A 56,660-nucleotide genomic window follows, 5' to 3' on the forward strand; every position below is an offset into this window, starting at 1 on the left:
GGACTGATAGCGGGTGCGCTGACGGAGATTTCGGGATCATCGGCTGTCGTTGACAGGGGATTCGTCACCTATACGAACACCGCCAAGATGGAGATGCTTGGCGTTCAGGAGGAAACGTTGATCCGGTTCGGTGCCGTCTCGGAGGAGACCGCGCGACAGATGGTACACGGCGCCCTCTTCCGGTCCCGCGCTGATATCGCGGTTGCCGTCACGGGCATAGCCGGGCCCGGTGGCGGATCGGCTGAGAAGCCGGTCGGCCTCGTCCACCTTGCCGCGAAGTCACGCAGAGGCGACCTCATTCATCGGAAAATGCTCTACGGCGATATAGGCCGCGACCAGGTCCGCCTCGAGACAGTCAGGACCGCCCTCGGCATGATCAGGGACTTCGCTCAGCCGTAAATCTTCGTCGCCCGCGTTTCGAAGGCTTCCGAGAACATGCGGAAGGCGCGATCGAACATCGAGCCCATCACCGCCCCAAGGATGCGGCTCTTGAACTCGTAGTCGATGAAGAAGTGAACGTTGCTGCCCGTTGCCGTCTCCTCGAAGCGCCAGCGATTGTCGAGGTAGCGGAATGGCCCGTCGATATACTTGACCTCGATAAGCCGTTCGGCCCGGTTCAACAGGACCTGCGTCGTGAAAGTCTCGCGGATCGCCTTGTAGCCGACGGTCATATCGGCAATCAGCAGAACCTTGCCGTCGCGCTCCTTGCGGCTGCGAATGCTCAGCGCCTCACAGAGCGGCAGGAACTGCGGATAGTGCTCGACATCGGCGACGAGGTCGAACATCTGATCGGCGGAATGCGGGACGGGGCGATGCGTTTCGAACTGAGGCATGATCGGCAGTTAAGTGGGAGCGCCGAGAAGATCAAGAAGGTGGTTGACGTCTCGCCGGCTTTTCAGCTGAAAAACCGGCACATCAGGTCCGTGCCTGTCAAGCCCGGCGATCACCATGGGCGCGAACCGCTTCTCGAACGTCCAGATGTAGGTCAGGAACTCCCGGTCCGGTACCCGCTCCAGGCATCCGGGCGCCATGTCCGGTCGTGTCCTGCCGAAATGGAAGAGCGCGCGTTTGCAGATACCCCACAGGCAAAGCCAGCGCGGCATGCGCACCCAGATCACCAGTTGCGCGCGCGGGACGCGAAGATCGAAGGTCGATGGCCCGGTTCCGTCCATGAGCCAACGTTCGCCGTCGACAACCGTGGTGATCAGACGGCGCTCTTCGTCCTTCGCGCGCTTGACCCAACCCGGAAGCCAGAAGAACTCTTTGTCCATCGAGAAGTAAGGTAGATCGAACCTGCTGCTGAGTTTTCGCGACAAGGTGCTCTTGCCGCCGCCGGAGCAGCCGATGACCATGATGCGCTCGGATTGCCGCAGCAGTGCCGCGGCTTTGCCGATATCGTCGATGTAAGCCGGCATCTGGTCGCCTCTGCAAACAAAAAGCCGCGGCAAAATCGCCGCGGCTTTCAGAAAATGCAAGCGCTCGTTGATTATTCCGCTGCGATCAGCAGCTTTTTCTCGCGTGCGGCCTTCAAGCGCGCGAAATCATCGCCGGCATGGTGCGACGAGCGTGTCAGCGGGCTAGAAGCCACCATCAGAAAGCCCTTGGTGTAGGCAACCGTCTCGTAGGACTTGAACTCGTCAGGCGTGACGAAGCTCATGACCTTGTGGTGCTTGCGGGTCGGCTGCAGGTACTGGCCGATCGTCAGGAAGTCGACGTCGGCGGTCCGCAGGTCGTCCATCAACTGCAGCACTTCGTTTCGCTCTTCGCCGAGGCCGACCATGATGCCGGACTTGGTGAACATGGTGGGATCCAGTTCCTTCACGCGCTGCAGCAGGCGGATGGAATGGAAGTAGCGCGCGCCGGGACGAACCGTGAGGTAATTGCCAGCGACTGTTTCCATGTTGTGATTGAAGACGTCGGGCTTGGCGGCAACGACGCGCTCCAGCGCGCCGGGCTTTTTCAGGAAGTCAGGCGTCAGGATCTCGATCGTGGTTCCCGGCGACGCAGCGCGGATCGCCCAGATCACCTTCTCGAAATGCTCGGCGCCACCGTCTTCCAGATCGTCGCGGTCGACCGAGGTGATGACCACGTGGCTGAGGCCCATCTGCTTGACAGCCTTGGCGACGTTCTCGGGCTCGGCCATATCGAGCGCGTTCGGCTTGCCGGTCGAGACATTGCAGAAGGCGCAGGCGCGGGTACAGATCTCGCCCATGATCATGAAGGTCGCGTGCTTCTTGTCCCAGCACTCGCCGATGTTGGGGCAGCCGGCTTCCTCGCAGACGGTGACGAGCTTGTGCTCCTTCACGATCGAGCGGGTTTCGGCGTATCCCTTGGAGGTCGGCGCCTTGACGCGGATCCAATCCGGCTTGCGCATGACCTCGGTGTCGGGCTTATGGGCCTTCTCCGGGTGGCGCACGCGCTTGGCGTCAGGATTGATCGTGTCGAGAATGGTTACCATGGCAGTTCAAATCTCCGCCGCTCCATGCGGCAAAAGCCCTATCTATCGGCGGACGAGCCGCGCGACGAATATCAGCAAGCAGGCACCAAGAAAACCCGTGATGAAGTAGCCGAGCCTGCCGCCGGCCACCTCTATATGAAATTGCGCCAAAATCGCGGTTGAGACGACAGAGCCGACGATACCGAGCACGATGTTGAGCAATATCCCGTAGCGGGCCTCCATCAGCTTACCTGCGAGCCAACCCGCAAAACCGCCGATGATGATCGCTGCGATCCAGCCTACGCCTTCCATCCTGCCGTCGCCCCTTTATGCTATCGCCCTTGCGATCAGAACCACGATGACGGCTCTGACACACCATAAACATGATGATCGCCTTTTACTTTTTCCACCCTCTGCAATGAGGAGGAAACGATCAGGCGTTCAGCACTCGACCGTAAGCATCGAGTACCGCTTCCTTCATGGTTTCAGAAACCGTCGGATGCGGGAAGATGGTGTGCATCAGTTCTTCTTCTGTTGTCTCCAGGTTCATGGCGACGACAAAGCCCTGGATCAACTCGGTGACTTCAGCGCCGACCATGTGGGCGCCGAGCAGCTCGCCGGTCTTCTTGTCGAAGATGACCTTGCAGAGACCCTGATCTTCGCCGAGTGCGATCGCCTTGCCGTTCGCGGCAAAGGAGAAGCGACCGACGCGGATGTCGCGGCCCAATTCCTTGGCCTTGGCTTCGGTCAGGCCAACGGAAGCGACCTGCGGGTTGCAGTAGGTGCAGCCTGGGACCTTGCTCTTGTCGGTGGCATGAACGTTCGGCAGGCCGGCAATCTTCTCGACGCAGACGACGCCTTCGTGCTCGGCCTTGTGGGCGAGCATCGGCGGGCCGGCGACGTCGCCGATGGCGTAGATGCCGGCGACATTCGTCTTGCCGTAGCCGTCGATGACGACGCAGCCGCGATCGGTCTTGACGCCAACGGCCTCAAGACCGAGGTTTTCGATGTTGCCCTGGACGCCGACGGCCGAGATCATGCGGTCGGCGGTGATCTGCTGGACGTTGCCGTCAGCCGTCTCGACATGCGCGGTGAGGCTGTCAGCTGCTTTGTCGACCTTGGTGATCTTGGCGCTGGTGATGATCTTCATGCCGCGCTTTTCAAGCTGCTTGCGGGCGATCGCCGTGACTTCGACGTCCTCGACCGGCATGATCGTCGGCATGACCTCGACAACGGTGACGTCGACGCCCATCGAGCGGTAGAAGCTGGCGAACTCGATACCGATGGCGCCAGAGCCCATGACGATCAGCGACTTCGGCAGGGCCGCCGGCTTCATCGCCTCGAAATAAGTCCAGATCAGCTTGCCATCGGGCTCGATGCCCGGCAGTGCGCGCGGGCGGGCGCCCGTGGCGATGATGATGTGCTTGGCATTGTAAGTGCCCTCGCCCTTGATGTTCTTCGGAACCGGGTTCTGCGGCTCGACGACGGGCTTGGAAGACTTGCCGACGACGATCTCGCCCGGCTTGGTGATCTTGGCTTCGCCCCAGATGACGTCGACCTTGTTCTTCTTCATCAGGAAGCCGACGCCGCCGTTCAGCCGCGCCGAGACGCCGCGCGAGCGGGCGACGACGGCCTTGACGTCGGCAGTCATCTTGCCTTCGAGGACGAGGCCGTAGTCCTTGGCATGGTTGGCGTGGTCGAGAACCTCGGCCGAGCGCAGCAGAGCCTTGGTCGGGATGCAGCCCCAGTTCAGGCAGATGCCACCGAGGTGCTCGCGTTCCACGATCGCGGTCTTGAGGCCCAGCTGGCTGGCGCGCACGGCGGCGACATAGCCCCCGGGTCCGGAGCCGATGATGATGACGTCGTAGTTCTCAGCCATGTTTTCCTGCCTTTGCTATCGGGCGTCGCGGGTGAGAAGCACCCACTCGTGTTTCCTGCCGTTTTCGAAGAAGGCCACGGCATTCGCGCGCGCCGCCTCCGAAAATCCATTCTTCTTGTAAAGCGACAGAGCCGCTTCGTTGTAACCTGCGGTGATCAAGCTGACCGGGGCGCTTGCCGCCCGCTCAATCTGATCTTTCAAAAGCCGTCGACCGATCCCGATGCCACGCAGATGGCTGTAGACACCGAGCGTTCCGATAAACCAGCTTCCCACCACCATCTTCTGCAGATCGATGACCGGCCTCAACGCCGGACGATCCGCCTCAATATTCCGTATGCCTTCGTCGAGACCGTAGCCGATCGCGGCTCCCGCGATCTCGCCATAGGCTTCGGCAATCACCGCATCGCTCCAGTTGCCCCGCCCCTGGTCGCCACGCAACTTCTGCCGCCCTCGCTCCATCGGCGTATCGCCGCCGCCGTTTCCAAGCTCCGAGAGCCATAGCCAGGAGGCAAAACCATGCGACGCGATATCCGTGAGTAGAGCCAGCTCCGTCGCATCCTCCCGCGTCGCGGAACGAAGCGAAACGAAGGATCCCATGCTCAAAGCCCCAGCATCATCCGTACAGTTGATTCCATGCCGCGCCCAAGAGCGCGGGTATTGTCCGCATCGAGGTGAATGCCATCGACCGGCGTCGTCTTCGCCACCGAATTGCCATCAAAGAAGCCGCAGCCGAGTTCGTCCGCGAGATCACGATAGAGGGTCGGAAGTTTTGCCGACTCCTCAATGGCACCGACGAACGACGCCGCAAATGGTACGTTCGCCGTCTCGCGGACCTTCGGCGGCGCGACGATCAAAATGTCCGGCCCATCGAACTCGAAGGGCCAGGCATGGTTTCGGATCAGACGCACCAGCCGCGCAATGCCCTGGCAGGCGGCAAAGGCCGAGCCCGCCACGACAGGCTTCATGTCGTTGGTGCCAAGCAGCAGAATGACGAGATCAAGCGGCGCATGCGTCTGCAGGATCGTCGGCAGGATGCGTGCGCCGTTCCGGTCGCAGTCGGCGAGGTGGTCGTCGAAGGCGGTGGTCCGCCCGTTCAATCCTTCAGCAATGATCCTGACATCGTTGCCAAGTGCCGCCTGAAGCGCGCTTGGCCAACGATCCTTGTAGGCATGACGTCCGATCGTGTCGGCGTCGTAGCCCCAGGTCAGCGAGTCACCATAGCAAAGAACGGTCTTCGTCATTTCCGCCTCCGCTCCGGTTTCAGACGAGCATGCCCATCGGATTTTCGATGTAGCCCTTGAACGCCTGCAGCAGCTCCGCGCCGAGCGCGCCGTCGACGCAGCGATGGTCGGTCGACAGCGTGACGGTCATCACAGTTGCGACGGCCAGCTGACCATTCTTGACAACCGGGCGCTGCTCGCCTGCACCGACCGCGAGGATCGTTGCATGCGGTGGGTTTATGACGGCTGCGAACTGCTTCACGCCCATCATGCCCATGTTGGAGACCGACGATGTACCACCCTGGTATTCTTCAGGCTTCAGCTTGCGGTCCTTGGCGCGCTTGCCGAGGTCGCGCATCTCGTTGGAGATCGCCGACAAGGTCTTCTCCTCGGCCTTGCGGACGATCGGGGTGATCAGGCCACCAGGGATCGAGACGGCAACGCCGACATCGGCGTGCTTGTGCTTGACCATGTTGCTTTCGGTCCAGGAGACGTTCGCATCCGGAACATCGCGCAGCGCCAGCGCCAGGGCCTTGATGACCATGTCGTTGACCGACAGCTTGTAGGCCGGTGCGCCATCCTTGCGGGGCGCCGCGTCGTTGAGCTGCGCACGCAGAGACATCAGCGCATCGAGCTCGCAATCGACGGTGACGTAGAAGTGCGGCACGGTCTGCTTGGATTCGACCAGGCGCTTGGCGATGACCTTGCGCATGCCGTCATGCGGCACGAGTTCGTAGGAACCTGGCTCGAAGAGCTTGAGAACGGCATCGTCAGAAGCGGGTTTCGCCACAGGGGCCGGAGCCTGAGCTGCGGCCTGTGGCGCAGCTGCAGCCGGAGCTGCCTTGGCACCACCACCGGCAACGGCGGCTTCTACGTCGACTTTGACCACGCGGCCGTGCGGACCAGAGCCCGCAATCGCGGACAGGTCGATTCCGGCTTCCTTGGCCAGCCGGCGTGCGAGCGGCGACGAGAATGTGCGATTGCCACCCGCCGGCGCGGCTGCAGGTGCCGCGGCCGGAACCGGTGCGGCGGCAGCCGGAGCCGGTGCTGCCGATGCTACTTCTGCCTTCGGGGCTTCAGCAGCCTTTGGCGCCGGGGCGGGAGAGCCTGCACCGCTTGCAGCGGCGGATACATCCTCACCATCGGCAGCAAGCACCGCGATCAGGGCATTGACCTTTACGCCTTCGGTGCCCGCAGGAACGACGATCTTGGCAACAGTGCCTTCATCGACGGCTTCGACTTCCATCGTCGCCTTGTCGGTTTCGATTTCCGCAATGATGTCGCCCGACTTGACCGTGTCGCCTTCCTTGACGAGCCACTTGGCCAGATTGCCTTCTTCCATCGTCGGAGAGAGGGCAGGCATCGTGATGTTGATAGGCATCGAAATACCCTCCCCTTGTTACTTGTAGCAAACAGCCTTCACGGCATCGACGACTTCGGCGACGCTCGGCAGTGCGAGCTTCTCGAGATTGGCGGCGTAGGGCATCGGAACGTCCTTGCCGGCGATCGTGAGAACCGGCGCATCGAGGTAGTCGAAGGCCTGCTGCATGACGCGAGTGGCGATTTCGGTGCCGACCGAGTTCTGCGGATAGCCTTCCTCGACGGTAACAAGACGACCGGTCTTCTTGACCGATTCAATCACGGTTGGAAGATCCATCGGGCGCAGCGTGCGCAGGTCGATCAGCTCGGCGTCGATGCCGATCTTCTCGAGCTCGGCAACAGCCTTGGTGGCATAGGTCATGCCGATGCCGAAGGAGACGATCGTGACGTCCTTGCCCGGACGATGGATGCGTGCCTTGCCGATCGGGAGAACGAAATTATCGAGCTTCGGCACGTCGAAGTGCTGGCCGTACAGGATTTCGTTTTCCAGGAAGACAACCGGGTTCGGATCGCGGATGGCGGCCTTGAGCAGGCCCTTGGCATCGGATGCCGTGTAGGGCATGACAACCTTGAGGCCCGGGATCTGGCTGTACCATGCCGAGTAGTCCTGGCTGTGCTGGGCGCCAACGCGAGCTGCGGCACCGTTCGGGCCACGGAACACGATCGGAGCGCCCATCTGGCCGCCGGACATGTAGAGCGTCTTGGCAGCCGAGTTGATGATCTGGTCGATCGCCTGCATGGCGAAGTTGAAGGTCATGAACTCGACGATCGGCTTCAGGCCGGACATCGCCGCGCCTACGCCGACGCCGGCAAAGCCGTGCTCGGTGATCGGGGTGTCGATGACGCGACGCGCGCCAAATTCCTGCAGCAGGCCCTGGGTCACCTTGTAGGCGCCCTGATACTCGGCAACTTCTTCGCCCATGACGAAGACGCTGTCGTCAGCCCGCATTTCTTCGGCCATGGCATCGCGAAGTGCTTCGCGAACAGTCATGGAGACCATTTCCGTACCTGCCGGAATTTCCGGATCGTTCGGCACGGCAGCCTTCGGCTCGGCCGGAACCGGAGCAGCGGCTGCAGCGGGCTTTTCTTCCGCCTGCGGAGCGGCGGCAGGTGCGGGCTGCGCGGCTGGCGCAGCAGAAATATCGGAGGCCGATTCGCCATCCTGCAGCAGGACCGCGATCTTGGCATTGACCTTCACGTTTTCGGTGCCGGCCGGAACCAGCAGCTTGCCGATAACGCCTTCATCGACGGCTTCGACTTCCATCGTCGCCTTGTCGGTTTCGATTTCGGCAATCACGTCGCCAGACTTGACGGTGTCGCCTTCCTGCTTGAGCCACTTGGAAAGCGTGCCTTCTTCCATCGTTGGAGAGAGGGCGGGCATGAGAATATCGATTGGCATGGGTCGTCCCTCCCCGATTAGAGCAGAATGTCAGTGTAGAGCTCGGACGCATCCGGCTCCGGATCGGACTGGGCGAAGTCGGCACTGTCGGCAACGACATCGCGGACATCCTTGTCGATCGCCTTCAGATCGTCTTCCGAAGCCCAACCCTTCTCAACGAGGCGCGCACGCACCTGCTCGATCGGATCCTGCTCGGAGCGCATCTTCTGCACTTCTTCCTTCGTGCGGTACTTCGCCGGGTCGGACATCGAGTGGCCGCGATAGCGGTAGGTCAGCATCTCGAGGATGATCGGCCCCTTGCCGGAGCGGCAATGCTCAAGCGCTTCGTCAGCAGCGGCCTTGACCGCGCGGACATCCATGCCGTCGACCTGAACGCCGGGAATGCCGAAGCCTGAACCACGGAGCGAATAATTCGACTGCGCGGTCGCGCGGGCGGTCGACGTACCCATGGCGTAACGGTTGTTCTCGACGATGTAGATGATCGGCAGCTTCCAGAGAGCAGCCATGTTAAAGCTCTCGTAGACCTGGCCCTGGTTTGCAGCGCCGTCACCGAAGTAGGCCACTGCCACGCTATCATTGCCACGATACTTGTTCGCGAAGGCAAGACCCGTTCCGAGCGAGACCTGCGCACCGACGATGCCGTGACCGCCGTAGAAATGCTTCTCCTTGGAGAACATGTGCATCGAGCCGCCCTTGCCGCGCGAATAACCGCCGCGGCGGCCGGTCAGCTCGGCCATGACGCCACGTGCGCTCATGCCAGTTGCCAGCATATGGCCGTGATCGCGATAGGCGGTGATGACCTGATCACCTTCCTTCTGCGCCATCTGCATACCGACGACGACAGCTTCCTGGCCGATATAGAGGTGACAGAAACCGCCAATGAAGCCCATGCCGTAAAGCTGGCCAGCCTTTTCCTCGAAGCGGCGGATCAGCAGCATCTCGCGATAGGCGCTAAGCTCTTGATCGCGCGTGAAATCGGCAACAGGACCACCATTGGATGCCTTGTTTGCCGGCTTTGCGCTAGTTTTACGGCTGGAAACGGTCGCGTTTTTTCGCGGCGCCATTCAACCCTCCCTATGGGTTTGTCGGTTCTTTGGTGGCGCGTACCATAGGGAAGAAATTTGGCCACAGCAATGCCATAAATGCATGGCTCATATTCACCAGTAAGATACTGATAAATAACACTTTATCTCGATTAACTTGATTTCAGTTAATTGGAATAGTGATTGAATATGACGATCTCGTCGGCGCGAGAAACATTCAGCTGAAGACGCGCTTTCTCGTCCAGCATATCCTTGTCCATCGAACCGTCGCTCAGCAGCGCGACCTGCTTTTCAAGATGCTCGCGCTTGCTTTTCAGAACCGCCAACTCCCTCTCGCGTGCTATCCGCTGACGCTCGAAGCCCTCGGTTGCCCGCAGGCCGTAATCGCCATGGATGCAATGATAGCCGAAGTAGGAAAGAAACGCGACCGTCATGGCGGGAACCACGAAACGACCGATCTTTTTCTTCTTGTGATGCTTTGTCCACATACCGCACGCTCGAACGCATTACCTTGATACGCTCAAGACTACAGGGCAGAGATTAACTGTCCGTTGACCATGAAAAATCAGGCACGAAAAAACCCGCGCCCTTGGGGACGCGGGTCCGATTTACTGAAATCAGAGGCGATCAACCGCGGATGATCGAACGGCCGGCATAGCGAGCCTGCGGGCCAAGGCCCTCTTCGATGCGGATCAGCTGGTTGTACTTGGCCAGGCGATCCGAGCGCGACAGCGAGCCCGTCTTGATCTGACCGCAGTTGGTGGCAACTGCGAGGTCAGCGATCGTTGAATCTTCGGTTTCACCGGAACGGTGCGACATGACGGCGGTGTAGGCTGCCTTGTGCGCGGTGTTGACGGCATCGAGCGTTTCCGTCAGCGAGCCGATCTGGTTGACCTTGATAAGGATCGAGTTGGCAACGCCCATCTTGATACCGTCGCGCAGACGAGCCGAGTTGGTGACGAACAAATCGTCGCCAACCAGCTGAACCTTCTTGCCGGCGAGATCGGTCAGCGCCTTCCAGCCGTCCCAATCGTCTTCAGCCATGCCGTCTTCGATCGAGATGATCGGGTACTGAGCTGCAAGCTGAGCAAGGTACTCGGCCATCGCGCCCGGCTCCAGCGTGCGACCTTCGCCTTCGAGCACGTACTTGCCGTCCTTGAAGAATTCGGTCGAAGCGCAATCGAGGCCGAGGCAGATGTCGTCACCAGGCTTGTAACCGGCCTTCTCGATCGACTTCATGATGAAGTCGAGGGCCTCAGGCGCGCTCTTCAGACCAGGCGCAAAGCCACCTTCGTCACCGACGTTGGTGTTGTGACCCTGAGCCGAAAGCTCCTTCTTGAGGACGTGGAAGACTTCCGAACCCATGCGAACGGCTTCGCGGATGGAATCGGCGCCAACCGGAAGGATCATGAATTCCTGGAAATCGATCGGGTTGTCGGCATGCGCGCCGCCGTTGATGATGTTCATCATCGGAACCGGCAGCAGGTGGGCGCTGGCACCGCCGACGTAACGGTAGAGCGGCAAACCGGCAGCCTGGGCAGCAGCCTTTGCAACGGCCAGCGAGACGCCGAGGATGGCGTTGGCGCCGAGGCGGGACTTGTTCGGCGTGCCGTCCAGCTCGATCATGATGTTGTCGATCTGGATCTGGTTTTCGGCATCGATGCCGCCGATCGCGTCGAAGATTTCGGTGTTGGCGGCTTCGACAGCCTTTTCAACGCCCTTGCCGAGATAGCGCTTGCCGCCATCGCGCACTTCGACGGCTTCGTGAGCACCGGTAGAAGCGCCCGACGGCACCGCCGCACGGCCCATGCTGCCGTCTTCGAGATAGACATCGACTTCGACGGTCGGATTGCCACGGCTGTCGAGAATCTCGCGGGCGATAATGTCGGTAATTGCAGTCATCGGTTCTTCCTGCTCGGTGGGTGATAACGTTGGAAGCCTGTTTAATCAAAGGCACGCAAATTACAATGCCACACTGATACGACTTGGCACGTCACGGCCCTATAGCGCGAATATGTCAGGCTTTTGAAGAGAGCCCCATCGCCGATCGGCGATCAGTGCACTTTAGCGCTTCAAAACTTCAAGTTTTGGAAATAGCGAATTCACGTCACAAACGGTTGTAAATTTATCGGCCAGTAACAAATCGAATCTATAGTTAATACTCGGTAGGGAAGTAACGCCCGTCTCCGGCGGGCGTTATTGCATGATGCGTTCCTTACACGGCCTGAAACCGGCCACTCGAAATCTCAAAATAATTTCAAAAAACACGTTGTTCGCTGTCACACTTTATGGGGCATACGATGAAGCTCAATATTGCACGAAGCCTTGCCATCTTTGCGGTGATCGTTGCCACCGGACTGGTCGCTTCTATCGGCATACAGAATTACGCCTTCAACAAGCTGCGGGTGAACGGAGAAATGTACCGGCAGATCATCTACGGCAAGGACCTGGTGGCGGATATTCTGCCCCCACCTCTCTACGTGGTCGAATCCTACATGCTTGCGCTTGAAGCGGTGCAGCGCCCGGAGGTCGCCGGAAAGAACATCGACCGTATTCAGAACGTGCTGAAACCCGCCTACGAGGATCGCCGCAAGTACTGGCAGGAAACCGCACTCAGCGCCGACCTCAAGGAAAAGCTTCTGAATGACGTCCTCGTCAAAGGCGATTCCTTCTGGAACGTAATGCAGGATGAGCTTGCCCCCGCCATCCTCAACCACAATGCCGCGACCATCCAGACATCCTTCGAGAAGCTTGCGACGAACTTTCATATCCACGAAACTGCAGTCAACCAGCTCGTTGATATGGCGAATGCCTTCCTGGCCAAGGCGGAAAAAGACGCGGCCGAACAGACGAACATCCTCTCGGCCATCACGATTGCATCCGCCGCCATTTCGCTTTGCCTGCTTCTCGGTGGTCTCTACGCCTTCCGCCGGCGCGCCATCGTGCCGCTTTCGGCGATGCGCGACTATATGGCGATCCTGGCCGGTGGCGACTATTCCAAGGACGTCCCCTTCAGCCGCCGCACCGATGAGATTGGCGAAATGGCGCGTGCCGTCACTGTGTTTCGCCAGTCGGCGCAAGAGCGGAACAATATTCGCGAGCGGCAAGATGCCGAGCGGCAGGCTCAAAGCAAGCGCGACGCGGCGCTTGCCTCCGCCAGAGCCGACGAAGATGCCAGCCGCGAACGGGTCATTGTGAGCCTCAGCCGTGGTCTGGAGCGCCTTTCCGGCGGCGACCTCACCGTCCAGCTCAATGAACCATTCGTGGCGGCCTACGAAGGACTGCGCGAGCAGTTCAATTCAAGTGTGGGCACGCTTTCCAGCACAATGAAGGACATCACGACCGCAACGAACGCAGTCGGAGGCGGCACCAGTGAAATCGCGGCGAGCACGGACAATCTGGCCCGGCGGACGGAACATCAGGCTGCCTCGCTGGAACAGGCAGCCTCGGCGCTCGACCAGATCACGGTTACCGTCAAGAACTCGTCTGAGCGAGCCAATGAAGCGAACGCGATGATGACGGCGACCAAGGAAAGCGCCAGCTATTCCGCGACCGTTGTGCATGAGGCGGTGGCTGCGATGGAGAAGATCGAGGCATCGTCCGCGCAGATTGGCGAGATCATCAACGTCATTGATGAAATCGCCTTCCAGACCAACCTGCTTGCACTCAATGCCGGTGTGGAAGCTGCGCGTGCGGGTGAGGCTGGGAAGGGTTTTGCCGTCGTCGCGCAGGAAGTGCGCGACCTTGCCGGCCGGTCCGCCAATCTGGCGAAGGAAATCAAGCAGTTGATCGATACGTCCTCGAGTCAGGTTTCAACCGGCGTTGCGCTGGTGAACCGCACGGGCGAGGCCCTCACCCATATCGATCAGCAGGTTCTGAAGGTTACGGCGCTGATCGAGGCGATCGTACGCTCCTCCGCCGAACAGACCACTGCGCTCGTTGAGGTCAATGCCGCCGTCAATACCATGGACAGCGTCACGCAACAGAATGCAGCAATGGCCGAGGAGACGAGTGCGGCCTGCCGAGCACTTGGCGAGGAGGCGGTGCACCTCAATCAGCTACTCTCCCGCTTCCGTCTCGAAGGCACGACGACGTCCACGGCATCCGCATATTCCGCAAAAAGGATGGCGCTCGCCAGCTGATGGCGAGCGCTCCCTTCATTCACGCCGCCTTGGCGATCGCGTCGAAGGCAAGCAGCCTTTCGAGAAGCCGCGGCATGTCCTTCAGGTAAACCATATTGGGGCCGTCCGAAGGCGCATTGTCCGGATCTTCGTGCGTTTCCACGAACACGCCAGCGACGCCGACTGCAACCGCCGCACGCGCAAGCGTTTCAACGAATTCGCGCTGCCCTCCACTCGATCCGCCCTGCCCGCCTGGCTGCTGTACCGAGTGCGTGGCGTCGAAGATCACCGGCGCGCCCATGGCCGCCATGATCGGCAGCGAACGCATGTCGGAAACCAGCGTGTTATAGCCGAACGAGGCGCCGCGTTCGCAAAGCAGGATGTTGGGATTTCCGCTGGAATTCAGCTTGTTGAGGACGTTCCTCATATCCCAGGGCGCGAGGAACTGCCCCTTCTTGACGTTGATGGTGCGGCCGGTATTCGCGGCAGCCACCAGCAGGTCGGTCTGGCGGCTGAGGAAGGCTGGAATCTGCAGGATGTCGACAACGGTCGCAACCTCGGCGCACTGCTCCTCGGTATGAATGTCCGTCAGCACGGGAAAGCCATATTCCGCCTTGAGATCCGAAAAGACTTCGAGCGCCTTTTCAAGGCCTATGCCGCGCTGTGCCGCGAGCGAGGTCCGGTTCGCCTTGTCGAAGGAGGACTTGTAGACCAGGCCGAGACCGAGCTTGTCGCAAAGTTCCTTCAGTACGCCAGCAACCATGAACGCATGATCGCGGCTCTCCATCTGGCAGGGGCCGGCAATCAGTGACAGCTTGCCGGTATTGGAAAACGTCACGCGGCCGGCACCCTCGCCGACCACGACTTCGGAATTTGTCTGGCTCATCGCTTCTCCTCAAAGGCAAAGAGCGCACCCTGCCCGGGTGCTGCCTTCACCAGAATTCGATTGTTCTTGCGCGTGTAGGTCATCCCGTTAGCAGCCAAATGCGCTTCTGTCACGGCGAGATCGCCGACCTTGAAGACGATGGCAATACCGCGCAAGCCGCGATCGATCGGGACTGTGGCAAGGTCGAAGTAGGCATCCAGCCCGTCGGGCGAGAGGATGCTGACCCTTGCGTTCGGGGTCGCAACACTCACGCCAAAGGCCTCGCTTACTACGCCCGCGCAATGCGCTGCCGCACGCACAAACGGTGCAAAGGCCGTTGGATCGGGCGAACTCAGAATTATCTCGGCAATCCCGCTGGTGCCATTTGCGTGCGTTTGCAACGCTTTTCGATCTGCCGGCAGTGCATTTACGCGTTGGCATGTGAAGAAAAAGAAATCGGGAGCCCGCAGATCAACCGCAAAGGCCAGCTTGAAGGCGGCGGTCGCCTCCGAACCATCGGGCATTTTCATCGGCCGCTCGAACTGCAGCATCTCGCCGCCATTGATCTTTTCCGAAAGAAACCGAGCGTGGTCGCGATCGGCATCCGCGGTCGCGAAGACAACCGCGGACAGACCGTTGTCACCGCACCGAAATCGAAAGGCGCGGTCGCGCGCTGTAAAGACATTGCCTTTCTTGGCCGAGGTCTCGTGCAACTCCACGCTGGCGACCCCCAGCGGCTCCAGATATGTTTCGTCGGCGAAGAAAATACAGGCATTCTCGGTTCCGAATGGGTGCCTGGCATCGGGAGCAACAGTAAATCCCAGCTTTCCCAAGCGCTCGCGCGCAAGTCGGATATTGGCGACAGGCAGCACGATATGATCCAGCGGATGTGCTTCGCTCATGTCAATCTCCTGCGAATTGGCGAAGATGTGCGCCGGGCAAGGGGACAATGCAAGCCCCTTCGCTGCTTTCAATCAAATGCGTTGCAAAAACTGTGCAAGTTGCAGGCAAGTTTTACGAAAATTTAGGTACTTGCAGAACACATATGGAACATATAGTGTCTGTTCTGGCTTTGTTTCACGACTCTGGGGTTCAACTTCGATGCTGACGCGCAAGCAACAGGAGCTTCTTCTCTTCATTCACGAGCGAATGAAGGAGTCGGGTGTGCCGCCCTCTTTCGATGAGATGAAGGACGCCCTGGACCTCGCTTCAAAATCGGGTATCCACCGGCTGATCACGGCACTCGAGGAACGCGGTTTCATTCGCCGACTGCCGAACCGAGCTCGAGCCCTTGAGGTCATCAAGCTTCCCGAGGCCTACAATCCGAGCCTGCAACCGCGTCGCGGCTTTTCGCCGAGCGTCATCGAAGGCAGTCTCGGCAAGCCGCAACCGGCAGCACCGACGAAGCCTGCCGCGGTTGTCGACACCGGAAACTCAGCGTCCGTTCCTGTGATGGGGCGTATTGCGGCCGGCGTGCCGATCTCGGCCATTCAGAACAACACGCATGACATCACGGTCCCCGCAGACATGCTTGGCCCGGGCGAACACTATGCGCTCGAAGTGAAGGGCGACTCGATGATTGAAGCCGGCATCTTTGATGGCGACACGGTGATCATCCGCAACGGCAGCACCGCCAATCCCGGCGACATTGTTGTTGCCCTCGTCGATGATGAGGAAGCAACCCTCAAGCGCTTCCGCCGCAAGGGCGCCTCGATTGCGCTTGAGGCCGCGAACCCGGCTTATGAAACGCGTATTTTCGGGCCTGACCGCGTCAAGGTTCAAGGCAAGCTGGTCGGTCTCATTCGCCGTTATCATTGATCGCGGGCGCGTCGCCGTCATACGTTCCGTTGCGCCAATCGTACGTCCTGTGGCGCATCCATGGGCGGTCCAGCGTAACATAGGCTGTTGTCACAATGGCTGCCCCCTGTTCGTCTATCCGGATTTCGGCGGCCCCCGAACGACGCAAGCTTTCGCCGGTGAAGAGCAGTGCGCCTGACCGGCATTCGGTTGCGCGCAGACGAACAGGTGTCACAACGACATCGGCGGTGTCACAGGCAGGGCCGAAGTAAGCTGGATTTTCGACAACGGTCAGCACATAGCCGCTGTCGTGTCTCGCGGTGCACCAGGCACTTTTCAAGCAGATGAAGCGATTTTCAACACCCGTCGCAACGGCCTGCCGCAACACATTGCGCGCTTTGCGCAATTCCTCAACCGCGAGCCTCTCGATCTTGCCATCACTGTTGCGCCGTCGGGCGGGTGCGACACCCTCCAGCACCTGCGGTGGCTGCTCGACCTCCGCTGCCAACGCCCTTCGCCATTGATCGAAGATGAAGTCTGGCGGATGCGTGCGATTGGAGGCAAGAATCCGATCATCAACAATCGCGACGATACCACCATCTTCGGCAATAACGATATCGGGCGGCATCCCGGGAGGTGACAGCGCAACGACCACCGTCGCCAGCGCGCTTGTGGCAGCACCTAAGTAGCGCAGTCTGGTCCGCAGGAGGGCAAGCACGAGGAAACCCGCCACCATCACAGGGAAATACCAATCGGGCAGCCGGCCGATATCGACATTGCCGCCCCAGCCCGAGACAATCTTCGCAATCGCGATCACGATGTCGAGCCCGAAGCCGGCGATTTTCCAGGGGATGACATCGAGGCCAAAGGGCGTGAGCAGCATCGCGAGCACGCCCATCGGCATCACAACGAAGGAGATGACCGGCATCGCCATGAGATTTGCAGGCAGTCCGTAAGCGCTGAGGCGGTGGAAGTGCTCCACGGCAAAGAGCGCGGTCGAGAACCCGCCGATCATGGAGGTCAACAGGATCCCGCCAAAGAAACGCCCGACAAAAATTGCGGGCTTCAGCGCTGCAATCTGCAGAAGTGGGTGCTCGCGCGCGGCTCTTTTCGACCAGATCGCGTACCCCGCAACGAGCGCAAGTGTTGCCGCAAACGACATTTGGAAGCTTGGCCCCAACGCCTCGGACGGCGACAGAAGCAGGATCACCCAGGCCGACAGGGCGATGTTGCGCAAACTGATCGACGGGCGATCGAAGAACACAGCCGCGAGCATGATCGCCATCATGATGAAGGCGCGCTCCGCCGAGACCGCAAAGCCGGAAATCATATAGTAGGCCGTCAGTGCAACAAGCGCACCAGCCGCAGCGATCTTCTTCGTCGGGTATGCCTGCACGATGGATGGAAACAGACTTAACAACAGACGCAGGCCGACGAAGAAGATGCCGGCGGAAAGCGCCATGTTGAGACCCGAGATCGCAACGATATGTGCCAGACCGGCCTGTCGCAGCGCCTCCGTCGTTTCCTTCGAGATCGCGCGCCTCTCATCGGTGACAAGGGAAGCTGCGAAGGCGCCGGTGTCGCCCGGCAAGATGTACCGAATTCGATCCCCAATCCCGCTGCGGAGAGCATCCAGCCAATTTACTGCAAGCTCCCGAACACTCGGTTCGGCGCGTGCTGCGGCAGTCGACCTTGGCGAACCATAAAAGAAACCGTTCGCGCCTATTCCGTCGAAATAGGCCCTGAAGGCGAAGTCGTTTAGCCCGGGCAGTGCGGGCCCTGCCGGGGGCGTCAATCGCGCCCGCCCCGTCAGCCATTCGCCGATTTCGAACGGTTCGGTTTGCCCACGGGCGACAACGGAAATCCTTTGCGGTGGCCGTCTGATTGCGGGCGACTGCGTATCCGCCAGGGAGACAATGTAACGCCAGCGGCCGCGACCATCGCCTTCCCGGCGTTCGACACGCCCCGTTATCGTCGTCGTCACCGGCGCGTCCAGAATGATGGTTCCCCTGCTCCGCGTCTCGAACTGGGCGACGAACATTCCTGCGACGCAAAGCAGGCCCGCCAATGCAACACTTCGCGTTAACGGACGCCCCGACCCTGCAGCCAGAGCGGTCAACGCCAGCGCGACAGACCATGCCAGCAGCGGAAGCAGTGGCATATCGGTTGCGAGCAGGAACCAGATGACGGCGCCGGCGCCCAGGAAAACCGGCGAAAAAAGAAAGAACCGACCGTGATCCATTTCCTCTGCCGCGGCGTCTTGAATGCGACGCCAAGAACGGAGCGCAGTTGTTTTGAGCCGCGCCCTCCAAGGGGCCACCGACTGGGTGCGGAAGGTAACCAGTCTCGTCGGCGTGGCCGGGCTCACAGGAAGAAAAGGACTTGGTGCGCGAGCAAACGCATCCGCGTCGGGCGCGGTTCGCTGCCTCTCCTCGAATGGCTTCAACCCCGACATGTATTTGCGCCCGAAAGCAGTCGCTCCTACAACCACAATGCAAGCTCAGGAGCCTTCAGGCAACAATAATCGATTGAAATATGACGAAAAATCAGAAGTCGGAAAAGCCAAGGATAATCATCGGCTTCTGCTATGCGTGGCGCTCATCGCAGCAGTGCCCAAAAGTTGATACTGCAATGCACAAAATGGCATCACGGTAACTTGGCATTAGCCGCGCGATCATATAGCTATCGTCCACGACGCTTAACCCTATGGCGCTTTTATGGCGCCACCCCGCCAGTTTGGAGGATCAGAATGACGGAACAAAGCGCAACACTGAAAATCGGTGATAAATCAGTCGATCTCGCCGTCAAGAGCGGCACGATCGGTCCTGATGTCATCGATATCGGCGCCCTGTACAAAAACACGGCTTCCTTCACGTACGATCCTGGTTTCACCTCGACCGCATCCTGTGAATCGAAAATCACCTATATCGACGGCGACGCAGGCGTACTGCTGCATCGCGGTTACCCGATCGAGCAGCTCGCCGAGCACGGCGACTTCCTCGAAGTTTGCTACCTGCTTCTTTACGGCGAACTGCCAACAGCAGCACAGAAGAAGGACTTCGACTATCGCGTGACACACCACACGATGGTGCATGAGCAGATGAGCCGGTTCTTCACGGGCTTCCGCCGCGACGCGCATCCGATGGCTGTCATGTGCGGCTGTGTTGGCGCCCTGTCCGCTTTCTACCATGACTCCACCGACATCACCGACCCACATCAACGCATGGTCGCAAGCCTGCGCATGATCGCCAAGATGCCGACGCTGGCAGCGATGGCTTACAAGTATCACGTCGGCCAGCCCTTCGTTTATCCGAAGAACGACCTCGACTACTCGTCAAACTTCCTGCGCATGTGCTTTGCTGTTCCGTGCGAAGAGTATGTCGTCAATCCGGTGCTGTCGCGCGCCATGGACCGCATCTTCATCCTGCATGCCGACCACGAGCAGAACGCATCGACCTCGACCGTCCGCCTTGCCGGCTCGTCGGGTGCCAACCCGTTCGCCTGCATCGCTGCTGGCATTGCGTGCCTCTGGGGCCCGGCTCACGGTGGCGCGAACGAAGCAGCCCTTAACATGCTCACCGAGATCGGTACCGTAGACCGCATTCCGGAATACATCGCCCGCGCCAAGGACAAGAACGATCCATTCCGCCTGATGGGCTTTGGTCACCGCGTCTACAAGAACTACGATCCGCGCGCCAAGATCATGCAGAAGACGACGCATGAGGTTCTGGGCGAACTCGGCGTGAAGGACGATCCGTTGCTTGAAGTGGCAATGGAGCTCGAGCGCATCGCGCTGACCGATGAATACTTCGTCGAAAAGAAGCTCTATCCGAATATCGACTTCTACTCCGGCATCACCCTGAAGGCTCTCGGCTTCCCCACGACCATGTTCACGGTGCTGTTTGCTCTCGCCCGCACCGTCGGCTGGATCGCACAGTGGAACGAGATGATCGAAGATCCGCAGCAGCGTATCGGTCGTCCGCGTCAGCTCTACATCGGTGAGCCGCAGCGCGACTACCTGCCGGTTTCCAAGCGCTAATCAGCGACAGTCCAACAAAAAGCCCGGTCAGAAATGACCGGGCTTTTTCTTTTGAACGATACTGAGAACGATCTCTGCTGCGTGCTCTCCGGGCGGCTTCTCCGTCTGCATTCGCCGCCAGAGGACGTCAAATCCCTCCATCATCGCACGCCGAGGGAGGGTGTCTGTGGAGAGCTTCTCCATCCAGCGTGCGAAGCTTGCGCCGCGAACGACCTCGTTGATGTACTCAGGAACAACAGCGTAGTCCGCGATCAGGTTCGGGAGCGCCGCGCTCCAGGTCTTGATCTTGCTGGTAATGAACTTGACGATCCAGTCTGTCTTGTAGGCCGAAATGCAGGGAACACCGGTCAGCGCCAGTTCAAGCACCACCGTCCCCGAGGTTGCCATGGCCGCATCCGCCTCGGCAAAGGCACGCCATTTCGCTTCCGCTCCGGTCACAACCTCCGGCTTGATGGCCCACTCCTTCACGAGGTCACGGATCATCGCCTCGCGGCGCGGCATTGTCGGCAGCACAAAGCGCATGTCTCCGTTGCGTGCAACCAGGTCGTTCACAGCATCGCCAAAGGCTGGCAGTAGCTTGGCGATCTCAGACGCGCGTGATCCCGGCAGCAACATCACCGTCTTGCGTTCGGCTTCGCTGCGAGGCTTCGTTTCAGCTCTTTGGTGCCTTGCCTCCAGCAATTTCGGATCAGCGGTCAGGCGGTGGCCAACATAGGTGGTAGGCGGGCCGCCGAGCTTTCGCATGACGTCGGGCTCGAACGGCAGGACTGCTAGAACATGGTCGACATAGGCAAGCATATGTTGCGCGCGGTATTCCTTCCACGCCCATACGCTCGGACAAACGTAGTTGACCACAGGCAGGTCGGGTAGCGCCGCGCGCACGCGCTTGGCAACCCTGTGGGTAAAATCCGGACTATCAACGATAATGAGTACATCCGGCTTTGCAGCGATAATTGCCCGGGCTGTCCCGCGAATGCGTCGGACCAGCCGCGGCAGGTTTGCGAGTACCTGCGTGATGCCCATGATCGACAGTTCGGAGAAATCGAAGAGCGAGCGCAGGCCCTCGGCCTCCAGCCCCTCGCCTCCAACACCGATCAGTTCGACTGTCCCCTGATACTGTTGTTTCAGGGCCGCGACCAGATCCGCACCCAACAGGTCGCCCGAGACCTCGCCAACGACGATAGCGACCTTCAGCGCCTCCCCGCTCACGCTAGCCCCCAGGATGGTAATCCTCTATCCAGTCCGCATACGAAGATACCAGCGTCGTTAGCGGCGTTGATGACGGCCTCGCGATCAAGGATGAGGGAGCGGCCCGCTTCGACGGCCACGCCGGCCATGCCTGCCTTGCGCAGGTTCGCGATTGTCGAAATACCAATGGAAGGCAGGTCGGCACGGATATCCTGCTGAGGCTTGCAGAGTTTCACGAGCACACCGCGGCGGCGCGCGGAAATCCTTCCCGCCGAACGCAGCTCCATCACCCGCTCCAGCATGCTGTCCGTCCCTTCAACACCCTCCAGCGCGACGATACGGCCACCGACGGCAACTGCGCCCTGCCCGACATCCAGCCGGCCGAGCGCATCAGCTGCTTCGGCAGCCTTCGCTATATCCTTGACGTCGTCAACGCCGGGCAGCACAGCGCCGAGCGGGCCTACGGTGGCAAGCAGATCAGGCGCAATCTCATGCGCGCCGACGACCCTGCGACCGTTCTCCTCGATCAAAGTGATGACCATGCGCAGAACGGTGTCGTCACCACCGGCGAGAAGCGTGCGGATTGTCGACGGCAGCCTTGCCAGGGTCTTCAGCGTCGGACGGACCTCGCGCCACTCCGGACGCCGACGAACACCGCCCGACATCACAACGCGGTCTATACCGTTGCTTTCGAAAATCCGGCTGAGCGCCGCGAAATCGCCCACACCGATCACGGCATGATCGAACCCTTCCCACGAGCGATCGGCCTCGTCCTTCAACGCGACAATGAATGGGTTTTCACCCGCCTGCCGCGCCGCCGTTGCTACATGAGAGGGCAGAAGGCCGCTACCTGCGATGATTGCCAAGCGGCCTTTTGCCATGTCACTCGCGAGAGACAAGGATCACCCTTTCTGTCCCCTGGTCGGAGAGGAAAGAGCGCGATCGCTTTCAGCAGCAATGAAGTCGAGAATTTGAACTACCTGTTCGCACTCAGCATATTCATCGCGAATAGCCGCCGCGTTCTCGCGGATCGAACCGCTGCCTTCGAAGATCGCCTTGTAGGCACGCCGGACGGTATGGATCGTCGCCCGATCGACACCGGCGCGGGTCATGCCAACGACGTTCAGGCCACTCAGAAGACCAGGATTGCCATTCAACATGCCATAGGGAATGACGTCGTAGCTGACGGCAGATAGGCCGCCGACAAAGGCCTGCCGTCCGACACGCGTGAACTGATGCACGGCACAACCGCCGCCAAGAATAACGCGGTCCTCAATGGTCACATGGCCGGCGAGCATCACGTTGTTCGACATGATGACGCTGTTTCCGACGCGGCAATCATGCGCGATATGCGAATTCGCCAGGAAGAGATTGTTGTCGCCGACAATCGTCTTGCCACCAAAATCGGCAGTACCGGTATTCACGGTCACGCCCTCACGGAAGGTGCAGTTGTCGCCAACCGTCAAGCTCGTCTCTTCGCCGCCGTGATGAACGCTCTGCGGATCGCCGCCGATCACGGCCATCGGGAAAACGCGGCACCCCTTGCCAAGCTTAGTTCTACCGGAGACAACCGAATGCGCCAGCAGTTCCACGTTGTCACCCAGCACGACCTGCGGACCAACGTGACAAAAAGGACCGATCTTGACGTTCTCGCCGACGACGGCGCCGTCTTCGACAACCGCCATGGCGTGAATGCTGGCGCTGGCTGCAATGGTGCTCATGCCTGATCCTTGCGGACGATCATCGCACCGATATCGGCTTCCGCGACAAGCGCTCCGTCAACCTTAGCATCGCAATGAAACTTCCAGATATTACCGCGCTGCTTCTGTTTCTTCACGTGATATTCTACGCGGTCGCCCGGAACGACAGGCTTGCGGAAGCGCGCATTGTCGATCGTCATGAAGTACACCAGATTGCCGGCCTCACCTTGCTTCTTTGCGCAGATCGCACCGGCTGTCTGTGCCATGCCCTCGATGAGCAGGACACCTGGCATGATCGGCGATTCCGGAAAGTGACCGGTGAAGTGCGGCTCATTCGCCGTAACGTTCTTGATCCCGATTGCGGATTCGTCGCCGTCGATCTCGATGATGCGGTCCACCAGCAGGAATGGATAGCGATGCGGCAGCAGCTTCATGATATCCATGATATGCGCCGAAGAGAGCGAAGTCTTAGCTTCTTCAGTCATTCTTTTCTCCCGTTTTCTTGCCGCTCGTCGCCCGCGTCATGGTCGCAGCCACTTCGCGGAGGAAATCGTGAATCGGACGTGCGGGCACGCCGCCGTATCGTTCGCCGGCGGGTATATCCCCGATGACGCCGCTCTTTGCGGCTATCTGCACGCCGTCACCAATCTTGATATGTCCGTTCAGCCCAGCCTGGCCGCCGATTTGAACGCCGTCGCCGAGCACCGTGCTGCCGGCGATGCCCACCTGCGAGACGATTGCGCAATGGCGCCCGATGCGGCAGTTGTGGCCAATCTGGACCTGATTATCGATCTTCGTGCCTTCGCCGATGACCGTATCATCCATCGCACCGCGATCAATCGTCGTGTTGGCGCCGATCTCGACGTGATCCTGAATGATAACCCGGCCGATCTGGACGATCTTGATCATGCCGCGTGGACCCGGAGCATAACCGAAGCCATCCTGACCGATGCGCGCGCCATTGTGAATGATCACGCCATTTCCGACCAGCGCGCACAGCACGCTTGCGCCTGCCGCGATCGTGCAGTTGCGGCCGATCTTGACGTTCGGTCCGATAACGGCGCCCCCTCCGATACGTGTGCCCTCGCCGATCTCGGCATTGGCGCCGATGATCGCCAATGGCTCTACAGACACGTTATGCTCGAACCTTGCCGTCGGATCGACGACCGCCCGGTCGGAGATGCCAGTCTCTCCTGAAAGCAATGCCTCGGGGCGAAGCGCCTTCGGATAGAGATAGCCGCCGGCCATGGCAAAGGCCGCATGCGCGTTCTTTGTGATGAGGACAGGTATATGCGGCGGCACGAGCGACTGCAGGCCTGCGCTGCAGAGCACTGCAGACGCGTCGCACGTCGCGAGCTCGTCCTTGCTCTTCTTCGACATGATGTAACACAAGTCGCCCGCCTTCGCCCGGCTTACAGGCGAAACGGAGCGAATTATGACATCTGCGTTTTTGGGATCAGCAAGGTCTGCCCCAAGATACTGCGCCAACTCCGAGAGTTTCACGCCATCATGGGGCAGAAAAAAACCAGTTTGCTCCATCGGCAAATCTCCAGAACGGAATTCGATTTTGCGGTTCCGGACTGCCGATATCAGAATTGGTTGTTTATGCCAAACTTGAAGTGCTGAGTCTTGTCGAAGTCTTCCTTGACGACCGGAATAGCATAGTCGACGCGCAGCGTGCCGAAGGGCGACGCCCACATGAGACCGACACCGACCGAAGCACGCAGCGATGCATCGTCACCATTGACGAATTCGCCGCCGCTGACGTTGACCTTGTTGCCGAACAGCGTACCGGCGTCCGCGAAGACAGCACCGCGGAGACCGAAGTCACGCGGGACCACCGGCAACGGGAACGTGGCTTCGGCCGACACCGTGAAGTAGGTCGTACCACCCAGCGGATCATCCGGACCACCGCCGACGCGAGGGCCGATACCCTTGTTTTCAAAGCCGCGAATGTCAGAATTCGTCAGCGTGAACTGATCAAAGACATTCAGATCGTCGCCGAAACCGACCACATAGCCCGCCGAACCAGCGATAGAACCGATGATGTCGGCGTCATCCGCCAGCAGATGGAAGTAACGCGCACGACCATAGAGCTTGTAGAATTGGGAGTCGCCGCCCAAACCAGCAATTTCCTGAGTGGCACTCGCGTAGATGCCTTCGCGAGGCAGCGTCATGTCGTCAAGCGTGTTGTAGGTCAGCGTCTGCGATACGGACGACTTCACCCACGGGCTGTTGTTGACGAGATCCTGGTACGGCGTGGAAAGATCGGACAGCGCACCGTCCGGATCGTACTTCATCTGCTTGTAGTTATAGCGGAACGTCGTCGCCAGATCTTCGGTGATCGGCGCCGTCGCACGTAGAACGACGTTGTTTTCTTCGTAATCGTAGTTGTCGTTGCTCGACGTTTCGCTGTGGTTGAGATCGAAACCGACCGCCAGACGGTAACCGAGGAAGTACGGCTCCGTGAAGTTCAGGCCGTAGGTCCGCGAACCCTCTTCACCACCACCGGCAGAAACCTTGATGTACTGACCACGGCCGAGGAAGTTCTTTTCCTCGACGGAAGCTTCGAGAATGAGGCCGTCGCCGCCTGCAGCGTAGCCCGCACCGATACCGAACGAGCCGGTTGCCTGATCCTGAACGTCTACGACGACGACAACACGGTCCGGCGAACTGCCAGGCTGCGTCGAGATGTTGACCGACGAGAAGTAACCGAGAGCTTCGAGACGGCGCTTGGCCCTCGTGATCATCTGCTGATTGAAGGCGTCGCCTTCGCTCATGTCGAACTCGCGACGAATGACAAAGTCACGCGTCCGGCTGTTGCCACGGATTTCGATGCGCTCAACGTAGGCGCGCTCGCCCTGATCGACGAGATATTCGACACCGATCGTGTTGTTGTTCAGGTCGCGATTGCCGCGCGGCGTAACGCGCGCGAATGGGTATCCGGCCGAGGCGACCTGGTCAGAGATCGCTTCCATGGACTTCTGAATTTCCTTGGCGCTGTAGACCTGCCCCTCGTGAGTGCGAACGAGACCCTGCAACTGCTGAGAGTCGATGCCAGGAACGGTCGACTGCACGGAAACGGCGCCGAAGTTGTAGCGCGGGCCTTCTTCCATGTTGAAAGTCAGCGTGTACTTGTTCGTCGCCTCATCGAAAGATGCATCCGACGAGATGATACGGAAGTCGGCGTAGCCGCGGTTGTAATAGAACTGGCGCAGCGCCTCTTCGTCCGCATGAAGCTTGTCTTCGCTGTAGACATCCTTACGCGTCAGGAACGAGAGGAAATTCGAACGCTTCGTATTGATGACCGAAGATAGGCGACCGGAGCTGTACGCATTGTTGCCGACGAAATTGATCGCAGCAATCTTGGTACGATCACCCTCGTCGATAACGAAGGCCAGGTTCACACGCCCTTCGCCGAGCGGCACGACCTGCGTCGTTACATTCACTTCGCTGCGGCCAGTTGCGGCGTAGGCATCCTTGATCGCCTGGATATCCGACTGAATCTGCGCGTCGTTGTAAGGACCGGAAGCATGGGTCTTTACAATAGCAGCAAGCTTGTCGTCCTTGATCTTTCGGTTGCCGTTGAAGACGACCTGATTGACAAGCTGCGCTTCCTGGACGGTTACAACGAGAGTGCCGCCCGAAACTGAAATGTTGACGTCGGAGAAATAGCCGGTGTCGTAGAGCTGCTTGACGGAGTCATCAATATCCGTGTTCGAGAAGCTCTGGCCGGGCTGGATCGTCAGGTTAGAACGCACTGCTTCGGCGCCGACACGGCTTGCGCCGCGCACATCAATGCGCTGAATGACTGCAGCTTCTGCCGTCGTTGCCGAGACGAAAACCGTTGCACCTGCCCCCGAAGCAACAATACCTGCAGACAGCGCAACCGCCGATACTGCGTTCAAAAATCTTGAACCAGCCTTCATTTCACCCATTACCTTTTTTCTCGTCCCCGGCTCCAGGCGTCCCCCGATTCCGGCCACGTGTGTCGTTTTACCCGCTTTTGACATACAAGCAAGGGAGCAAGTTAATTTCTGTTTACTTCATTTCAAAGCGTGACGCATTGGCCACTACAGCTTTGAAACATCGTAAATAAACGGTAATTTTTCTCGTCCAGCAATCAGCCAATCAAAGCACTTATATCGTTCCAGGTAGCAAAAACCATCAGGCTCAAAACCATGGCCAGGCCGATGCGGAACGCAATCTCCTGGGCAGACGATCCCAACGGTTTTCCCCTCACCGCCTCAATCGCATAGAACAACAAATGTCCCCCATCAAGTACCGGAACCGGCATCAAGTTCAGTAATCCGATGGAAACCGACAAGACAGCGGCCAGCTGCAGCAAAGCTGCAACGCCCAGGGTCGCCATCTGGCCAGAGGCCTGCGCAACCCGGATCGGTCCACCGAGCTGGTCCGGCTTCATGTAACCCGAGACAAGATTGCCGATGTACTTGAAGGTGCCGGTTACGATGTGCCAGGTCTGGATCGTACCTTCCTTGACGGCCTCAAGCGGCGTGTAGGTCTGCTGCCGGAAATGGCCGACCTCCTGGTTCGTGACGATACCGATGAGGCCGATCTCGATCTTGTTGCCGAACTGATCGGTCATGTCGGTCCGCGCCGGAACCATGGGTACGTCAAGCTTCTCGCCGTTGCGCTCGATCGTTACGACAATTTTCTGCTCCGGCCGAATGCTGACATAGCGCCGGACATCGTCGAAGGTTTCGACCTTGCTGCCATCGATCGCAATCAGAAGATCACCCGGCACCACGCCTGCCTCGGCAGCCACGCTGCCCGGCTTTACTTCCGCAACGACCGGATCCGCGACCGATCGACCGTAAATAGAGAAGAGAACGGCAAAAATGACGATTGCCAGGATGAAGTTGGCGATTGGACCGGCGGCAACAGTCGCCGCCCGCTTCCAGAGCTTCGCGCCGGCGAACGAACGCGAACGATCTTCTTCCGACATCGTAGCGAGCTTGTCTTCGTCGGGCTTGCTCGAGACGTCTTCATCGCCGAAAAAGCGGACATAGCCGCCGAGCGGTATTAGTGAGATCTTCCAGCGCGTCCCGTGCTTGTCGGTAAAGCCGACCAATTCCGGACCAAAGCCGATAGAGAACGCCAGTATCCGAATGCCGCTCCAGCGCCCGACAAGATAGTGCCCCATCTCATGCACAAAGACGAGCAGCGACAGCACGAGAATGAAGGGCACCATATAGCCCGTCAGGAACGCCAATATACCGGTCAAGCCAAGCATCCGATCTTTCCGCAAGCCTCTGCAGACATTATACGCCGAACAGGGCTGCACCGAGCGACGTAATTTCGCCGCCCTTTATCAGCGAAAAAAGCTCAGCTAGCAAGAACGCCGCAAAGCAGGCAAAAATGAGCCCGTCGACACGGTCCATGACGCCGCCGTGCCCTGGGATGAGATGGCTCGAATCCTTGACGCCGAATCGGCGCTTGATGAAAGATTCAAAGAGATCGCCGCTCTGGCTGCAGACAGACAGGATAAACGCGATCGGCGCCGCGAGCAGCACGCTTTGCGGAAAGGCAAAATAGGCGACCAGGCTGCCGGCAATCACCGCGGAGACGGCACCGCCGATGGCGCCGGACCATGTCTTTCCCGGCGAGATCTTTGGCGCCAGCTTCGGACCACCAATTGCGCGCCCGACGAAGTATGCGAGAATGTCGGTTGCCCACACGACGGCGAATAGGAAGAGCATCGCGGCGAGCCCGACGCTATCCGCGCCTCGGATGCTCGAAAGCGCAATTCCGGTGAGACCGGCATAGACGATTCCCGTGGGAAACCAGCGGGACACGCCTGCGGTAAACACGAAACCGACGGCAATCAGGAAGAATAGCACCAGAAGAAGCAGAGAATATTCGAGCGTACCCGCAACGACCGCCACCGCGATCACCGCCTGCCCTAGCCAACCGATAGCATTGGCAACCGGCTGTTCCGTCGCGAGCTTCGTAATGGTCGACCATTCATAGTAGATCAACAGCCCGATCAATGCCGACAAAAGGCTGAAGGCAATCCCGCCGTACCAGGTGGCGAGCAGGACGATAGCGGCAAGAACAACGCCCGATATGATGCGTAGCTTCAGCTCCTGCTGCATCAGATGCCCACTGCCGCAGCCGTCTGGGTTACCAGGCCACCGAAACGACGGTCTCGCGATGCAAAAGTCTCCAGGGCGGAATAGAAGATCTCCCGGCTAAAATCAGGCCAATATTCGGAAACGAAAATGAACTCCGAGTACGCAGCCTGCCAGAGCAGGAAGTTGGAGAGGCGCTCTTCGCCGCTCGTGCGGATGATCAGATCGGGATCAGGAATTCCGGCTGTATCGAGCCGCGCGTTGATCAGCGCGGGAGAAATGTCCTGCGCCCTCAGCCGGCCGGCCTCAACATCGCGCGCGAGGCTTGCCATGGCGCGGGCGATCTCGTCGCGCGAGCCATAGTTGAAGGCAATGACGAGCGTCAGCGCGGTATTCGCCTTCGTAGTCTCTTCAGCGTCGACAAGAAGATCGAGGATGTCGCTCTTCAGGCTCTGCCGGTCGCCGATCACCTTCACGCGCACATTCTGGCGATGCAGTTCCGCCAGATCGCGACGGATGAAAGCCTTCAGCAATCCGAGGAGATCAGAGACCTCCGTTTCCGGACGCCGCCAGTTCTCAGACGAAAAGGCAAAAAGCGTGAGATATTTGATCCCCACATCGCCGGCCACGCGCACGGCTTCGCGCACGGCGTCGACCCCTTTGCGATGTCCCATGGTGCGCGGCAGTCCGCGCTGCTTCGCCCATCGTCCGTTGCCATCCATGATGATGGCAACGTGTTCTGGCACAGTCAAAAATGTTCGTTCCGACATTTCCCGTCCGGTTCTTGCAGCGAGGCGCAACCGCAGCGCGCCTTAAACCTGCATGATTTCCTTTTCCTTCTCGCCAAGCAAGCGGTCGATCTCAGAAATCGTCTCGTCAGTCATCTTCTGCACACGATCTGATTGCGCCCGGCTTTCGTCCTGGCCAATCACACCGTCCTTTTCGGCTTTCTTAAGGCCGTCCATGCCGTCACGGCGAACATGGCGAATCGCAACCTTGCTCTTTTCGGCATAGTCGTGAGCAACCTTGACGAGCGACTTGCGGCGCTCTTCGTTGAGTTCCGGCAGCGGGATACGCAGGTTCTGGCCATCGATGATCGGGTTGAGGCCGAGGTTGGCCTCACGGATCGCGCGATCGACGGCGTTGACCATCGACTTGTCCCATACGGAGATGCCGAGCATACGCGGCTCCGGAACCGTCACGTTTGCCACCTGGTTCAGCGGCACACGCGAACCGTACGCCTCGACCGTGACCGGGTCGAGAATGTTGGCCGATGCGCGGCCGGTGCGCAGCGATGCGATATCGTGCTTGAACGAGGAAATTGCACCATCCATGCGGCGCTTGAGTTCCTTGATGTCGATGCCTTCACTCATTTTATTGCTCCCGTATCTGTAGAAGCTGCGGCAAATGGTGCCGCCACTCAATCAATTGTCGGAGACGACGGTCTTGAGACCACCGCCCTTGAGGATTTCCGCGAAACCACCCTTCTCGTGGATCGAGAAGACGATGATCGGAATGGAGTTCTCCCGTGCAAGTGCTACCGCTGCAACGTCCATGACGGCCAGCCCCTTATCAAGGACTTCCTTGTGCGTCAGGTGGTCGAAGCGAGTCGCTTCCGGGTCCTTCTTCGGATCTGCCGAATAAATACCATCGACCTGCGTTCCCTTGAAGATCGCTTCCGCGCCCATTTCGGCGGCGCGCAGTGCTGCTGCCGAGTCCGTCGTGAAGAACGGGTTGCCCGTGCCGCCGGCGAAGATCACGACGCGACCGAGCGAGAGGTGATACAGCGTCGCGCGCTGCGAGAAACTTTCGCAGATTTCAGGCATGGCGATCGCCGAGAGCACGACCGTATCGATATTCAGCTTGCGTAGCGAGGTAGCGAGAGCAAGCGCGTTGATCACTGTCGCGAGCATACCCATGTGATCGCCGGTCACGCGATCACCGCCCTTGGAGGCAACTGCTACGCCGCGAAAGATGTTGCCGCCGCCGACGACGACGCCGACTTCCACACCCATCTGCCGCGCCTCGGCTATGTCAGCCGCAATGCGGTCTGCGACCGCTACATCAATTCCAAATCCCTGGCTGCCCATGAGGGCTTCGCCGGAAGCCTTGAGTAGAACGCGTTTGTAGACAGGCTCTGACGACATCGTGGCTCCTCGTATGTTACCGCTGTGTGCCGGATACACGAAGGGCACCGCGTTGTCACGCGATGCCCTTCGGTTTTCACATGTATAGGTCGATCAGCCCTTGGCGACCGCGGCAACTTCAGCAGCGAAGTCGCTCTCTTCCTTCTCGACGCCTTCGCCGAGGAGAAGACGCGCCATGCCGACGACTTCGATCTTGGCGCCGGCTTCCTTTTCAGCTTCCTTGACAGCAGCGCCGACCGTCAGGTCGGGGTTGATGACGAAAGCCTGCGAGAGCAGAGCGACTTCTTCGAAGAACTTGCGCATGCGGCCTTCGACCATCTTTTCGATAATGGCTTCCGGCTTGCCGGATTCGCGGGCCTGCTCGATGAAGACGTTGCGTTCGCGCTCGGCAACAGCAGCGTCGACTTCTTCGGCGCGGATTGCGAGCGGGTTGGTCGCAGCGATGTGCATGGCAACCTGGCGGCCGATCGAGGTCAGGACGGCCTTGTCGCCTTCCGACTTCAGGGCAACGAGAACGCCGAGCTTGCCAATGCCGTCGCCGGCAGCGTTGTGGATGTAGGTCGCAACAACGCCGTGCTCGACTTCGAGCTTGGCAGCGCGACGGAGCGTCATGTTTTCGCCGATGGTCGCGATCGCGTCCTTGATGGTGTCGGCGACCGGCTTGCCGGATGCCGGGTAGGTCGCTGCAGCAATGGCTTCAACAGTGCCGTCGGTGGACAGGGCAACGTTGGCGATCCCACGAACCAGATCCTGGAAGGCGTCGTTGCGGGCAACGAAGTCCGTTTCCGAGTTCAGTTCGACGACAACAGCCTTGTGACCGGCGCCGGCGATGGCAACCAGGCCTTCAGCAGCAGCGCGGCCGGCCTTCTTGTCGGCCTTGGAGATGCCCTTGGCGCGCAGCCAGTCGATCGACGCTTCGATGTCACCGTTATTTTCGAGCAGCGCCTTCTTGCAGTCCATCATGCCTGCGCCAGACTTCTCGCGCAGTTCCTTCACCAGTGCAGCCGTAATCTCGGTCATAAGCTTCCTCTTGTCGGTTCAAACGGTGGCCCGCGAAGGCGGCGCAGCACCGGATTGAGGCACGAAATGTACCTGTATGTATGACAGCGTGATGAAAGACGCCTCATACGAAACTCGAATGGCGAGAGACTGATTGCCCTCGCCTGAAATGGTCAAGGCCGCCGAACTTTAGAAAGTCGCGAGCGGCCTTTTCCCAATCTCTGGAAAGCATGACGGGCCATTCAGCCCGCCTGCTTCTTTTATCAGGCTTCGGCTTCGCCTTCGAGCGCCGGCTCAACCGGAGCTTCGATCGATGCGCCGAGGTCGCGGCCCGACGAGCTCTGCTGGCGAGCGATACCGTCGATGGCAGCGCGTGCGATCAGGTCGCAGTAGAGAGCGATGGCGCGCGAAGCGTCGTCGTTGCCCGGGATCGGATAGTCGATCAGATCAGGATCGCAGTTCGAGTCGATGATTGCGACAACCGGGATGCCGAGGCGCTTGGCTTCGTCGATCGCGATCTTTTCCTTGTTGGTGTCGATGATGAACATCAGGTCCGGCGTGCCGCCCATGTCCTTGATACCACCGAGAGCCTTGTCGAGCTTTTCGCGCTCGCGCTCGAGGTTCAGGCGCTCTTTCTTGTTGTAGCCGGACTGCTCAGAAGAAAGAATCTCGTCGAGCTTGCGCAGGCGCTGGATCGAGTTGGAGATCGTCTTCCAGTTGGTCATCATGCCGCCGAGCCAACGCGAGTTGACGTAGTACTGAGCGGAACGCTTGGCCGAGTCAGCGATCAGCTCGGAAGCCTGACGCTTGGTGCCGACGAAGAGAACGCGGCCGCCACGAGCAACGGTGTCGGAGACAACCTGCAGGGCGCGCGACAGCATCGGAACGGTCTGGGCCAGGTCGATGATGTGGATGTTGTTACGATCGCCGAAAATGTACGGCTTCATCTTCGGGTTCCAGCGGTGAGTCTGGTGGCCGAAGTGGACGCCTGCTTCGAGGAGCTGGCGCATAGAAAAATCGGGCAATGCCATGCCTTGTTATCCTTTTCCGGTTGAACCTCCGCAAGGCTAACAGCACCCTCTTCGAGGATGCCACCGGGCGGAACCATCCGGATTTCTCCCGGACAATCCCATGCCTTACGTGTGGAATGCGGGTGGCCTTACCCTCCCTTCCGCAGAAAATCAAGGCTTCCTAAGAAAAAAGCCAACTGAAGTTCACGGGAAGCGCTGATGCGGGCGCGAGCTTTGGGCGGGCGACTTAGCTCATTCCTGAGCACAGGGCCAACCTGTCGGCATCGAAAGGCCAGCCGGCAGCTTTGTCTTTTCGTCACCACAGGCAAGATCGACCTGCGCCTGAACAAGGCCCGTTGCGGCTGACAGGTCAAGTCCTTCGATTCGCGTCAGAAACATGAACGCACTGTCGAAGGCCACAGGTCCGCCGATTGTCGCCCCTTTGAAGTCTGCGCGAGAGAGATTGGCGAGCGAGAAGTTGGTACCGGTGAGCGCGGCGTTCGCGAAGCTCGCACGGCCAAGTTCCGCCTTCTCGAAGTTCGCTCCATCGAGCTTGGCGCCCTTGAAACTGGCGCGCTGCAACTCAGCTCCTGCAAAAGATGCACCTTGAGCGGATACGCTATCAAACCCGGATCGATAGGCCTCAATCTTCGAGAAATTCGCCTTGTCGGCCTGAGCGCCCGTGAACCATGCGCGCACCAGCGTCGCCTTCTCGAAATTCGCTGAAGTCAGATTGGTGCCGCTGAGGTTGGTCAGACTCAGATCCGCATCCGCGAGGATGGCGCCTTGGAAATCGCTCCCCTGCAACATCAGATTCTTCTTGCTGCACTGGCTCCAGTCAATTCCAGCCACTGGAGTGCTGCCGCATTCTGCCGCCCATACAGGCGTTCCTGCGACCAACGCCAATCCCACTGCCAGGCCGAACAAGCCACTACCCAATACATCGTGCCGTGTCGCCAAGGTCCTCACTCCATTCGACTCTTGCGCCAACCGGCGCTCCTTTCAAATGTCTAGCATAGAGAGGGTTTACTTAGACATACCGACAGTCGCTCCAAGCGGCCTCGGTGATAATTATTTGCAAGCGGCCGCTTTGGTATCGAGCAATTCCAGCTTGGCTAGCCTGCCACTGAGAACAAAGTCTCCGTAGTCCATGGTCAGGTCGCGGGTGATGCCGTTCTCGTACAGCTTGAACGACATACGATAGACGGGCACAGCATCGGTCTTCGTATTCTCGTTGAAATAGGAGATCGTGACCGGCCAGAACGCGGCCTTTGCAAAGGCGCCTGCGTTGCCGGCGTCCGCTTCGTCGGAGGCCGGTACCACCTGCTTGCCAACGACAGTGGTCGTCACCAGCGCCTTGTCGCCGTCATCCGAGCCATCGAACACACGCGCCTCGAACAGGCGCGTCCCGGCCTTGGCATTCTGGATCACGTCCAGCATGTGTTCCGTCGGGAATCGGCTTGCCGCGAGCTGCAGTTCCTTGCTGGTCGGCTGCGTCAAGGCAACCTTCACGCCTTCGGCCTGATCCTGCGCCGCGCCGTTGACCTCCTTGTCGAGCTGGTCATCGGTGAACGACTTGGTGTCGAAGGTGAACCTCCGGTCCTTCAGATTCTCGAACGTCTTCGTCTGCTGGTCGCTGACGCGGACGGCATCGCCGGTATCGATCTGGGTTACGAAGCGGAAGTTGGTGGTAAAGCCGGAGCAATAGTCACCATCGAACTCATAGACCATGCGACCGGACATGCCAGAAATGCCCGAACGTTCCGAGGCATCCTTCAATTCCAGATCGTAGACCGCGCGATGAGCGACGAGGCCCGTCGCAATCGCGGCACTGGTCGCCGGCGCAGCCGCACAGACGGACGTCGAAACGCTCGCCAAAAGAAGTGCGGCAAGACTCGATCGGAACATTGACAATCTCCTGTTGGACTCGCCTGCAATGTTATAAGAACGCTTTCGGCCAAATCGAGGCTCGAAAATGTCACAATCTAGATTCCAAGCCTTGATGCATAATTTTAGAACTATTGACAATAAAAGCGGAGAGGAAAATGTCCGATCAAATCGCTGCGCGCCTGAAAGAAATGGGGATATCCCTGCCTGAGGCTGCGGCACCAGCCGCAAACTACGTTCCCTACGTCATCAGCGGAAACCTCCTCTACATATCCGGCCAGCTGCCCCTCGAAGACGGCAAGGTCGCGGTCTCCGGCCATCTCGGCAAGAATGTCGACGTTGCGGCTGGTCAGCGCGCCGCGGAACTCTGTGCCATCAACATTCTTTCCCAGGCCCGCGCTGCCCTCGGTGGCGATCTCGGTCGCATCAAGCGCGTCATCAAGCTCAACGGCTTCGTTGCCTCGACGCCTGAGTTTGTCGAACAGCACCTCGTCATCAATGGCGCCTCGAACCTGATCGCAGCCGTCCTCGGTGAGCCCGGAAAGCATGCGCGCGCCGCCGTCGGCATGGCTGCTCTCCCCTTCAACGCCGCTGTCGAAATCGATGCGATCGTGGAAATTGCCCAATGACCTCTGCTGCATGGCTCAAGGAACAACCGGTCGCTCATCGCGGCTATCATGACCTCAACCAGGCAGTATGGGAAAATACGCTCTCCGCGTTCGCGCGCGCCGTCGAGGCAGGCTTCGCGATCGAGTGCGACCTGCACTATGCATCCGATGGCGTGCCTGTTGTCTTCCATGACGAGGATCTTGAGCGCCTCTGCAAGCTCAAGGGTGACGTGCGCGAGCGAACATCCAGAGAGCTTGGCCTTATCTCCGTCGGCGGGACGGCAGACAAGATTCCGACGTTGCGGCAGCTGCTCGATCTCGTAAAGGGTCAGGTGCCCCTGGTCATCGAACTGAAGGGCCGCGAAGCAGACGACGAAGGATTCGCGGAAGCTGTTCTCGAAGTGCTTGAGGGCTACGAGGGCAAGGTCGCCCTGATGAGCTTCGACCACTGGCTGCTTCGGGATCTGAAGGCGCTCAATGCGCCCTATCCGCTGGGACTGACAGCCGGCGGCAACAAGCCGGAAGAATTCGAAGTGCATGAAAAGGCGATGGAACTCGGCCTCGACTTCATTTCCTATTTCTTCGCCGATCTGCCGAATCCCTTCATTACAGCCCAGCGAGAAAAGGGCATCGTGGTCATTACCTGGACCGTGCGTGACGAAAAGGGGCGCAAGCACACCTTTGAGAATGCGGACCAGATGACATTCGAAGGATTCGACCCGCGCGTTTCGGTTTGACGCTCGCTTTTTGGACAAGATCATGCGCAGACTGTTTGTGAGCCCTATTTCCCTCCCAAACGGTCTCGCACTCGCTCCATGACAGACGACCTTTCAATCCGCATCGAGCGGTCATTCACCGCGATTTCCCCGGAAAGCTGGTCTCGGCTATCGGGTGCCTCCAGAAAAGGCGAGGCGCTCGCCTACAATCCCTTTGTGTCGCATGCCTTCCTGTCCTCGCTCGAGGAGTCCGGATCGGCGACGGCGCAGACCGGCTGGATGGGGCATCACCTTCTGTTGGAAACAGACAGGGGCGAGCTCCTCGGCGCCCTGCCCGGCTACCTCAAGAACCATAGCCAAGGCGAATATGTTTTCGACCACGGCTGGGCGGATGCCTTTGAACGCGCCGGCGGGCGTTACTACCCGAAGCTTCAGTGTTCCATTCCGTTTACACCGGCAACAGGCCCGCGCCTCCTCGTCGCCGAAGGCCTGCAACGCCTGCCGATCCAGCATGCGATGGCCGAGAGCCTCAAGGAGGTCGTTCGCCGTCTCGGCGTGTCTTCCGCTCACATCACGTTCGTACCCGAGGACGAGATCGGCATCTTCGAGGGTGAGGACTATCTGCATCGCACGGATCAGCAGTTTCACTTCATCAATGAAGGCTACGCCAACCATGACGAGTTTCTGGAAACGCTGGCATCCCGCAAGCGCAAGGCGCTCAAGAAGGAGCGTCGCACGGCGCTCGAAAATGGCATCAGTATCGACTGGCTGACCGGAAGTGACCTGACCGAGCGGATATGGGACCAATTCTTCGAGTTCTATATGGATACCGGCGGCAGAAAATGGGGCCGCCCCTACCTGACACGCCAGTTCTACTCGCTGATCGGCGAGCGCATGCCGGAGGATATCCTGCTCGTCATGGCAAAGCGTGACGGTCGCTATATTGCCGGCGCGATCAACTTCATCGGCGGCGACACGCTCTATGGGCGCCACTGGGGCTGCGTCGAGGACCACCCGTTCCTGCATTTCGAGGTCTGCTATCATCAGGCCATCGACTTCGCCCTGGCAAAGGGGCTGAAGCGCGTCGAGGCGGGAGCCCAGGGCGAGCACAAGCTGGCGCGAGGTTACCTGCCGGTGACAACACACTCCGCCCATTATGTTGCCCACGCGGGGCTTCGCCGCGCAATCGCCGACTACCTCGAGCGGGAGCGCGACGACATCGAGCAGATGAACGAGATCCTGACGGAGCACAGTCCGTTTCGAAAGGGCGAGCGCCAGGTCGAGGATTGACGCCCTCGGCGATACCGCGCTACCGAAACAGAAAACGAGGAGATCTCCCATGACGAGCGCCACCTACGACAGCAACAACATCTTCGCCAAGATCCTGCGTGGCGAGATTCCCTCGCATCGCATCTACGAGGACGATGATACCGTCGCTTTCATGGATGTCATGCCACAGGCTCCGGGTCACGTGCTTGTCGTTCCCAAGGCGCCATCGCGCAACTTGCTCGACGCGGATCCCGCCGTCCTCGCCAAGACGATCCCCGTCGTCCAGAAGATCGCAACTGCCGTCAAGGAAGCCTTCGACGCGGATGGTGTCTTCGTCTGCCAATTCAACGAACCAGCAGCAGGCCAGACCGTTTTCCACCTGCATTTCCACGTGATCCCGCGCTACGAGGGCGCGGCACTGCGTCCGCATTCGGGCCAGATGGAAGATAATGCAGTGCTTGCGGCAAACGCGGAGAAAATCAGAGCGGAGCTTTGATTACGCTCTGACGGTACCCGCCGCTCTGCCAATATGCTTGCTCTGCGTCCTCTCCAGCTGCCGTAGGCTAGCGGACGCGAGCATGTAGGCCACGCAGAAGATAAGCAGTCCGCCGAAAACGTCGGCCAGATTATGCCCACCCTGTATGACGATCGCGGGCATCATCACGACATTCAAAAGCAGAAACAGCAAGCCAAGCGCTCCGCACCGCAACATAAAGCATGCTGACATCGCTGCCATGACCGTATGAAACGACGGAAACCCGATCAATCCAAGCACGTTCCGTGGCGTCAGATAAGCCGCGCCATTCCGTCCGAGTTCGACAAGTTGAGCGCCATAGTCTGGCCCGACAGCAAGAGGAACGCGATGTGTCACGTCTGACGGCAACTCGTAGATCGACGACGCGCCGAATGACGGGAAGAAAAACCAGCAAATGATCGCCGCCAAGGCGCCGAGGACGCCGGTCAGTAAGAAGTGATGAAGTAGCCTTGTCCGTCCGCCAAACCCTAAGACCAGCAATACAACGATCAGCTGTGGCAGCGACGTCGTGTAGATCATCTGAAGCAACGCACCTGCCCGCGGATACTGTGATGCCCACGTCACGAAGGCCGGCCAATCGAAGCCCAAAGCAGCATCAAGCCTAGCGAGCTTGAGATCGATGGTTGGAAACCGCAGTGGCAGCAAGAGATAGTTGAAGATCGATCCCGCGATCGTGAAGAGCACGAAGAGACCGGCCGCGGTCGCTGTCGCGGCAATCCGGTCATTGTGCCGAAAACGCCGATAGAATTGGCCGAGTAGAAGCAGGAACGCGCCACAAGCGATGAGGCTGGCATATCCAACGACGTCGATGCCAACGCCCTTCAATAGCAACAGACCGGCATCAAGCAACGCCAGGGTCGCAATGATCAAGATGATGAAACGTTCAGCCGGCAGAAACGCCATCGTGAGGCTCCTTGCTGGAGCCGATATAAAGCCGGGGCACTTAAGAATCGGCTAAGCCGAAACCAGTAGCGCAAAAGAAAAGGCGGCCATTGCGGCCGCCCCTCCATCAACTATTTCTTCGGAACCCTCGGAACCGCACTTCCCTTCTTGGGTGGGCTCTTCACTTCCGCTTCGACTGATGCCTTTGACTTCTTTGCCGTTGCCTTCTTCGGGCGTGCCTTCGTCTTCAGTTCGCCGTCATCCTCGTCATCGGCCTCGGAGTGGATGAGCTCCGCTTCAGGCTTCGGCTTGATCGGCGCGCTGTCCGGGACCGCTTCCAAGACGATACCAGGCTTTCCATCTTCCTTCGGACCAACGGTGACGTTGACGACACCGCCCTTCCGCAGCTTGCCAAAGAGAATCTCATTGGCGAGCGGCTTCTTGATGACGTCCTGGATAACGCGGGCGAGCGGGCGAGCGCCCATCTTCTCGTCGTAACCCTTTTCAGCCAGCCACGCGATAGCGTCCTCGTGCAGATTGAAGGTGACATTCCGTTCGGAAAGCTGCGCTTCGAGCTGCATGATGAACTTCTGCACGACCTTGTGGATCACTTCCGTCGGGAGCGCCGCGAACGGGATGATCGCGTCGAGACGGTTGCGGAACTCCGGCGTGAACAGGCGGGTCAACGCCTCCTCGTCCTCGCCCGTCCGCTTGGACGAACCGAAGCCGATCGCCGCCTTGGCCATCTCCGACGCCCCCGCGTTGGTCGTCATGATCAGGATGACGTTGCGGAAGTCTATCTTCTTGCCGTTATGGTCGGTCAGCGCGCCATGGTCCATCACCTGCAACAGGATGTTGTAGATGTCGGGATGCGCCTTCTCGATCTCGTCAAGCAACACCACGCAATGCGGATGCTGGTCGACGCCATCGGTCAGCAGACCACCCTGGTCGAAGCCGACATAGCCGGGAGGTGCGCCGAGCAGGCGCGATACCGTATGCCGTTCCATGTACTCGGACATATCAAAGCGCAGAAGCTCAACGCCGAGCGACGAGGCGAGCTGCTTCGCAACCTCGGTCTTGCCGACGCCTGTCGGGCCGGAGAAGACGTAGGAACCAATCGGCTTGTTCGGTTCACGCAGGCCCGCGCGGGCGAGCTTGATCGACGTCGACAACGCCTCGATCGCCTTGTCCTGGCCGTAGACGACCGAGCGCAGTTCCTGCTCGAGATTGGCAAGAACAGCTTCGTCGTCCTTCGACACCGTCTTCGGCGGGATGCGCGCCATTGTCGCAACCGTGGCTTCGATCTCCTTCTCGGTGATCAGCTTGCGGCGCTTGGACGGCGGCAGCAGCATCTGGGCTGCACCGGTTTCATCGATCACGTCGATCGCCTTGTCGGGCAGCTTGCGGTCCGAGATGTAGCGCGCCGACAGCTCGACAGCCGTCTTGATCGCCTCGTTTGAATAGCGCAGGTGATGATATTCTTCGAAGTACGGCTTCAAGCCCTTCATGATCTCGATCGCATCGTCGATCGACGGCTCGTTGACGTCGATCTTCTGGAAGCGACGAACCAGAGCCCGGTCCTTTTCGAAGAACTGGCGGTACTCCTTATAGGTGGTCGAACCGATGCAACGGATGGCACCCGAGGACAGGGCCGGCTTCAAGAGGTTCGAGGCATCCATGGCTCCGCCCGACGTTGCGCCCGCACCGATCACGGTATGGATCTCGTCGATGAACAGCACGGCGCCCGGATATTCTTCGAGTTCCTTCACGACCTGCTTCAAGCGCTCTTCGAAATCACCGCGATAGCGCGTGCCGGCCAGCAGCGTTCCCATATCCAGCGAGAAGATGGTGGCATCGGCCAATGCTTCAGGCACCTTGCCCTCGACGATGCGCTTGGCAAGGCCCTCGGCAATGGCGGTCTTGCCGACACCGGGATCGCCGACATAGAGCGGGTTGTTTTTCGACCGGCGGCATAGAACCTGGATGGTGCGATTGACCTCGGCCTGGCGACCGATCAACGGATCGATCTTGCCGCTCTTGGCCTTCTCATTGAGGTTCACGCAGTAAGCCTTCAGGGCATCCTGCTGCTTTTTCGCGCCGCCCTCTTCCTGTTCGCTGCTGCCACGCGATGCCGGCTTGCTCTCGGATTCGTCGTCGGCGCCGCGAGGCGGACGAGACTCGGACGAACCCGGCCGCTTGCCGATCCCGTGGGAGATATAGTTGACCGCGTCGTAGCGGGTCATTTCCTGCTCCTGCAGGAAGTAGGCCGCGTGGCTCTCGCGCTCGGCGAAAATGGCAACGAGGACGTTTGCGCCGGTCACCTCCTCGCGACCGGACGACTGCACATGGATCACCGCCCGCTGGATGACGCGCTGGAAGCCGGAGGTTGGCTTGGAGTCCTCGTCATAGCCGGTGACCAAATTGGAGAGTTCGTTATCGACATATTCAACAAGCGTTTTGCGCAGCGCGTCGAGGTCGACGTTGCAGGCGCCCATAACGGCGGCGGCATCGGCATCGTCGATCAGGGCGAGCAGCAGATGCTCGAGCGTGGCATACTCATGATGCCGCTCGTTGGCAAAGGTCAGTGCCTGATGGAGCGCCTTCTCAAGACTAGGCGAAAATGTTGGCACGTTCAGATCCTCACTTCTTTTCCATGACGCATTGCAGCGGATGCTGGTGCTGCCGGGCGAAGTCCATCACCTGGCTCACCTTCGTTTCCGCCACTTCGTATGTAAATATCCCACATTCGCCGACGCCATGGTTGTGGACATGAAGCATAATGCGGGTGGCACTTTCGCGATCCTTCTGAAAAAAACGCTCCAGAATATGAATGACGAATTCCATGGGAGTGTAGTCGTCGTTCAAGAGTAGCACGCGGTAGAGATTGGGCTTCTTGGTCTTCGGTTTCGTGCGTGTGATGACCGAGGTTCCGCGATTTCCGTTGTCCCCGTTCCTTTCGCTATCGTTTTGCATCCGGATCGGCTTTGCGATCATTTTCTTTCATTCCTCGATCAGTCCAGCGGGGGGCATGGGAGGGGTTTGCCCGCCGAATATTCGAAATACTAACTTAGTTCATCCTGGAGCGATTTTAAGCCCCTCGCTTCACACTGCAATCACAATTCGGCTGGTCTCGACGCAAAGACACAGAAACCGGGCGATGGGCATGCGACGGGCATTGTGAAAAAAGAAAAGACCGGCCGCAGATGCGTAGCCGGTCTTCGATTTTCAAGAGCTGTGCGGCAATTGCCGCCTATGGTTACGCCGCAGCGGGCGCGACAACTGGGGCGGCCTTCGTCGCCTTGGCGACCGCAGCAGCAACAGGCGCTTCATATGGTTTGTAAGCGCTTTTGGCGAGATCGGAATACATTTCGCCAAGCTTGGTGGCTTCGCCCACGAAGTTCTCGTATGCAGTTTTCACATAGTTGGTCTGCAGCTCGAAGGCAGCTTCAAAGCTACGCGCCCCGGAGAGACTTTCAAAATGCGTGACCGTGTCCTGGAACGACTTCTTGGAATACTCCACGGCTTCGGCGGCAATGGCCTGAAAACCCTTGGCAGTCTCCGAATAGCTCTTCAGGACCGTGTCCATGGCTTCCTTGTTCTTCCGATTGACGTCGTCGAAGTTCAACATGACCATCATCCTCCTTGGCATGTGTGGCTTGATGAAGCCTAGCTGCAACGCACAAATAGTCAAGCATGATTGTGCACCGCAAAACAATCTTTGATTGCATCACCACCCACGCATGTTTCAATGCGCAAAACCGAAATCCCACTGTAATTGATTTTGCTAAAATATATCAGAGCGTCGCAACCAACGGTTACGTCAAAAAATTCGTCGCGACGCCTGATGAGGCCTGACGTCAGTCAAGAAGATCGGCCGGCACCTTCCCGCCATTTTCGGCAAGGCGCGTCATCAAGGCCTTGTGCAGGAACATGTTCATCGCGGCGGTGTCGTGCGGGTCACCTTTGAAGCCAAGCTCCGCGGCCAGCTCCTTGCGCTCAGCGAGGCTGGCATCCATGCCGACGGCCTTCATGAGATCCACGATCGAGCGGCGCCAGTCCAGCTTTTGTCCGCTCTTCTTAACTGCCGCATCCAGTAGCGGCACGATATCGACAGCCGCTGCGGCGGGGGTAGCAGCAGCCGGTGTTGCCTGCGGTGTGGCTGAGGGAGCGGGCGATGGCGCTGCGGTTGCCCCCGGCTGCGAAGGGGCGGCTGATGGAGTGACCGGCGCGGCCACAGCTTCACCAAAAATCGCGTTCTTGATCTTGTCGAAAATACCCATTCCGGCATCCCTCCTTGGCGCTAGAGCACATGCTCAGCTTGGGAGATGGAGCGTTCGACGGAGCGGTCCAGAGAAGAGAGCGTATTTTTCCGCCGAAGATTGCTTTTCGAGACAAGAAGCAATCGCAGGTTTGCTAGGGGCACGAATCGCAGAGCGGCCAAGCAGACCGGACCTAAGAGTGTCCGGAGCAGTCAGGACGAAGGGCGGCAGAGCACGCCGCCCACCGATTGCAGATCAGAGATCGACGTCGAGGATCGCCATCGAAAAGTTGTAAGAGCGGTCGCCGTCCTCGTCATCGATATAGACGACACCCAGAAATTCTTCGCCGAGATAGACTTCAGCGGAGTCGTTCTTTCGCGGGCGAGCCTTGACGATCACCTGCGGGTTGAACGTGCGCTTGAAATAGGCGTCGAGCTTCTTGATTTCTTCGGGCTTCACACTGCATCTCCTGAGCGGTCTCGGTTGGCCGCTTCTTGCATGGGAAAGACGGCGCTGTAAAGGCACGGGGACAGACGCATGAACGCTATCCCCGCTGATATGCCACACTTATAAGGCGACGAGCGGCTCAGATATCCGCGCCGATCACCTGATCCATTATTCGCGACGGCTCCGAACACCCGGCTTCTCCGACCACCTTGGCCGGCACACCTGCCACGGTCGTCTTCGGTGGCACCGCCTTGAGCACCACCGAACCTGCCGCAATGCGTGAGCAATAGCCGATCTCGATGTTGCCGAGGATCTTGGCGCCAGCACCGATCAGCACGCCGCTGCCGATCTTCGGATGCCGATCCGCGCCTTCCTTGCCGGTACCCCCGAGCGTAACCCCGTGCAGGATCGATACGTTGTCGCCGATGACGGCGGTTTCGCCGACGACCAGGCCGGTGGCATGATCAAGGAAGATGCCCCTGCCGATACGCGCGGCTGGATTGATGTCAGTCTGGAAAACACTCGAGGATCGGCTCTGCAGATAAAGCGCCAGGTCGCGGCGGCCGCGATTGAGCAGCCAGTGCGCAAGCCGGTGGGTCTGCAGCGCGTGGAATCCCTTGAAATAGAGCACGGCCTCCATGAACCGCAGGCATGCCGGGTCACGGTCGTAGATCGCCTGAATATCGACGCGCAGGATCGTGCTCCACTCCGGCCAATCCTCCAGCATCTGATCGAAGGTCTGGCGCAACAGGATCGCCTGCATATCCGGGTGGTCAAGACGTTCGCAGATACGATAGACCACGCACTCTTCCAGCGACCGATAGTTGAGAACGGTCGAATAAAGAAACGCGGCCAGCACCGGATCCTTCTCTGCTGCAACGCGCGCTTCCTCGCGCAAGCTGTCCCAGATCGGGTCCATCACCTTGAGAGGACTGCCCGTCTCAAGAGAGCGAATGTCTGTCTTTGCGACCATGAAAGGTCTCCTCGTATGCCGTAGGATCGGCTCTATATAAGGCAAAAACCCGTTAACATAAATGGGCGGCCGGCGAATCGTTTCTCAGCGATCCCGAACTGTCCAGCAAACCCATGTCACTAGTCGGCGACTTCGGCGTAAAACTCGAGTACGGCCTTCTTGAAGACCCTGTCACCCACCGCAAGCATGTGATCCCGCCCGGGAATGTCCAGCGCCTGAGCATGGGGCATCAGCGCGGCAAGCTCCTCAGCAGAACCCGCGATGTCATCCTTCGTTCCGACCCCGATCAGGGTTGGAGCTTCGATCTTGGCCATATCCGACCGTGCGACGAGATCGCGAGATCCCTTGATACAGGCGGCGAGCGCTTCGCGGTCACTCTTCGTCTGATCGGCGAAAGCGCGGAACATTCGTCCACGATCATGAGAGACATCATCGAGAGAAGGTGCAAGCAAAGCATCCGCTATCGGATCCCAGTCACCAACGCCGTCCGTCATGCCGATCCCGAGGCCACCGAGCACCAGCGACCGGACCCGCTCGGGATGGGCAAGGGCTGCGAAGACGGAAATGCGGGCTCCCATCGAGTAGCCCATGACGTTGGCCTCCGGAATTCCGAGATGATCGAGAAGCGCAACCGCATCACCCGCCATATGCCACGGACGGTAAGCCTCGGCGTCGCGCGGCTTGTCACTTGCTCCATGCCCCCGATTGTCGATGGCAATGACGCGATAGCCCGCGTCGCCCAGCGTCTTCAACCAACCCGGGTGAACCCAGTTCACGTTGGCACTGGAAGCAAATCCGTGGATCAGCAGCACGGGCGCCCCGGACGGATCGCCTTCGTCGAAGAACGCGAGCTTCAGGCCATCATGGGTAAAGCTGGAAAAGACGGGCGTATTCAAGTTCATCGGACTGTCCTTTTTCGCGGGACCATATTTTATGGACCACGGAACTGAAACCCTCGCAGCCGCAAAAACTGTGCGTCCTGTCACTCTTTCGCTCTACACATTTGCGGTGAAGGACTATAAGGTCCGCGCGACTTACAAAGCATTCGGAGATGAACATGGCCGGCCACAACATTCCCCACTTCCAGAACGACGGCGGACACCGCGTTATCGAAGTCGGCGTGAAGGAGTTCATGTGCACCGGCGCTTCCGTTCCGTTCGATCATCCGCATATCTTCATCGACATGGGCGACGAGAACGAAAAGGTCTGCTCGTACTGCTCGACGCTCTACCGCTTCAATGGTGCGCTGAAGGCGACGCAGACCAATCCGGCCGGCTGCGTCTTCCACGTCAAGGCTGCCTGACGCCTTCCATTCGAGATCGGACAGCCTATGCCGGCCGAACATGCCGCCATTGTCGGCGCGGGTATAGCGGGCCTCACGGCTGCCCTTGCGTTGGCGCGGCGTGGCATAAGCGCCGAGATTTTCGAGCAGGCTCCGGAATTGACCGAGGTCGGGGCCGGACTGCAGGTTTCGCCGAACGCATCGCGTGTGCTGGCCGAGTTGGGCGTGCTCGAGCCCCTGACTGGCGCCTGGCTCGAACCTGATGACATTCGGCTTGTCTCCGGAACCTCGCTTCGCCAGCTTGCAGCCGTTCCCGCCGGCAGCTTTGCACGGGCCAGATGGGGTGCGCCGTACGGCGTCCTGCACCGCTCTACATTGCAGCGTGCATTGCTTGACGCTGTGAAGAAGGAGCCACTTTGTCAGCTCCATCTCGGGTCGAAGATGACGGCTCTGGCCTTATCGGGGCCGTCACGAAGACTTGTCGTTGGCGCCGACGGGGTCTGGTCGCAGGTTCGAGAAAGCATCGACGGCAGCCCCTCGCCGCGGTTCTCCGGCAACATCGCCTACCGTTTCACGATTGATGCCGCCAACGCGCCCACGTTTCTTCAGCGTACCAGCGTGTCCGCTTTCCTGGGCCCATCGGCGCACCTCGTCTGCTATCCACTGAAGGAAACCGACTGCTTCAACATGGTGGCGATTACCGCAGGCAACGTCGCATCGCATGACTGGACCGGCCAGCCAACGCAAGCTCAGCGAGAACAGCTGCTATCGCGCTTTTCGAGATGGCATCCTGCCCTGACCACGCTTTTCGCCAAGGCCGACGACATCACCTTCTGGCCCCTCTACGAAACGACAAGCGGTCGCTGGCAGAATGGCGGCAACTCTGTCCTCATCGGCGATGCTGCGCACGCAATGATGCCCTTCGCGGCGCAGGGAGCCGCGATGGCAATCGAGGATGCGTATGAATTGGCAAGCTTCGTTGCGACGCAGTCGACGCCGCAAGCGCTGCACTCGTTCGAGGCGCACCGCGCCCCACGTATTGCCCGATTGCGCCAGCGTGGCGCGTTCAACCAGTTTGCGTACCACGCCCGGGGGCCGATCCGCATCGGACGCGACCTCGTTCTGGCACTGAGGCCGCCGCAAAGCCTCGCGGCGGACCTCGATTGGATTTACGGCTACCGAGCCGGCGCCTGATCAGACGGCCTTTGCCGCGGCAAAGCCGCGCTCGATGTCCGCTTTGATATCAACGACGTCCTCCAGCCCGATCTGCAGGCGGATGACCGGTCCTTCGGACGGCGCCTTGCAAATTCGGCGATCGTTGAGGTTGACGTGAACGGCGAGGCTTTCGAAGCCGCCCCATGACCAACCGAGGCCGAATATCCGCAGGGCATCGAGGAAAGCATGCGCCTTGGCCTTGAACTTCTCGGGAGCATCGACCGCAAGAACGAAGGAGAAGATGCCGCTCGCGCCCTTGAAATCGCGCCTCCACAACTCATGCGACGGAAAGCTGGGCAATGCCGGGTGAAGCACCTTGGCGACATCGTCCCTGCCCTCGAGCCACTTGGCGATGGTCAGGGCGCTTTCGTAGTGACGTTCCAGGCGTACGCCCATGGTACGCAGCCCGCGCAGGATCTGGTAAGCATCATCAGGTGCGCCGCAGATACCAAGCGTAATGTTTGCTTCATGCAGTTGCGGCCAGTACTTGGCATTTGCCGAGACGGTCCCCATCAGAATATCAGAGTGCCCGGAGGGGTATTTGGTGGCCGCATGGATTGAGACGTCGACACCGAAGTCGAGCGGCTTGAAGTAAACAGGCGTCGCCCAGGTGTTGTCCATCGTCACGACAGCACCGTGCTTGTGCGCGATCGCCGCGATAACAGGGATATCCTGCATTTCGAAGGTGTTCGAGCCCGGTGCTTCGGTGTGGACGAGCTTGGTGTTCGGCTTGATCAGCGCTTCGATGCCGGTCCCGACCATCGGATCGTAATAGTCCACCTCTACGCCCAGGCGCTTCAGCATCGTGTCGCAGAAATGGCGCGTCGGCCCGTAGACCGAATCGACAATCAGTGCGTGGTCGCCGGCCGACAGGAATGCCAGAAACGGCACGGTAACGGCGGCAAGGCCCGACGGCACGAGAATCGTTCCGGCCGATCCCTCCAGCGCGTCGATCGCTTCGCAAAGTGCATCCGTAGTCGGAGTTCCGCGCGTTCCATAGGTGTACTTCTGCGCCCGCGTCTCCATCGCTCTGGCATTCGGAAACAGCACCGTAGAGGCATGAACGACCGGCGGATTGACGAAACCGTGGTACTCGGCCGGATCGTTACCGAGGTGGGAAAGGCGCGTGTTGATGCCTGCGTTCTGGAGCGGGCCTTCTTTATCTTTCATGTCGGAAATGCCTTTGGCGGTGGGATGCAATCGGCAAACTCTTGAACGCCCCCAAACGATCGGTCAACCCCGAAGCCGGAGTGACCTGCGCATCGCTGCCATGCAGAATTCTCAGATATATCAGTGATATTGCGCGAATTTTTTCGGCAAAGGCCGCCATTTCGATAGCCATCTGCTTATTTTACGTGCCTCAATTAGGGAATTGCCGAAATATCACGCAATCTTTCAACGCGACACTTGACCATAGTGACATTTGCGACTGTGATAGAACCACTCGCGCCGGGAGGGTGTCGGGTCATATGGGAGGTTTTGCTTGCTTCGGTGAACGCTCCCACAAAAAGATAAGACAAAGGAAAAGGTTGGGAAAAAAATGAAGACTAAGCTTCTGTCCGCCGCCATCGGCGCAGCAGTTTTCGGACTTGGCGCCTCGGCAGCATCTGCCACCACGCTCGAAGACGTAAAGGCAAAGGGTTTTGTTCAGTGCGGCGTCAACACCGGCCTTCTTGGTTTCGCGCAACCTGACGCTTCCGGCAACTGGGCCGGTTTCGACGTCGACTTCTGCAAGGCAGTTGCTTCGGCCGTTTTCGGCGACCCGACCAAGGTGAAGTACACGCCACTGTCGGCAAAGGACCGTTTCCCGGCGCTCAAGTCGGGCGAAGTCGACGTCCTGTCGCGTAACACCACCTGGACGATCAATCGCGATACCGCGCAAGGCTTCAACTTCCGCCCGATTACCTATTACGACGGCCAGGGCTTCATGGCTCGCAAGAGCCTGAACGTAAAGTCGGCGCTTGAACTGTCTGGCGCAGCCGTTTGCGTCCAGTCCGGCACGACGACGGAACTGAACCTCGCCGACTACTTCAAGGCTAACAACCTTCAGTACAATCCGGTGGTTTTCGAGAAGCTTGAAGAAGTCAACGCGGCCTACGATTCCGGTCGTTGCGACGTCTACACCACCGACCAGTCCGGTCTCTACTCGCTGCGTCTGACGCTGAAAAACCCAGACGAGCACATGGTTCTTCCGGAAATCATTTCCAAGGAGCCGCTCGGCCCGGCCGTTCGCCAGGGTGACGACCAGTGGTTCGACATCGTCTCCTGGACGGCATATGCGCTGGTCAATGCCGAGGAATTCGGCATCACTCAGGCCAATGTCGACGAGATGAAGAACTCGGCAAACCCTGACATCAAGCGCTTCCTCGGCACCGAAGCCGACACCAAGATTGGTACCGACCTCGGGCTCACCAATGAATGGGCCTACAACGTCATCAAGGGCGTCGGCAACTATGGTGAAGTGTTCGAGCGCAACATCGGCCAGGGCAGCCCGCTCAAGATCGAGCGCGGGCTGAACGCGCTGTGGAACAAGGGCGGCCTCCAGTACGCCCCACCGGTCCGCTGATCGGCTAGCCCTTCGCGGCTTGGGAAGGCGGTCAACCGCCTTCCCATCAAAAAGAGAAAAGCCCGAAAACGGGCTCATAGGGGATTAGGCTCGGCATGACGCAAGAGGCTGTGCACACGTCGCATGTGCAAAGCACTGGCTGGAGTTTCCAGTCGGTGCTCTACGACCCGAGATTTCGGGGTATTTTCTTCCAAGTCCTGACTGTCGTACTCATTGTCGGATTCGGGTGGTGGATTGCCCACAATACGGCTCAGAATCTGGCCCGCTCCGGCACCGCTTCCGGCTTCGGCTTCCTGAACGGCCGCGCGGGTTTCGACATTGGCCAGTCGCTGGTCGACTACTCGAGCGATGCAACCTATCGCCGGGCTCTGGTGGTGGGACTGCTCAATACGATTCTTGTCGCGGTTACGGGCATCGTCACGGCCACGATAATCGGCTTCGTCGTCGGTATTGGGCGGCTGTCGCACAATTGGCTGATCGCCAAACTTTGCACGGTCTATGTTGAGGTCTTCCGCAACATTCCGCCCCTGCTCGTCATCTTCTTCTGGTACCAGGGCGTTCTTGCCGTTCTGCCCGGCCCGCGCGATTCACTCCATCTGCCGCTCAACATGTATCTCAACAATCGCGGGCTGGCTTTCCCGAAGCCGATCTTCGGTGAAGGCATGTGGTCGGTCGGCGTGGCGCTTCTGATCGGCATCGTGGCGTCTGCAATCCTTGCGCGCTGGGCTCACAAGCGCCAGGCGTCCACCGGCAAGCAATTCCATACGATCTGGGCCTCCATTGGCCTGATCGTCGGCCTGCCTGTTCTGGCATTTCTGTTCTCCGGCCTGCCTCTGTCGTTCGACGTTCCTGTCGCGGGCAAGTTCAATCTCACCGGCGGTTCGGTCGTCGGTCCGGAGTTCATGTCGCTGTTCCTGGCGCTGTCCTTCTATACGGCCGCCTTCATTGCCGAAATCGTGCGTGCCGGCATTCGCGGCGTGCCGAAAGGCCAGTCGGAGGCGGCTGGTGCGCTCGGCCTTCACCCTGCAAGCGTCACCCGCCTGGTGGTCGTCCCGCAGGCGCTGCGCATCATCATTCCGCCGCTCACCAGCCAGTATCTGAACCTGACCAAGAACTCATCGCTCGCCATCGCCATCGGTTTCTCGGATCTCGTCGCCGTCGGTGGCACGATCCTGAACCAGACCGGCCAGGCGATCGAAATCGTGTTCATCTGGGCGGTCGTCTATCTCACCCTGAGCATCCTCACATCGGTGTTCATGAACTGGTTCAATGCCAAGATGGCTCTGGTGGAGAGATAAGATGCCGACATCGAACGAATCCTTCGTCAGGACCACATTTATCGACCCGGAACCCGCACCGCGCAGCGAAAGCGGCGCATGGGCCTGGGTTCGCAAGAACCTTCTGGCAACGCCCAAGGACGTCGTCCTGACAGTCATTGCCATCACCCTTCTCGCCTGGGCCCTGCCCCAAATGATCAACTGGCTTTTCATTCAGGCGGTGTGGACTGGAACGGACCGCACCTTCTGCGCGACAGCCGTCCAGGGCGGCATTCAACCCGACGGCTGGAGCGGTGCTTGCTGGGCATTCGTCAACGCCAAGCTGGACCAGTTCGTCTACGGCCGCTATCCCCTCGACGAGCGCTGGCGGCCGACGATTGTCGGCATCCTCTTCGTGCTGCTGCTGGTGCCCATGCTCATCCCCAAAGCACCCTTCAAGGGCACGAATGCCGTTCTGCTTTTCGCCGTGCTGCCGCTTCTTGCCTTCTGGCTGCTTTACGGCGGCTTCGGCCTCGAAATAGTTGACACCCCGCTTTGGGGTGGCCTGATGGTGACGCTGGTGTTGTCCTTCGTGGGCATTGCGGTGTCGCTGCCGTTCGGCATCATCCTTGCACTCGGTCGCCGCTCCCAGATGCCTGTCATCAAGATGGTTTGCGTCGGCTTCATCGAGATCATTCGCGGAATTCCGCTGATCACGGTGCTCTTCATGGCAAGCGTGATGCTGCCGCTCTTCCTGCCTGCCGGCTACACGATCGACAAACTGCTGCGCGCCTTGATCGGCGTTGCGATCTTCGCCTCAGCCTATATGGCCGAGGTCATCCGCGGCGGTCTCCAGGCGATTCCGAAGGGCCAGTACGAGGGCGCGGACTCGCTCGGCCTAGGTTATTGGCAGAAGACGCGGCTCATCATCCTGCCGCAGGCGATCAAGCTGGTCATACCGGGCATCGTCAACACCTTCATCGGCATGTTCAAGGACACGTCGCTGGTTTCGATCATCGGCATGTTCGATCTGCTCGGCATCGTCCGGCTGAACTTTACCGACGCCAACTGGGCAAGTGCGGTGACGCCATTGACCGGGCTGATTTTTGCTGGCTTCGTTTTTTGGCTGTTCTGCTTCGGCATGTCGCGCTATTCAGGCTTCATGGAACGCTATCTCGATACCGGCCACAAACGATAAAAGATCAAGGGAACGAACATATGGCTGAGGCTCAACCTAAGAAGATGACCGTTTCGGCAACGGACGTTGCCGTCGACATCGTCAATATGAACAAGTGGTACGGCGATTTTCACGTGCTGCGGGATATCAATCTCAAGGTGATGCGCGGCGAGCGTATCGTCATTGCCGGACCGTCCGGATCGGGCAAGTCGACGATGATCCGCTGCATCAACCGCCTTGAGGAACACCAGAAGGGTCAGATCATCGTTGACGGCGTCGAGCTCACCAACGACCTGAAGAAGATCGACGAAGTGCGCCGCGAAGTCGGCATGGTCTTCCAGCACTTCAACCTCTTCCCGCACTTGACCATCCTGGAAAACTGCACGCTGGCGCCGATCTGGGTGCGCAAGATGCCGAAAAAGCAGGCCGAAGAAGTCGCCATGCACTTCCTGAAGCGCGTCAAGATCCCGGAACAGGCCAACAAGTATCCGGGCCAGCTTTCCGGCGGTCAGCAGCAGCGCGTGGCAATCGCCCGTTCGCTCTGCATGAACCCGAAGATCATGCTCTTCGATGAGCCGACCTCGGCGCTCGACCCTGAAATGATCAAGGAAGTTCTGGAGACCATGGTTGGCCTCGCAGAAGAAGGCATGACCATGCTCTGCGTCACCCACGAAATGGGCTTTGCGCGCCAGGTCGCCAACCGCGTTATCTTCATGGACCAGGGGCAGATCGTCGAACAGAACTCACCCGCCGAGTTCTTCGACAATCCTCAGCACGAGCGCACCAAGCTCTTCCTCAGCCAGATCCTGCACTAAGCAGCGTCGCTCACCAAATTCGAAGGCCGCCGGAATTTCCGGCGGCCTTTTGTCTTTCTACCCTGGGCCTGAGACCGTGATCAGCCCTTGAGCTTGGCGTTGCACAAACTGTAGAAGCCGCCGCCCTTCTGGATCCACTTCAGGCCATTGAGCGTGTTGGCATCCTTGTTCTGATGGTAGGAGTCGACACAGGTGTGCATCCGGGCCTTGCCGGGCGTTTCCTTCGCATATTTTGGCGCAACGGCCGTTGGGAACGAAACGCCCCTTGGCGCTGTCATCGTCGGCTTTTCAGGCTCTTCGCCGCTGTTGAGTGTCACATCTGGCTCAGCCGTCGCGTCCGGCCCGCACTGCGCCTTGCGGAAGTCGTTCCACTTCATGTCCTTTGCAGAGCCGTCGGCCTGGGCCGACTTATACTTCGCGCTGCATTCCTTCATGGTCAACGCCGAGGACGGCGTCGCAAACGCCAGAGCCCCGAGCAGGGAAACGGATGCAAGAATAGTCAAATGCCTGATCATGATCTTTCCTCCAAGCCTCTAGGGGGCTGCTACCGAACTATCGATCTGGCTTTTTTTCTTGTCAACGTGACAATTGGCGCAACCATGGCGCTAAACCTGTTGAACAGGTCGCCTCCTCCAGTTCCGATAGCAATCCTTCGATTGCAGCGTAGTCTCGCTTTGCCCAGCGAGTGCCCCCGGTGGTATAGTGCCAGCGGGCTGATCCTTTCCTGCATTCTCGATGGAGGAAGAAATGCGCGAACCGGACATGCAGAAAGTGGATGCACTCGTCGGCCGGCTGGTTGGCGATGTGGGCGCGGCGATTTCGGGAGCACTTGTGGTGCTTGGCGATGACCTTGGCCTGTTCAAGGCCATGGCTGATGGCAAGCCCCGCAACTCGTCCGAGCTATCGAAGGAGACCGGCATAAAGGAGCGCTATCTCCGAGAATGGCTGTCCGCTCTCGCTGCCGCTGATTATCTCACCTACGACGAGAAGACCGACCGCTTTCACCTGACGCCCGAGCAGGCCATGGTCTTTGCCGAGGAAGACAGCCCCGCCTTCTTTGCCGGCGCTTTCCAGGTTGCGCAGGCAATGTGGGCGGACGAACCGAAAGTGGCCGAAGCCTTCCGGACCGGCAAGGGCCTGGGGTGGCACGAACACAGCGCCTGCCTGTTCCGAGGCACGGAGCGCTTCTTCAGAACCGGCTACAACAACAACCTCGTCGCCGACTGGATTCCGGCACTGCAAGGCGTCGAGGCGCGCCTGAAGGCAGGTGCGAAAGTCGCCGATGTCGGCTGCGGTCATGGCGCATCGACAATCCTGATGGCACAGGCCTACCCCGCTTCGACATTTTTCGGTTTCGATTATCACGCGCCATCAATCGAGCGAGCGGCGGCGGCGGCCAAGGAGGCCGGCGTTTCTGACCGCGTCACCTTCCAACAGGCTCCGGCAGCGGGCTTCCCGGAAGGAGAATATGACCTGATCGCCATGTTCGATTGCCTGCACGACATGGGAGATCCTGTCGGCGCCGGCAAGCATGTCAGGAAATCGCTCTCTGCAGACGGAACCTGGCTGGTCGTCGAACCCTTCGCCCATGATTGCCTGAAGGACAATCTCAATCCGGTCGGCCGCGTCTACTATGGGGCATCAACGATGATCTGCACGCCGGCATCCCTCTCGCAGGACGTCGGCCTCGGCCTCGGTGCGCAGGCCGGAGAGGCCAAGCTGCGCAAGGTTGCCCTTGACGCTGGGTTCAAGCATTTCCGTCGCGCCACAGAAACACCATTCAACATGGTCTTTGAGGTCCGCGCCTGAGAAAATTCACAGGCATGGCGGTGCGGCGACGATGGCCGGTCGCACCGCTGCAACTTTGCACATGTTCACCGGACTCACCGTGAACAGAAATACAGCAACAATATCAAACACATGATGCATTTTCTCTAATTGCATCGTTCCTGATTCAAAGAAAAAATCACGCCAGCGCGATTTTTTCTCGTTTTGCCGCTTGCGGGATTCAGAGTGCCTGACTATAAGGGCGCCACCACGAAGGAAGCGCCCTTCGTCTATCGGTTAGGACACCAGATTTTCATTCTGGGAAGAGGGGTTCGACTCCCCTAGGGCGTGCCACTTCTCTTTGATTTCACTGTATAATTTTGACGAACACAGCGTCGAGGCAACAGCCTTGCGGATCGGGCACTCCTTGGCTTTCGGGGCAGGCACAAGCCTCGCTCCAACTCAGCCCTATAGATTTTTCCAAGACTTCTGCCGGTTGTTAGCCGCGCGAACACTTTGACTTGGGAGCCGAAGCTATGACGCACGTCGAAGACTTTGGCCGGCGCCTCTTCGAGAAATCGAAACTGAGGCCGGCACCGACGCTCGGCTTGGGACGCGCCTCGATTCCGCGGCGCGCTCGCTTACTCCCATTTTGCGGCAATCGTACCGACATAACGAACCTACTCGACGCGTCCCTGGAGACAATCAATTGAACGGCATCAAACTGAGCATCTGCATTCCAACCTACAATCGCGAGGCCTATCTTCGCGGCATGCTCGAGCATTGCGAAACCTTCGAATTCGACTTCCCTTATGAGATCGTCATCTCGGACAATGCGTCCACCGACAACACGACGCAGGTCGTCAACGAATTCATCGCGAAGGGGATGCCAATTCGATACCATCGCCGCACGGTCAATGGCGGCGCCTACAAGAATCTGGCAAGCGCCTTCCACCACGCGGTTGGCGAGTACACCGTCTACCTCGCGGACGACGACCTTCTGATTGCGGATGGCGTGAAGGCAACGGTGGCGTATCTCGACGCAAATCCCGACGTCTCCGCCTGCCATGCGCCATGGTATCTCCACGACCAAGTCGCCGATTGCGACCTTGCAAAGTTTTACGAGGTGGACGCTGACGTCAAATTTGGTCGACGCGATTTCCTCGAAGTATTTCAGTTCATTTTCAAGGAACACGTTTTTCCCGAGATCGCCATTTACCGTTCTTCGGCTCTGCGATCTGTCTGGGTTCCGCGAGATTTCTGCTTTTGCTTTTTTGCCTATCTTGCACATGCCCTTGATCAGGGCGCCGTCGCCTTCCTGAAGCAACCCTTCTATCGCTCCGTCGCGGTCTCCAAGATCGAGCCGGATCGCCAGCAGGTCGGCAACGACGAAGCCCTGGTTTCATGGGACAAATACCGCGGTGGCCTTGAGTATTTTCTTTATGTCGCTGCCAAGCGCGGAAAACTCAACACGGGGCCGGAATCCCGTGCCGCTTTCGAGAATTTGTGCAGGATCTTCACCCTCAACCGGATGGCAGTCGCCGCCCGTCTCTGGGCGGTTCGCAAAGACTTCATCAAGGCCTATGAGCTCTATACCCGCCTGGCTCTTGGCGGCATGGAAGACCATCCGGAAATCGCTCAGCTGCGTCAGTCCTTCCCGATGCTGGTATCGATGCAAACCTTGGCC

57 protein-coding genes and 1 tRNA gene (2 of these 58 only partly in view) are annotated in these 56,660 nt (G+C 59.3%); 18 read left to right on the forward strand and 40 right to left on the reverse strand.

Features of this window, described 5'->3' with window-relative positions:
- On the forward strand, positions 1-399 hold the 3' portion of the coding sequence (locus JNB88_RS28020) for a CinA family protein (protein ID WP_220358321.1). It extends 102 nt beyond the left edge of the window; 399 of the gene's 501 nt are visible here — the last part of the coding sequence; its start codon lies beyond the left edge, outside the window; its stop codon occupies positions 397-399.
- Here the strand turns inward: JNB88_RS28020 and JNB88_RS28025 are convergent.
- The 12 genes from JNB88_RS28025 to eno all read right to left on the reverse strand — a co-directional run bounded on the left by JNB88_RS28025 (position 390) and on the right by eno (position 11,260).
- Positions 390-833: a type II toxin-antitoxin system RatA family toxin gene (locus JNB88_RS28025; protein WP_220358322.1), complete on the reverse strand. Its 444-nt coding sequence runs from the start codon at positions 831-833 to the stop codon at positions 390-392. The genes JNB88_RS28020 and JNB88_RS28025 overlap by 10 nt on opposite strands.
- A gap of 9 nt (positions 834-842) precedes the next feature.
- Positions 843-1,415 (reverse strand): P-loop NTPase family protein, encoded by a 573-nt coding sequence (locus tag JNB88_RS28030; protein ID WP_220358323.1) that lies wholly within the window; start codon positions 1,413-1,415, stop codon positions 843-845.
- 71 nt (positions 1,416-1,486) lie between these two features.
- Positions 1,487-2,458, reverse strand: a complete 972-nt coding sequence (gene lipA, locus JNB88_RS28035; protein ID WP_220358324.1) for a lipoyl synthase — start codon at positions 2,456-2,458, stop codon at positions 1,487-1,489.
- A 42-nt stretch (positions 2,459-2,500) separates the two neighbouring features.
- Positions 2,501-2,749 (reverse strand): GlsB/YeaQ/YmgE family stress response membrane protein, encoded by a 249-nt coding sequence (locus JNB88_RS28040; protein ID WP_037127743.1) that lies wholly within the window; start codon positions 2,747-2,749, stop codon positions 2,501-2,503.
- Positions 2,750-2,870: 121 nt separating this feature from the next.
- On the reverse strand, positions 2,871-4,316 hold the full coding sequence (gene lpdA / locus JNB88_RS28045) for a dihydrolipoyl dehydrogenase (protein ID WP_220358325.1): 1,446 nt from the start codon (positions 4,314-4,316) through the stop codon (positions 2,871-2,873).
- Between the two features lie 15 nt (positions 4,317-4,331).
- A complete protein-coding gene (locus tag JNB88_RS28050) occupies positions 4,332-4,913 on the reverse strand; it encodes a GNAT family N-acetyltransferase (protein WP_220358326.1) in 582 nt (193 codons plus the stop codon).
- A 2-nt stretch (positions 4,914-4,915) separates the two neighbouring features.
- Entirely contained in the window at positions 4,916-5,557 is a 642-nt protein-coding gene (locus JNB88_RS28055; protein WP_220358327.1) for an SGNH/GDSL hydrolase family protein, read from the reverse strand.
- Between the two features lie 19 nt (positions 5,558-5,576).
- Positions 5,577-6,917, reverse strand: coding sequence for a pyruvate dehydrogenase complex dihydrolipoamide acetyltransferase (locus JNB88_RS28060; protein ID WP_220358328.1), 1,341 nt, complete (start codon positions 6,915-6,917; stop codon positions 5,577-5,579).
- An 18-nt stretch (positions 6,918-6,935) separates the two neighbouring features.
- The gene (locus JNB88_RS28065; RefSeq protein WP_220358329.1) at positions 6,936-8,315 is read right to left on the reverse strand and encodes a pyruvate dehydrogenase complex E1 component subunit beta; all 1,380 of its coding nucleotides are present in this window, start codon (positions 8,313-8,315) and stop codon (positions 6,936-6,938) included.
- A 17-nt stretch (positions 8,316-8,332) separates the two neighbouring features.
- Positions 8,333-9,379, reverse strand: a complete 1,047-nt coding sequence (gene pdhA / locus JNB88_RS28070; RefSeq protein WP_037127729.1) for a pyruvate dehydrogenase (acetyl-transferring) E1 component subunit alpha — start codon at positions 9,377-9,379, stop codon at positions 8,333-8,335.
- 146 nt (positions 9,380-9,525) lie between these two features.
- Complete coding sequence (locus tag JNB88_RS28075) at positions 9,526-9,846, reverse strand: FtsB family cell division protein (RefSeq protein ID WP_037127727.1); 321 nt, start codon at positions 9,844-9,846, stop codon at positions 9,526-9,528.
- 139 nt (positions 9,847-9,985) lie between these two features.
- Positions 9,986-11,260, reverse strand: a complete 1,275-nt coding sequence (gene eno / locus JNB88_RS28080) for a phosphopyruvate hydratase (protein ID WP_037127725.1) — start codon at positions 11,258-11,260, stop codon at positions 9,986-9,988.
- A gap of 398 nt (positions 11,261-11,658) precedes the next feature.
- Here eno and JNB88_RS28085 point away from each other — a divergent pair, with 398 nt between their 5' ends.
- Complete coding sequence (locus JNB88_RS28085; protein WP_220358330.1) at positions 11,659-13,500, forward strand: methyl-accepting chemotaxis protein; 1,842 nt, start codon at positions 11,659-11,661, stop codon at positions 13,498-13,500.
- 19 nt (positions 13,501-13,519) lie between these two features.
- On the opposite strand, the gene kdsA is transcribed toward JNB88_RS28085, so the two are convergent.
- Entirely contained in the window at positions 13,520-14,365 is an 846-nt protein-coding gene (gene kdsA, locus JNB88_RS28090; RefSeq protein WP_220358331.1) for a 3-deoxy-8-phosphooctulonate synthase, read from the reverse strand.
- Positions 14,362-15,246, reverse strand: a complete 885-nt coding sequence (locus JNB88_RS28095) for a VOC family protein (RefSeq protein ID WP_220358332.1) — start codon at positions 15,244-15,246, stop codon at positions 14,362-14,364. Before JNB88_RS28095 ends, kdsA begins: the two co-directional genes overlap by 4 nt.
- Before the next feature lie 199 nt (positions 15,247-15,445).
- Here JNB88_RS28095 and lexA point away from each other — a divergent pair, with 199 nt between their 5' ends.
- A complete protein-coding gene (gene lexA / locus JNB88_RS28100) occupies positions 15,446-16,162 on the forward strand; it encodes a transcriptional repressor LexA (protein WP_220358333.1) in 717 nt (238 codons plus the stop codon).
- On the opposite strand, the gene JNB88_RS28105 is transcribed toward lexA, so the two are convergent.
- The gene (locus JNB88_RS28105) at positions 16,143-18,383 is read right to left on the reverse strand and encodes a ComEC/Rec2 family competence protein (protein WP_223217362.1); all 2,241 of its coding nucleotides are present in this window, start codon (positions 18,381-18,383) and stop codon (positions 16,143-16,145) included. The two genes, lexA and JNB88_RS28105, sit on opposite strands and share 20 nt — an antisense overlap.
- A 22-nt stretch (positions 18,384-18,405) precedes the next feature.
- On the opposite strand from JNB88_RS28105, the gene JNB88_RS33890 reads away from it, so the two are divergent.
- Positions 18,406-18,765, forward strand: coding sequence for a hypothetical protein (locus JNB88_RS33890; protein WP_223217363.1), 360 nt, complete (start codon positions 18,406-18,408; stop codon positions 18,763-18,765).
- A gap of 125 nt (positions 18,766-18,890) precedes the next feature.
- Positions 18,891-20,180 (forward strand): citrate synthase, encoded by a 1,290-nt coding sequence (gltA, locus tag JNB88_RS28110; protein ID WP_220358335.1) that lies wholly within the window; start codon positions 18,891-18,893, stop codon positions 20,178-20,180.
- A 27-nt stretch (positions 20,181-20,207) separates the two neighbouring features.
- Here the strand turns inward: gltA and lpxB are convergent, their stop codons facing one another.
- The 15 genes from lpxB to JNB88_RS28185 form a co-directional block, all read right to left on the reverse strand.
- Entirely contained in the window at positions 20,208-21,389 is a 1,182-nt protein-coding gene (lpxB, locus tag JNB88_RS28115) for a lipid-A-disaccharide synthase (protein WP_220358336.1), read from the reverse strand.
- The gene (locus JNB88_RS28120) at positions 21,386-22,249 is read right to left on the reverse strand and encodes an LpxI family protein (protein WP_420832226.1); all 864 of its coding nucleotides are present in this window, start codon (positions 22,247-22,249) and stop codon (positions 21,386-21,388) included. The genes lpxB and JNB88_RS28120 overlap by 4 nt, the downstream gene beginning before the upstream one ends.
- Positions 22,250-22,270: 21 nt before the next feature.
- Positions 22,271-23,089: an acyl-ACP--UDP-N-acetylglucosamine O-acyltransferase gene (gene lpxA, locus JNB88_RS28125; RefSeq protein WP_220358338.1), complete on the reverse strand. Its 819-nt coding sequence runs from the start codon at positions 23,087-23,089 to the stop codon at positions 22,271-22,273.
- Positions 23,086-23,553, reverse strand: coding sequence for a 3-hydroxyacyl-ACP dehydratase FabZ (gene fabZ / locus JNB88_RS28130; protein WP_037127701.1), 468 nt, complete (start codon positions 23,551-23,553; stop codon positions 23,086-23,088). Before fabZ ends, lpxA begins: the two co-directional genes overlap by 4 nt.
- The gene (gene lpxD, locus JNB88_RS28135) at positions 23,546-24,607 is read right to left on the reverse strand and encodes a UDP-3-O-(3-hydroxymyristoyl)glucosamine N-acyltransferase (protein WP_220358339.1); all 1,062 of its coding nucleotides are present in this window, start codon (positions 24,605-24,607) and stop codon (positions 23,546-23,548) included. Before lpxD ends, fabZ begins: the two co-directional genes overlap by 8 nt.
- Before the next feature lie 50 nt (positions 24,608-24,657).
- Positions 24,658-26,997 carry an outer membrane protein assembly factor BamA gene (bamA, locus tag JNB88_RS28140; protein ID WP_220358365.1) on the reverse strand — a complete coding sequence of 780 codons (2,340 nt, stop codon included), beginning with the start codon at positions 26,995-26,997 and terminating at the stop codon, positions 24,658-24,660.
- A 194-nt stretch (positions 26,998-27,191) separates the two neighbouring features.
- The gene (rseP, locus tag JNB88_RS28145) at positions 27,192-28,325 is read right to left on the reverse strand and encodes an RIP metalloprotease RseP (RefSeq protein ID WP_220358340.1); all 1,134 of its coding nucleotides are present in this window, start codon (positions 28,323-28,325) and stop codon (positions 27,192-27,194) included.
- Between the two features lie 28 nt (positions 28,326-28,353).
- The gene (locus tag JNB88_RS28150) at positions 28,354-29,187 is read right to left on the reverse strand and encodes a phosphatidate cytidylyltransferase (protein ID WP_220358341.1); all 834 of its coding nucleotides are present in this window, start codon (positions 29,185-29,187) and stop codon (positions 28,354-28,356) included.
- Complete coding sequence (locus JNB88_RS28155) at positions 29,187-29,933, reverse strand: isoprenyl transferase (protein ID WP_037127691.1); 747 nt, start codon at positions 29,931-29,933, stop codon at positions 29,187-29,189. The genes JNB88_RS28150 and JNB88_RS28155 overlap by 1 nt, the downstream gene beginning before the upstream one ends.
- Before the next feature lie 42 nt (positions 29,934-29,975).
- Positions 29,976-30,536, reverse strand: coding sequence for a ribosome recycling factor (frr, locus tag JNB88_RS28160; RefSeq protein ID WP_037127689.1), 561 nt, complete (start codon positions 30,534-30,536; stop codon positions 29,976-29,978).
- 51 nt (positions 30,537-30,587) lie between these two features.
- The gene (gene pyrH / locus JNB88_RS28165; protein WP_024316951.1) at positions 30,588-31,310 is read right to left on the reverse strand and encodes a UMP kinase; all 723 of its coding nucleotides are present in this window, start codon (positions 31,308-31,310) and stop codon (positions 30,588-30,590) included.
- Positions 31,311-31,403: 93 nt separating this feature from the next.
- Positions 31,404-32,330, reverse strand: a complete 927-nt coding sequence (gene tsf, locus JNB88_RS28170; protein ID WP_037127686.1) for a translation elongation factor Ts — start codon at positions 32,328-32,330, stop codon at positions 31,404-31,406.
- Positions 32,331-32,572: 242 nt separating this feature from the next.
- Positions 32,573-33,340 (reverse strand): 30S ribosomal protein S2, encoded by a 768-nt coding sequence (gene rpsB / locus JNB88_RS28175; protein WP_016553822.1) that lies wholly within the window; start codon positions 33,338-33,340, stop codon positions 32,573-32,575.
- 231 nt (positions 33,341-33,571) lie between these two features.
- Positions 33,572-34,279 (reverse strand): pentapeptide repeat-containing protein, encoded by a 708-nt coding sequence (locus tag JNB88_RS28180; protein ID WP_220358342.1) that lies wholly within the window; start codon positions 34,277-34,279, stop codon positions 33,572-33,574.
- 111 nt (positions 34,280-34,390) lie between these two features.
- On the reverse strand, positions 34,391-35,227 hold the full coding sequence (locus tag JNB88_RS28185) for a cell envelope integrity EipB family protein (protein WP_220358343.1): 837 nt from the start codon (positions 35,225-35,227) through the stop codon (positions 34,391-34,393).
- Positions 35,228-35,364: 137 nt separating this feature from the next.
- Between JNB88_RS28185 and JNB88_RS28190 the strand changes: the two genes are divergently transcribed.
- The 4 genes from JNB88_RS28190 (at position 35,365) to JNB88_RS28205 (ending at position 38,295) form a co-directional block, all read left to right on the forward strand.
- A complete protein-coding gene (locus tag JNB88_RS28190; RefSeq protein ID WP_037127679.1) occupies positions 35,365-35,835 on the forward strand; it encodes a RidA family protein in 471 nt (156 codons plus the stop codon).
- Positions 35,832-36,551: a glycerophosphodiester phosphodiesterase gene (locus JNB88_RS28195; RefSeq protein ID WP_220358344.1), complete on the forward strand. Its 720-nt coding sequence runs from the start codon at positions 35,832-35,834 to the stop codon at positions 36,549-36,551. Before JNB88_RS28190 ends, JNB88_RS28195 begins: the two co-directional genes overlap by 4 nt.
- Before the next feature lie 78 nt (positions 36,552-36,629).
- Positions 36,630-37,820: a GNAT family N-acetyltransferase gene (locus JNB88_RS28200; protein WP_220358345.1), complete on the forward strand. Its 1,191-nt coding sequence runs from the start codon at positions 36,630-36,632 to the stop codon at positions 37,818-37,820.
- A 49-nt stretch (positions 37,821-37,869) separates the two neighbouring features.
- Positions 37,870-38,295: an HIT family protein gene (locus JNB88_RS28205; RefSeq protein WP_220358346.1), complete on the forward strand. Its 426-nt coding sequence runs from the start codon at positions 37,870-37,872 to the stop codon at positions 38,293-38,295.
- On the opposite strand, the gene JNB88_RS28210 is transcribed toward JNB88_RS28205, so the two are convergent.
- The 8 genes from JNB88_RS28210 to JNB88_RS28245 form a co-directional block, all read right to left on the reverse strand.
- Positions 38,296-39,237 (reverse strand): phosphatase PAP2 family protein, encoded by a 942-nt coding sequence (locus JNB88_RS28210; protein WP_220358347.1) that lies wholly within the window; start codon positions 39,235-39,237, stop codon positions 38,296-38,298.
- A gap of 110 nt (positions 39,238-39,347) precedes the next feature.
- Positions 39,348-41,846 carry an ATP-dependent Clp protease ATP-binding subunit ClpA gene (clpA, locus tag JNB88_RS28215; RefSeq protein WP_037127667.1) on the reverse strand — a complete coding sequence of 833 codons (2,499 nt, stop codon included), beginning with the start codon at positions 41,844-41,846 and terminating at the stop codon, positions 39,348-39,350.
- Between the two features lie 10 nt (positions 41,847-41,856).
- Positions 41,857-42,210, reverse strand: a complete 354-nt coding sequence (clpS, locus tag JNB88_RS28220) for an ATP-dependent Clp protease adapter ClpS (protein ID WP_008526939.1) — start codon at positions 42,208-42,210, stop codon at positions 41,857-41,859.
- Positions 42,211-42,472: 262 nt separating this feature from the next.
- The gene (locus JNB88_RS28225) at positions 42,473-42,844 is read right to left on the reverse strand and encodes a phasin family protein (protein ID WP_220358348.1); all 372 of its coding nucleotides are present in this window, start codon (positions 42,842-42,844) and stop codon (positions 42,473-42,475) included.
- A gap of 229 nt (positions 42,845-43,073) precedes the next feature.
- On the reverse strand, positions 43,074-43,496 hold the full coding sequence (locus JNB88_RS28230) for a DUF3597 domain-containing protein (RefSeq protein ID WP_220358349.1): 423 nt from the start codon (positions 43,494-43,496) through the stop codon (positions 43,074-43,076).
- Between the two features lie 234 nt (positions 43,497-43,730).
- On the reverse strand, positions 43,731-43,934 hold the full coding sequence (locus JNB88_RS28235; RefSeq protein ID WP_007532353.1) for a DUF3126 family protein: 204 nt from the start codon (positions 43,932-43,934) through the stop codon (positions 43,731-43,733).
- Between the two features lie 127 nt (positions 43,935-44,061).
- A complete protein-coding gene (cysE, locus tag JNB88_RS28240) occupies positions 44,062-44,895 on the reverse strand; it encodes a serine O-acetyltransferase (protein ID WP_220358350.1) in 834 nt (277 codons plus the stop codon).
- 119 nt (positions 44,896-45,014) lie between these two features.
- Entirely contained in the window at positions 45,015-45,797 is a 783-nt protein-coding gene (locus tag JNB88_RS28245; RefSeq protein WP_037127660.1) for an alpha/beta fold hydrolase, read from the reverse strand.
- A 155-nt stretch (positions 45,798-45,952) separates the two neighbouring features.
- On the opposite strand from JNB88_RS28245, the gene JNB88_RS28250 reads away from it, so the two are divergent.
- Positions 45,953-46,198 carry a zinc-finger domain-containing protein gene (locus tag JNB88_RS28250; RefSeq protein WP_018859934.1) on the forward strand — a complete coding sequence of 82 codons (246 nt, stop codon included), beginning with the start codon at positions 45,953-45,955 and terminating at the stop codon, positions 46,196-46,198.
- A 27-nt stretch (positions 46,199-46,225) separates the two neighbouring features.
- Entirely contained in the window at positions 46,226-47,371 is a 1,146-nt protein-coding gene (locus JNB88_RS28255) for an FAD-dependent monooxygenase (protein ID WP_220358351.1), read from the forward strand.
- Here the strand turns inward: JNB88_RS28255 and JNB88_RS28260 are convergent, their stop codons facing one another.
- Positions 47,372-48,562, reverse strand: a complete 1,191-nt coding sequence (locus tag JNB88_RS28260; RefSeq protein WP_220358352.1) for a cystathionine beta-lyase — start codon at positions 48,560-48,562, stop codon at positions 47,372-47,374. It lies immediately after the preceding gene.
- A 370-nt stretch (positions 48,563-48,932) separates the two neighbouring features.
- Here JNB88_RS28260 and JNB88_RS28265 point away from each other — a divergent pair, with 370 nt between their 5' ends.
- The 4 genes from JNB88_RS28265 (at position 48,933) to JNB88_RS28280 (ending at position 53,206) form a co-directional block, all read left to right on the forward strand.
- The gene (locus JNB88_RS28265; RefSeq protein ID WP_037127652.1) at positions 48,933-49,958 is read left to right on the forward strand and encodes an amino acid ABC transporter substrate-binding protein; all 1,026 of its coding nucleotides are present in this window, start codon (positions 48,933-48,935) and stop codon (positions 49,956-49,958) included.
- A 95-nt stretch (positions 49,959-50,053) separates the two neighbouring features.
- Complete coding sequence (locus tag JNB88_RS28270; protein WP_220358353.1) at positions 50,054-51,256, forward strand: amino acid ABC transporter permease; 1,203 nt, start codon at positions 50,054-50,056, stop codon at positions 51,254-51,256.
- Between the two features lies 1 nt (position 51,257).
- Positions 51,258-52,412: an amino acid ABC transporter permease gene (locus JNB88_RS28275; RefSeq protein WP_220358354.1), complete on the forward strand. Its 1,155-nt coding sequence runs from the start codon at positions 51,258-51,260 to the stop codon at positions 52,410-52,412.
- A 20-nt stretch (positions 52,413-52,432) separates the two neighbouring features.
- Positions 52,433-53,206 carry an amino acid ABC transporter ATP-binding protein gene (locus JNB88_RS28280; protein WP_037127645.1) on the forward strand — a complete coding sequence of 258 codons (774 nt, stop codon included), beginning with the start codon at positions 52,433-52,435 and terminating at the stop codon, positions 53,204-53,206.
- Positions 53,207-53,286: 80 nt separating this feature from the next.
- Here the strand turns inward: JNB88_RS28280 and JNB88_RS28285 are convergent, their stop codons facing one another.
- Positions 53,287-53,721 carry a hypothetical protein gene (locus JNB88_RS28285; protein WP_037127643.1) on the reverse strand — a complete coding sequence of 145 codons (435 nt, stop codon included), beginning with the start codon at positions 53,719-53,721 and terminating at the stop codon, positions 53,287-53,289.
- Positions 53,722-53,953: 232 nt separating this feature from the next.
- Here JNB88_RS28285 and JNB88_RS28290 point away from each other — a divergent pair, with 232 nt between their 5' ends.
- From JNB88_RS28290 to JNB88_RS28300, 3 genes are all read left to right on the forward strand, one after another.
- A complete protein-coding gene (locus JNB88_RS28290) occupies positions 53,954-55,015 on the forward strand; it encodes a class I SAM-dependent methyltransferase (protein ID WP_220358355.1) in 1,062 nt (353 codons plus the stop codon).
- Positions 55,016-55,252: 237 nt separating this feature from the next.
- Positions 55,253-55,327: transfer RNA gene (locus JNB88_RS28295), tRNA-Glu, on the forward strand.
- Positions 55,328-55,682: 355 nt separating this feature from the next.
- Positions 55,683-56,660, forward strand: partial view of a glycosyltransferase family 2 protein gene (locus tag JNB88_RS28300; protein ID WP_220358356.1) — the 5' portion only. 267 nt of this gene lie beyond the right edge of the window; only the first 978 of its 1,245 coding nucleotides appear in the window; its start codon is at positions 55,683-55,685; its stop codon lies off the right edge, out of view.

Origin of the sequence: Rhizobium cauense (genome assembly GCF_019511525.1) — a bacterium.
In the GTDB taxonomy this organism is placed as follows: domain Bacteria; phylum Pseudomonadota; class Alphaproteobacteria; order Rhizobiales; family Rhizobiaceae; genus Rhizobium; species Rhizobium cauense.

Bases quoted from the DNA above. Each gene is read 5' to 3' on its own strand.
- JNB88_RS28025 (WP_220358322.1), bottom strand. From the start codon at position 833: ATGCCTCAGTTCGAAACGCATCGCCCCGTCCCGCATTCCGCCGATCAG.
- JNB88_RS28030 (WP_220358323.1), bottom strand. From the start codon at position 1,415: ATGCCGGCTTACATCGACGATATCGGCAAAGCCGCGGCACTGCTGCGG.
- lipA (WP_220358324.1), bottom strand. From the start codon at position 2,458: ATGGTAACCATTCTCGACACGATCAATCCTGACGCCAAGCGCGTGCGC.
- JNB88_RS28040 (WP_037127743.1), bottom strand. From the start codon at position 2,749: ATGGAAGGCGTAGGCTGGATCGCAGCGATCATCATCGGCGGTTTTGCG.
- lpdA (WP_220358325.1), bottom strand. From the start codon at position 4,316: ATGGCTGAGAACTACGACGTCATCATCATCGGCTCCGGACCCGGGGGC.
- JNB88_RS28050 (WP_220358326.1), bottom strand. From the start codon at position 4,913: ATGGGATCCTTCGTTTCGCTTCGTTCCGCGACGCGGGAGGATGCGACG.
- JNB88_RS28055 (WP_220358327.1), bottom strand. From the start codon at position 5,557: ATGACGAAGACCGTTCTTTGCTATGGTGACTCGCTGACCTGGGGCTAC.
- JNB88_RS28060 (WP_220358328.1), bottom strand. From the start codon at position 6,917: ATGCCTATCAACATCACGATGCCTGCCCTCTCTCCGACGATGGAAGAA.
- JNB88_RS28065 (WP_220358329.1), bottom strand. From the start codon at position 8,315: ATGCCAATCGATATTCTCATGCCCGCCCTCTCTCCAACGATGGAAGAA.
- pdhA (WP_037127729.1), bottom strand. From the start codon at position 9,379: ATGGCGCCGCGAAAAAACGCGACCGTTTCCAGCCGTAAAACTAGCGCA.
- JNB88_RS28075 (WP_037127727.1), bottom strand. From the start codon at position 9,846: ATGTGGACAAAGCATCACAAGAAGAAAAAGATCGGTCGTTTCGTGGTT.
- eno (WP_037127725.1), bottom strand. From the start codon at position 11,260: ATGACTGCAATTACCGACATTATCGCCCGCGAGATTCTCGACAGCCGT.
- JNB88_RS28085 (WP_220358330.1), top strand. From the start codon at position 11,659: ATGAAGCTCAATATTGCACGAAGCCTTGCCATCTTTGCGGTGATCGTT.
- kdsA (WP_220358331.1), bottom strand. From the start codon at position 14,365: ATGAGCCAGACAAATTCCGAAGTCGTGGTCGGCGAGGGTGCCGGCCGC.
- JNB88_RS28095 (WP_220358332.1), bottom strand. From the start codon at position 15,246: ATGAGCGAAGCACATCCGCTGGATCATATCGTGCTGCCTGTCGCCAAT.
- lexA (WP_220358333.1), top strand. From the start codon at position 15,446: ATGCTGACGCGCAAGCAACAGGAGCTTCTTCTCTTCATTCACGAGCGA.
- JNB88_RS28105 (WP_223217362.1), bottom strand. From the start codon at position 18,383: ATGGATCACGGTCGGTTCTTTCTTTTTTCGCCGGTTTTCCTGGGCGCC.
- JNB88_RS33890 (WP_223217363.1), top strand. From the start codon at position 18,406: ATGCGACGCCAAGAACGGAGCGCAGTTGTTTTGAGCCGCGCCCTCCAA.
- gltA (WP_220358335.1), top strand. From the start codon at position 18,891: ATGACGGAACAAAGCGCAACACTGAAAATCGGTGATAAATCAGTCGAT.
- JNB88_RS28120 (WP_420832226.1), bottom strand. From the start codon at position 22,249: ATGGCAAAAGGCCGCTTGGCAATCATCGCAGGTAGCGGCCTTCTGCCC.
- lpxA (WP_220358338.1), bottom strand. From the start codon at position 23,089: ATGAGCACCATTGCAGCCAGCGCCAGCATTCACGCCATGGCGGTTGTC.
- fabZ (WP_037127701.1), bottom strand. From the start codon at position 23,553: ATGACTGAAGAAGCTAAGACTTCGCTCTCTTCGGCGCATATCATGGAT.
- lpxD (WP_220358339.1), bottom strand. From the start codon at position 24,607: ATGGAGCAAACTGGTTTTTTTCTGCCCCATGATGGCGTGAAACTCTCG.
- bamA (WP_220358365.1), bottom strand. From the start codon at position 26,997: ATGAAGGCTGGTTCAAGATTTTTGAACGCAGTATCGGCGGTTGCGCTG.
- rseP (WP_220358340.1), bottom strand. From the start codon at position 28,325: ATGCTTGGCTTGACCGGTATATTGGCGTTCCTGACGGGCTATATGGTG.
- JNB88_RS28150 (WP_220358341.1), bottom strand. From the start codon at position 29,187: ATGCAGCAGGAGCTGAAGCTACGCATCATATCGGGCGTTGTTCTTGCC.
- JNB88_RS28155 (WP_037127691.1), bottom strand. From the start codon at position 29,933: ATGTCGGAACGAACATTTTTGACTGTGCCAGAACACGTTGCCATCATC.
- frr (WP_037127689.1), bottom strand. From the start codon at position 30,536: ATGAGTGAAGGCATCGACATCAAGGAACTCAAGCGCCGCATGGATGGT.
- pyrH (WP_024316951.1), bottom strand. From the start codon at position 31,310: ATGTCGTCAGAGCCTGTCTACAAACGCGTTCTACTCAAGGCTTCCGGC.
- tsf (WP_037127686.1), bottom strand. From the start codon at position 32,330: ATGACCGAGATTACGGCTGCACTGGTGAAGGAACTGCGCGAGAAGTCT.
- rpsB (WP_016553822.1), bottom strand. From the start codon at position 33,340: ATGGCATTGCCCGATTTTTCTATGCGCCAGCTCCTCGAAGCAGGCGTC.
- JNB88_RS28185 (WP_220358343.1), bottom strand. From the start codon at position 35,227: ATGTTCCGATCGAGTCTTGCCGCACTTCTTTTGGCGAGCGTTTCGACG.
- JNB88_RS28190 (WP_037127679.1), top strand. From the start codon at position 35,365: ATGTCCGATCAAATCGCTGCGCGCCTGAAAGAAATGGGGATATCCCTG.
- JNB88_RS28195 (WP_220358344.1), top strand. From the start codon at position 35,832: ATGACCTCTGCTGCATGGCTCAAGGAACAACCGGTCGCTCATCGCGGC.
- JNB88_RS28200 (WP_220358345.1), top strand. From the start codon at position 36,630: ATGACAGACGACCTTTCAATCCGCATCGAGCGGTCATTCACCGCGATT.
- JNB88_RS28205 (WP_220358346.1), top strand. From the start codon at position 37,870: ATGACGAGCGCCACCTACGACAGCAACAACATCTTCGCCAAGATCCTG.
- JNB88_RS28210 (WP_220358347.1), bottom strand. From the start codon at position 39,237: ATGGCGTTTCTGCCGGCTGAACGTTTCATCATCTTGATCATTGCGACC.
- clpS (WP_008526939.1), bottom strand. From the start codon at position 42,210: ATGATCGCAAAGCCGATCCGGATGCAAAACGATAGCGAAAGGAACGGG.
- JNB88_RS28225 (WP_220358348.1), bottom strand. From the start codon at position 42,844: ATGTTGAACTTCGACGACGTCAATCGGAAGAACAAGGAAGCCATGGAC.
- JNB88_RS28230 (WP_220358349.1), bottom strand. From the start codon at position 43,496: ATGGGTATTTTCGACAAGATCAAGAACGCGATTTTTGGTGAAGCTGTG.
- cysE (WP_220358350.1), bottom strand. From the start codon at position 44,895: ATGGTCGCAAAGACAGACATTCGCTCTCTTGAGACGGGCAGTCCTCTC.
- JNB88_RS28245 (WP_037127660.1), bottom strand. From the start codon at position 45,797: ATGAACTTGAATACGCCCGTCTTTTCCAGCTTTACCCATGATGGCCTG.
- JNB88_RS28250 (WP_018859934.1), top strand. From the start codon at position 45,953: ATGGCCGGCCACAACATTCCCCACTTCCAGAACGACGGCGGACACCGC.
- JNB88_RS28255 (WP_220358351.1), top strand. From the start codon at position 46,226: ATGCCGGCCGAACATGCCGCCATTGTCGGCGCGGGTATAGCGGGCCTC.
- JNB88_RS28260 (WP_220358352.1), bottom strand. From the start codon at position 48,562: ATGAAAGATAAAGAAGGCCCGCTCCAGAACGCAGGCATCAACACGCGC.
- JNB88_RS28265 (WP_037127652.1), top strand. From the start codon at position 48,933: ATGAAGACTAAGCTTCTGTCCGCCGCCATCGGCGCAGCAGTTTTCGGA.
- JNB88_RS28270 (WP_220358353.1), top strand. From the start codon at position 50,054: ATGACGCAAGAGGCTGTGCACACGTCGCATGTGCAAAGCACTGGCTGG.
- JNB88_RS28275 (WP_220358354.1), top strand. From the start codon at position 51,258: ATGCCGACATCGAACGAATCCTTCGTCAGGACCACATTTATCGACCCG.
- JNB88_RS28280 (WP_037127645.1), top strand. From the start codon at position 52,433: ATGGCTGAGGCTCAACCTAAGAAGATGACCGTTTCGGCAACGGACGTT.
- JNB88_RS28285 (WP_037127643.1), bottom strand. From the start codon at position 53,721: ATGATCAGGCATTTGACTATTCTTGCATCCGTTTCCCTGCTCGGGGCT.
- JNB88_RS28290 (WP_220358355.1), top strand. From the start codon at position 53,954: ATGCGCGAACCGGACATGCAGAAAGTGGATGCACTCGTCGGCCGGCTG.